Origin of the sequence: Bacillus cereus group sp. BceL291 (assembly GCF_051776705.1) — a bacterium.
GTDB lineage: Bacteria > Bacillota > Bacilli > Bacillales > Bacillaceae_G > Bacillus_A > Bacillus_A cereus.
Genome location: NZ_JBPWAP010000045.1, coordinates 1 through 44732, shown reverse-complemented (window position 1 = coordinate 44732; position 44732 = coordinate 1). Strand labels below are relative to the sequence as shown.

Here is a 44732-nt window from a genome sequence, read left to right as displayed (position 1 = left end):
ATAAAAGAATTAAGGCAAAATTAAAGGGTATGAGCCCAGTACAATACCGGGCTCATACCCTAGAGGCTGCCTAATGAAACGACCTGTCTAACTTTCGGGGGTCACTTCATATGGACTAAGGCTTTTTTGCTAACCCCTAAAATACCCTTACCTAGTATTTTTATTTTCGACAAAAAATAGCTGGGGGTATATTTCACTATCTCATCGTTAAAAGTTTACTCTTCGCATTTATAGGAATATTTGCAACCTCAATCTCTTCAATCGATTCACCGTAACGTCCTTTTGCAAAAACCTTTAATGCTTCATCTCTCTTTAACATATGCTTAACCGTTTTCTTTATTTTCTGCTCTCTACCACGTTCATCGAATGCAATAAATTCATATTCATACCACTCATCACCAATATGCTGACCAATTGTATTCACAACCGTATAGTATTCTTTCGTCTTATAAAATGGATTATATTTATCGATAACCGGTCCAAGTTTCGTAGGCAGTAACATTACTACTATCACTATCATCGCTATTATAGTAGTGATCATTTTTTTCTTCATAATAAACATTCCTCCTCTGCAGGATATATATACATCCATTTTAAAAAGGGGGAATAAAATCTACTATTGAATCTCATTACATTACACTTACATTTTTGTAAGAATTAAAAAAGGTGAACGAATTTACTCGTTCACCTTTTAGCTTGCTTTAAAGCCACCGCCAAGTACATCACGTACATCATGTATAACAACGAAAGCATCTTCATCTACCCGGCTAATAACTTGTTTTAACTTAACAAGCTCTTGTTTATTAATAACAACATATAAAACTTCTTTATTTTTACCAGTATATCCGCCGCGCCCTTCTAATACAGTAACACCGCGTGTCATATTTTTCGTAATAGCTTCACGAATTAAATCTGGTTGATTCGAAATAATCGTAACAGCCGTTTTTGTATCCATTCCTTCTACAATGAAATCAATCACCTTCGCTCCGATGAACACAGCTACAAGTGTATACATTGCCTTTTCTTGCCCTATTATAAATACAGAACCAGCAATTACAACAATATCAATAATTAGTACGCCTTTACCTACGCTCCAACCTAAATATTGATTTGCTAACCGAGCTAAGATTGCTGACCCTCCCGATGTACCTCCGGCTTTGAACATACAGCCTAATCCAATACCCACAAATAAACCAGCAAATAAAGCTGCTAATAATGTATCACTATTTACATGATACTCAATATGTTCTGTAACGTATAAAAACAAAGATGTTTCTACAATCCCTAAAATTGTATAAATCATTGTTTTCTTATCAAAAAATTTATAACCAATAGCTAGTAAAATTGCATTTATAGCAAAATTCACAATCCCTGGTGACCAATCAAATAAGTAGTACGTAACAACCGTTAAACCAATAATTCCACCTTCCGATAAACGGTTTGGAATTGCAAAGTAATTAATACCAATTGCGAATAATAATGAACCAATTGTAATTAGTGTTATTTCCTTTATACGTTGATTAACCATAGTTCATACCCTCCCCCCATTTGACATTGTATCACTATCTCCTAGAGGTTTAGAAGTGGTTTTTATTCCGCATTTTCCCTCTTAAAAATTGAAATATTATGTTTAAACAGAGGGTTGATTAATTATTCATATTTGCTCTAACTGCACGGACAAATTGCTCCACATTCCCTTTCTGAATATACTTAGCGCGAATGGTTTCATGATTACAAGTAAACTCAAAGTACGGATGAAAATCTATGCTATCTATATGCAAATATGAGTACTCTTTAAATGTTGAAGGATAGTAAGGAAATTTCCCGTAAAACAGGAGGCGTCTAGTAGTGGCAACAAAAATTCCATGTTGATAACATAACATGAAATTATCCTTCTCAAAGATCCCTACCACAAAAACCAAAATCTTTTCATCATCTTCTACATACTTTTTCATACTCGATAAAAGTTCATTCATGCATATTCCTCCAAATTCTATTCACTGCTTTAACACTTGAAAAGAATCCATGGATATTACAGACCGGTTTAACTCCTTTATAAAGTATGAAACGCGTTTCCTGTCAAAGATATTTCAAAAAAATAATCCGTTATGCGATTATACACATAACGGATTAAGATTAAACTGTAGAGCGTTCCACAAGTTCGTATGGAATTTCCAGCTTTTCTTGTTTAGAACTCTCGTCATTCACTTTTCTATGCAACATTTCAAAAGCAGTTTTCCCTATCTCCTTTAAATTTTGATCAATAGTTGTCAATTGTAACACTTGCGAGATAGGTTGATTATCAAAGCCAATAATCGCTAAATCCTCAGGAACTTGAATCCCTAATTTTTCAACCTCTGTCATAACCCCAATCGCAACTTCATCACCTGCTACTATTAATGCTCCAGGAAGATCCTGCATCTCTTTTAACTTATGAGCCACTTTTACACCATCTTCTAGTGTAAAACATTCTGTAAAAATCCATTCTTCGTTAACCTCTTCATCTATAGATTGCAATTGCTGTTTATAAACATCAAAACGCTTTTGACTACTCGGCCCTAATTTTCTTCCTGTACAATAGCCAATTTTTTTATAACCTTTCTCAATCAAATAATCCATTCCTAATTGAAAGGCCGCTGAATGATTCGTATATACACTTGAGATGTTTGAAATATCATTATCTTCACAAGCAATTATTGTGCCGTAAGAAGCATACGGTTCTATCGTTTCCCAATCATTTGCACGTGAACAAATAATAAGACCATCCAATTGTTTTGTTTTTAACATATGTAAACTTTTCATTTCTTCTTTTTTATTATAATTCGTTTGGCAAAGTAACACTCTGTAATTATGAGTTAACGCAATCTCCATCATTCCGCTCACCATCGCATCAAAACACGGATGATTAATATACGGTAAAATCACACCAACAATATTCGTCTTTCCTTTTGATAAATGAACAGCATTTGCGTTTTGCGAGTAATTCAATTTCTCAACTATCTCTATAACCGCTTTCCTTTTTTCTTCACTTACATATGGGTGATCATTCAACACTCTCGAAACAGTCGTAACTGAAACTCCCGCCATCTTTGCGATATCTTTAATATTAGCCATGCACTCACCTCTATCTTTAAGTTAATGAATCTCATGAACATATGTAAAATCTTCTTATCATTACACCTTCATTTGTTTCTCTTACAAAAGTGTAATTTTTCTGTAAGCTAATTCGATAGTGACTTTCCGCAACATTTCATACAATTAAGTCAGAAACAAGGTAACAACTATTCGAAAAGGAGCGGATTAATATGATGAACAAAATGAAAACGAACAATTTCTTGCATACAATGGGCATGGTATTTTCCGCTCTTATCGACGCAAAAGCTGTTGCTTCTACATTAAACAAGTAAGGAGAATATATTATGAATAACATCACTTTTAACAAATTAGATTTTTTAGGACTAGCTAGTGGCTCGCTTCTTCTTACTGCTTTTATTTACGCCGCTACGCTTGTATAACTTTGTGTCCCCTTTCCCCTTTATTATAAATAGTAATAGAAAAGACGACCGTCTATGCCCGGTCGTCTTTTCTTATTTTTGATTTGATTGCAAAGCTTCTTTTAACTCCTCAAACTTCTCATTTAATTGATCTGTCATCATTTTCATAGCGGTTTTTCGATCTATTTGTTCTCCAGCCTCAATTTGAATCGGATCTCCAAAAATCAATTTTGCCTTTTTCCCCTTTATTAATTCTTTTACACTTGATGGACCAACATAAGCTGCCGGCACTAAAGGTACATTAGAACGCATCGCAATTGTCACAGCACCCGCTTTTAATGAAACATCTTCCGCTGATCTCGTTCCACTCGGAAAAATCCCTACTACCTTTCCTTCTTTTAATAAACGTGATGGAATTTTAAGTGTACTCGGTCCCGGATTCGCGCGATCTACAGGGAATGCATTTACATTTTTAAAGAACCAATTTTTGAATTTCCCTTCAAATAATTCTTTTTTTGCCATGTAATGAATTTGAGTTGGGTACATCCCTGTAGCTAACATTAATACATCCATAAAACTTGTATGTGTACACGCAACAACATACGGACCACCTTCTGGTAGCTTTTCTCTTCCTTGCACTTCTACTTTCCCAGCTGTTTTAAATATATATTTCAACAAAAATGTAATTGGTTTATACATTTATTTCGTTCCTTTCTAAACATCCGAAGTATAATCATATTCTTACAACAATTATAACACTAAGTTTTAGGAGTTGGTAATAAAAATAAGTATGAATTGTTAAATTTCAATTCTTACAAAAGTGTAATTTTCTTGTAAGCTAATTCGATAGTTACTTCTTACTATATTTCATACAATTAAGTCAGAAACAGGGCAACAATTATTCGAAAAGGAGTCGATTAATATGATGAACAAAATGAAAACGAACAATTTCTTACATACAATGGGCATGGTATTATCGGCTCTTTTCGATGCAAAAGCTGTTTCTTCTACATTAAACAAGTAAGGAGAATGTATTATGAATAACATCACTTTTAACAAATTAGACTTTTTAGGATTAGCTAGCGGCTCTCTTCTTCTTACTGCTTTTATTTACGCTGCTACGCTTGTATAACTTTGTGTCCCCTTTCCCCTTTATATAGAAAAAGACGACCGTCTATGCCCGGTCGTCTTTTTAATTTTTTCTTTCTTTCAACTCTTTTAAAAGCTGTATCAGCTCAGCTTGTTGTTTTATCTTTTTACGACCATTTCGATTAATTGCTGCAAGCTCACAGGCAACTCCGACGGCGAAGAAAAACAATAAACTTTCTAACATGTGAAATCCTCCATTTGCCTATTAAACAGCTTGACGTAATTGTTCTTCTTGTAAAACTCTATTATTTATATTTTCTTCTTTTCTCTGGCAAACGTTATTGCGAATAAGTGCTGCAATAACAAGTACAGTCCCTATAATATCAAACATTGTGATTTGATACCCTTGCATCATCATAATAGCTAAAGTCGTAATTGGTACAAAATTAATAAATAAAATCCCATTAATGGATGATAAAATTTTCACACCGTAGTTCCAAGCAAGTAGCGCTACAATACCTGGCAATGTCATCATAAATAACAAATCATATTTTACAATAGAAATCGTTCCTATACTAGGAACTGAAACATATCCAAGCCACGTAATAATTACCGTTATAATTCCTGTAACAGTCGTACCGAATACACACGTCAACGTAGAATAACGTAATGTTGACCAATCACTACACGTTTGACCACCCATCGTATAAATAACCCAGCCTATAACACCAATAAATATAAATGCTAATGGGAACATATTATCTTTCAATGTTACAAAGAAACTCATGTCACCTTTTGTAATAACAAACACAGCTCCTACAAAAGCAATAACCATACTCGTTATCATATACTTCTTCGGTTTTATATGCTTATATCCCCATAAAATACAAATAGAAATCATCGGCATAAGTGCTTCCATAATGGAAGCTACCATTACACCCGACTTACCCATCAACATTTGCCCTAAAAATATGAGGACATTATATACTGTAAATGCCATCGTTCCAAAAAAGACGAGTAACTTTCCTCTTCCCTCTAAACGAAATGCCTGTTTTCCTTCTTTCACTAACAACAATACAATCAGCATTATCGCCACTGCTCCATAGCGAATAAGCGAAAAATAAAATGGATCTATGTATTCTAGCGCATGATCAGCAACTGGAAACATCGCTCCCCATGACATACTCGCAATTAAACACGCTACAGCCCCTATTATCATTTGACCTCTTCTCACCGCAATCCCCCGTTTCTTTCTATTTGCACAAAGAGAATTGTAAAAGAAAAAATATATCACGTAAAATGATTCAAAATGATGTTAACTATCATTTATAATGATAGTTAACATCAAGGGGGATTACAAAATGGAATTACGAGACTTACAAATCTTTAAAAGCGTTGCCGATCAGGGTAGTGTAAGTAGCGCAGCAAAGGAATTAAATTATGTACAATCAAATGTAACTACACGTATTAAACAACTAGAAAACGAATTAAAAACCCCACTCTTTTACCGCCATAAACGAGGAATGACTTTAACAGCTGAAGGAAGAAAAATGCTCGTTTATGTTAGTAAAATTTTGCAAGATGTCGACGAACTAAAACAAGTATTTTTAGATAGCGAAACACCCTCCGGTATATTGAAAATCGGTACAGTCGAAACAGTAAGTACACTGCCTACCATTTTATCTTCTTACTATAAAAGCTATCCAAATGTCGATTTATCATTACAAGCGGGTCTAACAGAAGAATTAATTAGAGAAGTACTTGATCATCAATTGGATGGCGCCTTTATATCAGGTCCTATTAAACATCCACTAATCGAACAATACGATGTTAGTACAGAGAAATTAATGCTTATAACACAAAATAAAGCCTTTCATATAGAAGAATTTACAACAACTCCTCTACTCGTTTTTAACCAAGGATGTGGATACCGCTCCAAACTAGAACGTTGGCTTAAAGATGAAGGTTTGCTACCAAAAAGAATTATGGAATTCAATATATTAGAGACAATATTAAACAGCGTTGCACTCGGCCTCGGAATTACACTCGTACCACAGTCTGCTGTCCATCATCTTTCTAAAGCAGGTAAGGTACATTGTCATGCAATCCCTGAAAAATACGGCAGTATTTCAACGGTTTTCATACGCCGTAAAGATAGCTATATGACGAATTCAATGCGTAGTTTTTTAAAAACAATTGAAGACCATCATCATATCAATATGCTGTGAAAGACATTCTTACATGAATGTCTTTTTTTCTTACAAAAGTGTAAGTCTTTCGTAAGCTAATTCGATAGTTGCAAGTAGCCATATTTCCTATAATTAAGACATAAGCAGGGCAACAACAATTCGAAAAGGAGCGGATACGCATGATGAACAATATGAAATCAAATAAATTTTTAAATACAATGAGCATGGTGCTATCCGCACTTGTCGATGCAAAAGCTGTTGCAACTACATTAAACAAATAAGGAGAGTTTATAATGAACAACATTACTTTCAACAAATCAGACTTTATCGGACTTGCAAGTGGAGCCACTCTTCTTACGGCTTTCATTTATACACTTGCTCAAGGTCTTGTTTAACACTTTGTTTCCCCAACCCCCTTTATATATAGAAAAAGCTGCTCGTCTTATAGACAAGCAGCTTTTTAGTTTGTTTCATATACAATTTGACCTGTTTTCGTAATATCATATCCGCCAATCGCATTTAATTCATTATGAAATTCTTCCGATTGCAGAATGTCTTTCACAACTTCAATCAACTCTTCATTTTCTTTATTCTTCAAAATTACTAAATCATACTGTTCTTTCATGATTGGAATAAAGTCCACATTTACAATTTGCGAAAACTTTTCTGAACCTACTCCTACATCAGCTTTTCCATTTGCAACTTGCGTGGCAACACCAAGATGATTCGATTCTTCCCATTCATATCCACTAATACGTTCTTTATTTAACTTTTGAATGCGCAATTGTTCATCGACTAACACCCTAATACCAGAACCTTTTTCTCGATTTACAAATCGTATAGATGATTGAGATAAATCGGCCCATGTTTTTATATTTTTAGGATTTCCCTTTTGCACATAAAACCCAACGTTCCTTGCTAATAAATTAATCATAGTACATGGTTGTCCAACTAAAATACGTTTTACGTAAGGAACATTATATGTACCAGTTTCACCATCAAACAAATGCAAACTAACGATACTTCCTTCTCCTTGATACATTTTCACTAAACTCGTTAAGCTACCTTGATACGCCCTTAAAACATTAGAACTTGGCAAACGATTTTCTATACGTTTAGCTAACATATCTAACGTTAGTTCTTGACCACTAATAATACACGTGTTCAAGATACTACTACCATCGTTTTTTACAGGAGTAACTTGTACCTTTCCTGTTTTCATTTGTTTTATATATTGATCTAAATCTGTTGCATCAATGCGCATCTGTCTACCAACTCTATAAGAAGGAAGTTCTCCTTTTTTAATTAAGTCGTATACAGTTAATTTTGATACTTTTAATCGCTTTGCTACTTCTTCCGTTGTGTAGGAATGATGATCCATAGACGATTCCTCACTTTCTCCTTTCATTGTAACAAAGAAAAGAATATTTCTCCTATTTTTTAAAAATAGATATATGTTCAAATTACATTCAATTATAACTAGTTATATTTAGATATAATTAGTTATAATTAGATGTATCAAAACGAAAGGGGATTTTTTTATGAATAAATTTACATTACGTTCCATCGGGGCACTTATACTTTCTTTCCTTCTTATATTTAGTGCTGCTTGTACAAGTGGGGAAAAGCATACAAAGTCAGCTGCTAAAGAGGATAAAACAGTTGAACTGACTATCTCAGCTGCTGCAAGCTTACAAGATGCATTAAAAGAAATCGAAAAACAATATAAAGAAAAAGAGCCAAATATCAAACTTTCTTTTAACTTCGGTGCTTCTGGAGCACTTCAACAACAAATTGAACAAGGTGCACCTGCTGATTTATTCTTCTCTGCAGCAGAAGATAAATTCCAAACCCTTGTAAAAAAAGGATTTATTAGTGAAAAAGAAGGGAAAAATCTTCTTGGAAATGAACTAGTTCTAGTCATCCCTAAAGATAGTTCACTTACAAAATTTCAAGATTTAAAAGATGAGAAAATCAAAAAAATTGCACTTGGTACACCTGAATCTGTACCTGCTGGCAAATATGCAAAGGCTTCTCTAACACACGAAAACCTTTGGAATGATGTTCAAAATAAAGTCGTATTTACAAAAGATGTTCGCCAAGTGTTAACATATGTAGAAACAGGGAATGTCGATGCTGGCATCGTATACAAAACAGATGCTCTCATTTCGAATAAAGTAAAGATTGGTGAGACAGCAGCAGCTACTTCTCATGAGCCAATCCACTATCCTTTAGGTGTTATAAAGGAATCTAAACATAAGAAAGAGGCGACTTCATTTTATGAGTATTTGCAGTCAAAAGATGCACAATCTATCTTTAAGAAATATGGATTTACAGTTCTGTCGTAATTACTATGAGCATTGATGCTATTTTATCGCCTGTCTTTCTATCTTTAAGAGTAGCTGCGTGCGCCACTATTCTCGTTACAATTTTAGGGACAATTGTCGGGCGAGCACTAGCTCGCTCCTCATGGCGATATAAAGTACTATTAGAAACCATATTTTTATTACCAATGGTACTTCCACCAACTGTTATCGGCTTCTTTCTCATTATCATCTTTGGAAACAACAGCCCGATCGGAAAGTGGGTTGAATCATTATTTCAGCAGTCTATTATGTTCACATCTACTGCTGCGATTATCGCTTCTACAGTTGTTGCATTTCCGCTTATGTACCAATCAGCGAAAACGGGATTTTCTATCGCAAATGTACAAATTGAAGAAAGTGCTCGTGACCTTGGCGCAAGTGAATATCAAGTTTTTCTGCACGTTACACTTCCACTCGCATTTCCTGCCTTACTAAGCGGGATGATTTTGAGCTTTGTCCGCGCGCTCGGTGAGTTTGGTGCTACACTCATGTTTGCCGGGAACATTCCTGGTAAAACACAGACAATCCCAACTGCAATTTACATGGCTATTGATGCAAGTAATATGCAACTCGCCTGGACACTTGTAGTTATTACTATCGGTATGTCACTCGTATTTCTACTATGTATTCAACTTATTAATAAAAGAATCACTAACTCTTAAAGCAGCTTTTGTCGAAGCTGCTTCTTTATTTCTTAGGAAATAAAATATACCAATGGTAAATAACTGAATTTTACCTCTTATTTAAATATACATTTTATTTGAATTCACTTTCTAAAATAGGCAATTTCCTGTTATTATATGGAGGTGTTTCAAAAAATGAAGAAATGAAAACGCATTTATATTGTGAATTCTTCATCCTGTTTTAGCGATCGGTAATCTTCTACTCTATTAGTGGGGCATTACCGATCGTTAGAACGATATGTAACTATATTGGTATAGCAAACCGAAGGGAGTCTTGTAATGGACATTTTATTAGCGCTTCTTCCTGCAATTGCATGGGGAAACATCTTATTAGTAAGCGTAAAAATGGGCGGTGGTGCATATAGCCAAACGGTAGGTATGACAATCGGTGCTCTATTCTTCGCAACAATTATGTATGTATTTACTCAACCAGCTTTAACAATGACAATCTTAATTGTTGGTTTTATTTCAGGTTTATTCTGGGCTTTAGGACAAGTAAACCAATTAAAAACAGTTGAAAAACTAGGTGTTTCAACTACTGTAACGATTTCTACTGGTATGCAACTTGTTGCAACTTCTATCTTTGGGGTTATCGCTTTCCGTGAGTGGACTACTACTACAACGATCATTCTGGGAACGATTGCAATCCTATTAATTGTAGTTGGTGTTGTATTCACATCATTAGATGATAAAGAAAATGCTCAGCCACCTGGACAATTGAAAAAAGGACTTCTTACTTTAATTGTTTCTACTTTCGGCTATCTTGTATATGTAATTATTATTCGTTGGTATAATATTGATGGTTGGTCTGCTATTTTACCACAAGCAGTTGGTATGTTTGTTGGCGCGGTTGTACTGACGTCTAAACATAAACCGTTTAACAAATATGCAATCCGTAATGCTTTGTCTGGTTTACTATGGGGAACTGGAAACTTATTCTTACTTCTTTCATTACCACGTGTTGGAGTAGCAACAAGCTTCCCATTATCTCAAACTGGAATCGTTATCTCAACATTCGGTGCGATTGTATTCTTAGGTGAAAAGAAAACAAAACGTCAATTGATCTTTATTGCACTAGGTAGTGTTTTAATTATCGGCGGCGCTGTATTACTTGGTATGACAAAAGCATAATCTTATATTCTATTAGTAAACCCCTGAAGCATATATGCTTCAGGGGTTTTTCAATTCTAATTATTTTCTAGATATAATTATTTGTATGTTCTTGCCCCCTATAATTGCTCTTCCACTCTAGCAAACCAGCTACACATATAAAGAGATTAATAACAGTTAATATTAGCATGACGTATAAACCTGTGGAAATATAAATCACAATGCTAATCACGTTATACAAAATCCATAAATACCAGTTCTCTAAAATTTTTCGACTTAACATAAATTGAGCTACTAATCCTAGTACAGCATTTAAAGCGTCTAAATATGGACTTGTTGATTCTAAATAACGGATTTGATAATAGCCCCAACCAACCCAAGCAAATAACATGAAGATTATATAAATCGTCCATCCTTTTATATTTAAACGAACTGTTGCTTTTACCTCTTCCCCCCCACTACGTGCAATCCAATGATACCAACCATATATATTAAATATAAATTGAAAGGCTGCTAATACTGCCATTGCATATAAACCTTGTGTAATGAAAATATACAGAAATACCGCAACCGTAATCATGCCAAACAAAAAATTAGATACCTTTTCCCTCGCTAATAACCAAACATTAATAATCCCCATAACCGATGCAAAAATTTCAATATAACTCGATTGAATATAAAATCCAACCAATACGCAAATGATACTAGAAACAACTAAAAATAGCGGACTTCTAATCATGATCATCTCTCCCCAGATGTATAATAAATTCCCTATCATCAGTATAAGGAATAGCCCTTACATTTACCATGAATTTCCTGATTTTCATTATCCATTCCACCTACGGGAAGTCTTTTCTTTTTACAAAATTCTCTTAAAAATGGTATCGTTTTTTATAACATATTTCCACTAGAAAGGAATAAAGAATATGCTAACTAAACATCGAATTTTATTTATTGGTGCCGGTCGTATGGCAGAAGCTATATTTTCCGGATTACTTAAAACAAGCAAAGAGTACATCGAAGAAATTATCGTCTCTAATCGAAGCAACGTAGAAAAGCTAAAACAGTTACAACATCGATATAATGTGTCTACTGCAACAGATTGGAAACAGCATGTTACATCTGTTGATACGGTTGTTTTAGCAATGCCACCTTCTGCTCATGAAGAGTTATTAGCTGAGCTATCTCCGTTAATATCAAATCAACTAGTCGTAACAGTCGCAGCTGGCATTGGACCATCTTATTTAGAAGCTAGACTCCCAAAGGGCACGCCTGTTGCTTGGATTATGCCTAATACAGCTGCTGAAATTGGAAAATCTATCTCCTTATATACAATGGGACAATCAGTAAATGAGATGCATCAAGAAACCCTGCAACTGCTTTTAAAAGGTATTGGTACTTCGCAACTTTGTACTGAGGAAGAAGTTCATCAGCTTACTGCAGTTACTGGAAGTGCACCAGCCTTCCTTTATTACTTTGCTGAAAGCTTAATTGAAACAACAAAAAGTTATGGAGTCGATGAAGAAACCGCAAAACATCTTGTCATTCAAATGATTTCTGGCTCTGCTTCTATGCTCGAACAAATGCAAAATCCAGCTAACCTCCGCGAACAAGTAACAACGCCAGGTGGTTCCACAGCTGAGGGTCTCAAAACTTTATACGAATATAATTTTTCAGAGGCAATTCAAAAAGCAGTAGAAGCAACAAACAAAAAAGCTAGGGGGAAATAATATGATTTTAACAAGTTTAAAAGACTATACAACATTACATAACGGTGTAAAAATGCCTTGGTTTGGTTTAGGTGTTTTTAAAGTAGAAGATGGTTCAGAAGTAATTGATTCTGTAAAAGCAGCAATTAAAAATGGCTACCGCAGCATCGATACTGCAGCAATCTATCAAAATGAAGAAGGCGTTGGACAAGCGATTCGTGAATCCGGTGTTTCACGCGAAGAATTATTTATTACCTCAAAAGTATGGAATAGCGATCAAGGATATGAAACAACACTTCAAGCATTTGAAACTACATTAGAGAAATTAGGTCTAGAATATTTAGATTTATATTTAGTACATTGGCCTGTAAAAGGGAAATATACCGAATCATGGAAAGCATTAGAAAAACTTTATAAAGATGGCCGTGTTCGCGCTATCGGTGTGAGTAATTTCCACATTCACCACTTACAAGACGTATTTGAAATTGCTGAAATTAAGCCAATGGTCAACCAAGTGGAATACCACCCACGTTTAGCACAAGAAGAGTTACATGCATTCTGTAAAGAACATAATATTCAGCTTGAAGCTTGGTCACCATTAATGCAAGGACAACTACTAGATAATCCAACGTTACAAGAAATTGCGACAAAATATAATAAATCAACTGCGCAAATTATTTTACGCTGGGATTTACAAAACGAAGTTGTAACAATTCCCAAATCAATTAAAGAACATCGCATTATTGAAAATGCAAACATCTTCGACTTTGAATTAAGTGCTGATGATATGAAAGCAATTCAAGCTTTAAATGAAGATCGTCGCGTTGGTCCAGATCCAGATAACTTTAATTTCTAGTAGAAAAACCACTGCCCTATGCAGTGGTTTTTTTATTTAAGAAAACTGAAAATTTAAACTATATTTCATTTAGTTGACACTTCATTATTCAAGGTGTAAGATTTTGAATTATCAAAGAAACACAAAAATCAATAAAATTCATTCGTTTACTCATTGTATCAAGAGAGGTGGAGGGACTGGCCCTTTGAAACCTCGGCAACAGGTTCATTTTGAATACTGTGCCACTTCCTGCAAGCTTTATGCTTGAAAGATAGAATGAGGGACTTCGTTTATATACGGGTGCATAACTTGTACGTAAAAATCCCTCTTTCTCAATATGAAAAGAGGGATTTTTTATTTTTCATTTCCCTCATCATCATCCAAACTTAATTATTTAGGAGGAAAATCAAATGAAAAAGAAGTTTGTACCCGGTATTGCATCAGTTGTAGGAGTAAGTATTTTATTAACTGGTTGCGGTAGTTATAAAAACGAAGCAAGCGGAGCAAATGCAAAAGACGAGGCACCTAGTAAACAGGTTTTAAACTTATCTTCACCTACTGAAATACGAACAATGGATACGGCTCGTGCTACAGATACTGATTCTGGTCAAGTAATGAGAAACGTATTTGAAGGTTTGTATAATCTTGGTGAAGGTAACAAACCTGTTCCTGGTGTTGCAAAATCTCATGAAGTAAGTGGCGATAAAACGAAATACACATTCCATTTGCGAGATTCAAAATGGTCAAACGGCACTCCTGTTACAGCTAAAGATTTTGTGTTCGCTTGGCAAAGAGCCGTAGATCCAGCAACAGCCTCTGAATATGCATTTCTATTCTTTGATATTAAAAACGCAACAAAAATTAACAACAAAGAACTTCCAGCCGACCAACTTGGTGTAAAAGCAGTTGATGACCATACGTTTGAGGTAGAATTGGAGCGTCCTGTTCCGTATTTTATTAGCTTAACAGCGTTCCCAACATTTCTACCAATTAACGAGGAATTCTTTAAAGCACAAGGTGATAAGTACGCTTTAGAAGATAATACAATCTTGTACAACGGAGCTTTTACACTAAGCGATTGGAAGCACGAACAAAGCTTTAAATTCAAGAAAAACCCTACCTATTGGGATAAAGATACTGTCAAACTAGAAGAAATCAATTTTAACGTCGTAAAAGAAAAATCAACAGAAGTAAATTTATTCGAGTCAAAACAATTAGATCGTATAAAACTAACATCTGACTTCGTCGATAAATATAAAAAGGATGCTAACTTTAAAGAACGTCCAAACGTAGGCGTACAATTTTTACGTATGAATCAACAAAACAAAGTGCTTCAAAACGTTTCTGCACGCCAAGCAATTGATCAAACAATTGATAGAAAATCCTTTGTAAATACGTTATTAAATGATGGATCTACACCAACATTTGGTCTCGTTCCAAAAAACTTTGCAAAAGGACCTGAAGGAAAAGACTTCCGTACTGCAAATGGCGATTTAACAAAAGTTGATACAAAATCTGCACAAGAGTTATGGAAAAAAGCTAAACAAGAGCTTGGTTCTGAAAAGATAACATTAGAATTATTAACGAGTGATGCTGACCTTGATAAGAAAACTGGTGAATTCTTAAAAGGACAACTAGAAAAGAATCTAGATGGATTAACAGTAAATATAAAACCGCAACCGCGTAAGCAACAAGTTTCGCTTTTATTAAAAGGTGACTACGAAATCGGAATTGATGGCTGGAGCCCTGACTTTGCGGATCCAATTACATTCCTTGAGCTATTTACAACGAATAACCCTTATAACTTAGATCATTACTCTAATAAGGAATTCGATGAAACAATAGCAAAAGTGAAAACAACTTTAGCTGGTGATGAAAAAGCTCGCTGGGAAGCATTACTAGCATCCGAGAAAATATTATTTAAAGACTCTGTTATCGCTCCTCTTTACCAAAAAGGCGAATCTTATTTAGAACGTTCTTATGTGAAAGGAATTGTGCAAGTAGACTTTGCAGGGCAATTAAACTTCAAGTGGGCAAAAATTGAAAAATAAAGTGAAACTTTAATAAGTGGGGGTTTCTTCATCCCCACTTATTATTAGCCCACACCAATTGTTTTTTTAGCAAAATATATTAAAAATAGGTTCTCTCACACATGAGAATCCGCTTTTTCAATATATTATTCTAAGAAATTAACAATCTATTTTTATTATTGACATATAGTTCTTTCCAGTGTTAATATTCTAAATAATCAAAGAAACGAAATATTTCACCATCAAAATATAATGTCTACTACGTTGAAACATATAACGATAGATTATAGATCAACATGTATATACATATAGAACACCTGATTACCTATAAACAAATATTTATAATAGGTTTTATCTCCTTCTATAGCTACTTCAAGACATGGACATTATGACGTTACGAACAACACATTTAGGGAGGAACGAACAATGAAGAAAAAAGTTATACCTGTTGTTGCATCTGTTTTAGGGGCAAGTCTATTACTAACTGCTTGCGGGGGAAATAAGGATAATGCAAGCGGAGCGAAAGCAAACGATAAAGCACCTGATAAACAGGCAATTAACTTATCATTCGCTTCAGAAATTCCAACAATGGATGTTGCAAAAGCAACGGATGGGGAATCCATGAACGTAATGCGCAATGTTTTTGAAGGGTTATATGCAATGGGAGAAGATAATAAACCGGTTCCTGGTGTCGCTGAGTCGGTTGACATTAGTCCCGATAAAACAAAATATACATTCCATCTGCGTGGTTCAAAATGGTCAAACGGTACTCCTGTTACAGCAAAGGACTTTGCCTTCGCTTGGCAACGTGCCGTAAATCCTGATACAGCAGCTGAATACGCATTCTTATTCTTCGATATAAAGAATGCGAAACAAATAAACCAAAAACAATTGCCAATTGATCAACTAGGGGTCAAAGCTGTTGATGACAAAACGTTAGAAGTACAACTAGACCGTCCTGTTCCCTACTTCTTAAGCTTAACGACATTCTCAACATTCTTACCAATTAATGAAGAGTACTTAAAATCTCAAGGTGATAAATATGGTTTGGAAACAAATCATTTAATTTACAACGGTGCTTTCACATTAGAGAACTGGAAACATGAACAAAGCTTCCAATTGAAGAAAAACCCTAACTATTGGGATGCTAAAACGGTAAAATTAGAAGAAATCAACTTCAATGTCGTTAAAGATAAGTCTACAGAAGTGAACTTATATGATTCAGGACAAATTGATCGTGTTGCTTTAACTGCAGAGTTTGTTGATAAATATAAGAGCGATCCAAACTTCAAGGAACGCGCTGAAGTCGGCATTCAATTCTTACGATTAAATCAAAAAAATGAAACATTAAAAAATCAACATGCACGCCTTGCTATTAACGGCGCAATGAATAAAAAAGCTTACGTAGAAACAATTTTAAATAACGGCGCTGTTCCAGCTGAAGGAATGGTTCCTGCGAAATTCGCAAAGAGCCCAGAAGGCAACGACTTCCGTAAAGAAAATGGAAATCTAGTCAAGGATGATGTGAAAACAGCGAAAGAAAACTGGAAAAAAGCAAAACAAGAACTTGGTACTGACAAAGTAACAATCGAACTATTAACAAGTGACAATGCTTTAGCTAAAAAGACTGGTGAATATTTAAAAGGTGAATTAGAAAAGAACTTAGACGGATTAACAGTGAACTTAAAACCACAACCACGTAAACAACAGCTAAAACTACTATTAAGTGGTGACTATGAAATTGGTATTGACGGCTGGGGCCCTGACTTCGCTGATCCAATTACATTCTTAGATCTATTTACAACAGATAGTGCTTATAACTTCGATAAATACTCTAACAAAGAGTACGATGAGCTAATTCATAAAGTGAAAACAGATTTAGCTGGCGATGAAAAAGCACGCTTTGAAGCAATGAAGCAAGCTGAAAAAATTCTATTACAAGACGGCGCTGTCGCTCCTTTATACCAACAAGGTCGTTCTTACTTACAACGCTCTTTCATTAAAGGACTTGTAACAACTGACTTCGGTGGTGAATTTAACTACAAGTGGACAGAAGTTGCAAAGTAACAAAAGTAAAAGGTATCCCACGAAGGATACCTTTTTACTTTTATACAACTTTAACTACAGAGCTTCCTCTTCCCTTTGCCATTCCTTTTATAGCTAAAATCATCACTGCTACTGATTGTGTAACCAATACAATAACTAATAATGAAATAATATTTCTCTCTAAACTAACTCCTCCAAATATTATTGTATAATAGCCATTTGCTACATATGTTGCAGGAAATAATTCACTGATTGTTTGGTATGTTTTAGAAAGCATTTCATGTGGTACAATTACATCCGAACTTACAAGTTGTAACGATAGTGAGATGATATTAAAAATCATACCTGCATTTCCAAAAACAGTTACAACCATTTGTGTTAATGAAAGAAAGGCGAAGAAGACTATTGTCAATAATCCTCTTTTCCTTCTTTTTGTATTGAACCAAAACTCATCATACATATAAACACAAACATCAAATATGTTCTCCACGTCAAAGAAGGTATATGCCCTGACCAAAGGTAGCTAACTAAATAATTAATTCCCATAATACAAGACGATATTACTAAACTAATACTTATTAGTTTTACATATTTGAGCATATCTTTTCTCCTTGTTTTTTATTTTTCTACTTCTTCAAATTGTAGATTCACCGGCTCTTCTAAAAGTGTTTCATAAAAGTTCTCTGCCAAATCTGTTGAAGGAATTTTTTCATCTACTTCATCAAATCGAATACTATCTAGCCACACACAACCTTCTCCTGATAATAAAACACCAAATGCAATACCAAGTGCTTTTTCTTTTATATCTAATACAACCGAGTACGATTGCCAGTTATTCGTATTTTTAATGGGGCGATTTTGCATATTATCCATAGCGAGCGGTTCTGTATCTTTTCCATCTACTCGCATCCACAATCCTGCCCAATCTCTTACATTTTCACTCTTAATAAATGCTGTAAAACGTAATCTCTTTCCTACATATTTATCCGCTCGGAACATTTGCATTAATGTTGAAAATCCTCCGTGCGTAACATTCTCTTTTGCTTTTATGTATGCAGATACTTTCCCCTGATGGACAACTTCATAATCTAAACCCATCTCATATTCAGCAGGATGACTTCCACTTAAGATCCATCCTTTCGGTATACCTTTTTGCATTGAAACACCCTCTCTTTCTATATAAAATGACTGAAAGTAGTTTCGATATTTCTTTGGTGGCAATTGAAACATTCTTTTAAAAGCTCTCGTAAATGCCTCTTGTGAGGAAAAACCGTATTGTATTGCACTGCAATATCAATAACAGCTCTCTCCGTTGACACTAAAACTTGCGCAGCATGAGTTAACCTTCTCTTTCGAATATAATCTGTTACACTCATCCCAACATATCTTTGAAAGATGCGATGAAAATGGTACATCGATACTGCACTGTGAGATGCCACTCTTTCTGTTGTAAGCTCCTCATGTAAGTGATTCTCTATATATTCAATTGATTTTTTTATTATCTCTTTATATTCTTCATGCATTTTAGCCCCTCCTCACAACTTCAATTTACCATATACATACAAATCTTTTTTGATTTAAATTGCGTATTAGCCCTTGCAACTACAGAATAATAATTTATTTTCAACACATACATAATTACATGTTTTTGGGAAAAACTTGTATAGAACGAATTTACATAAGGAGGAATTTATAATGAGAATTCTACTATCAGTTTTATTAGCTCTTATGCTAGTACCTGCATTAACAGGATGTAAAGCTCCTGCAAAAGAAGACACAACTTCTAATAAAAAGACGACTGAAGAAGCAAAAAATGAGGCTCCTGCAGATTTAAAACTAAACTTCAATGAATTCGATTTAAAGGCAGACTACCAAGATACAAAGAAAGACTACGAAGCAGACTATAAAAATGTAGCAGCTGATAAGAAAATGGAAGCAAAAATTGAAGATCATAAAGCAGATGTAAAATTAACAGGAGACGAGGCTATCACAAAATTAAGCCCACTCTTACAAGAATTAAAATTTGATAAAAATACTGCTGACCAAGAAGTAATCGATCAAGTAGTGAACGTGTTCAAACTTGATAAAGACTATCAAAAATTTGATTTAGAAGTTGTCTTCTCTGATGGAACGAAAAAAGAATACAAAAGAGAAATAAAATAAAGAAGTAGGCGGTAGTAAGAAGAAAAAATAACCTTGCACAGGCAAGGTTATTTTTTCGTTTCTGCTTGAAAACGTTTATAGTATGTCGATGCTGTTGCAAAATTAATTTCTATATCACGAATCAACGATGAATCTTCTTCTTTAGCTAACTTCTGTAATTTTTTCATCGCTTGCTCCGATTCATTCAAGAAACCAACATATACTTCATGTTCTTGCTCTTTCGACTTCGGAACACGAATTTCTTTACGTATATGATCAATATCTTCTAACATGCTCGTTGTTACCTTTTGCACATCTTCTTTATATGTAGCAGTCGTTATTTCCTTACCGCCCTTTTCTTTTGCTACTTCAAATAACTGCAGTGCTTTATTAATTTCTTTATTCATTTTCATATCGTATTTTTCATGTACTGCACGGTATTCTTTCATCTCTTCTGTTTGTTCTGTAGATTGCTCTACCTTTTCTTTCGGTTCTTTCGTATCTTTATTTCCATTACATCCTGCTAGAAGGAGCATTCCTCCCATTACGGCAATACCCAAAACCTTCTTCATCTCTTCTTCTCCTTTTATCTACAACTATTACTCATTATAGTTTCTTTTATCTCCACTTGTTATTATACCGAGAACATCCTACTTTTTACACTTAAGACGACACCGTAATATATATACCAACATGTTTGTCACAGTATCGTCACTTTATACAAATAACTTTTGCAATGCTTTACTACATCACCTTACAAAACTGTATGAGGTATTTCAAAGAAATGAAAAAAGAACTGATTCAAACATTCCCTTTGAATCAGTTCTTTTTTGTTAAGCCTCTAGATTTTGTTTTTGCTGCAGTTCAAACTGTTTCTCACTTCTTCTGGCCATAAATAGATAACATAACACTGCTCCTACTTCACAAAGCGCAATAACAATACCCATCGGTAATGCTGTATTACTTCCACCGATACCTACTAGCGGAGCAACAAGAGCTCCTGAAATAAACTGTAATAAACCTAATAAAGCTGATGCTGTTCCTGCAGCTTGTTTCTGATTTCTCATCGCTAATGAGAACCCAGTTGTTGATACAACCCCGACACTTGATACGACAAGGAATAACGAACATAAAACACCAATTAAACCTATTCCTAGTACGATTGTCAGTAGTAAAGATAGGCCACCAACAGCTGCGATAATAATACCCGCAACAAATAATGTCTTCTCATTCACTTTCCCCGCTAAACGACCCGTTACCTGACTAGCAATAATAATACCGATGCCATTAATCGCAAAGAATAAACTAAATTGCTGTGGTGATGCTCCGTATATGTTCTGCAACACAAATGGTGAGCCCGAAATGTATGCAAACATTGCCGCTGTTACTAATCCTTGTGACAATGCATATCCCATAAATAGACGGTCCTTTAACAATTTTCCGTACGTCGCCAAAGTCCCTGACAAACCACCTGTTTCTCTTTCTTCAGGAGGTAATGTTTCACGTAATACAAAAGTAGCTGAGATTAACATGAATACGCTAATTGCTCCAAGAACGATGAAAACACCGCGCCACGTTGTAAACTGTAACAATTGCCCCCCAATAATCGGTGCCAAAATAGGTGCTGCTCCGTTTACTAACATAAGCAGTGAGAAAAACTTCGTCATTTCAGAACCTGAGTACATATCTCTTACCATCGCACGTGATATAACAATCCCGGCTGATCCTGAAGCTCCTTGTAGGAAGCGCAATAATACTAATGTCCAAATAGATGGCGCAACAGCACAAAGTAAAGAAGAAGCAACATAAATAATAAGAGCAATAATAAGTGGTTTGCGTCTTCCGTAAATATCACTAATTGAGCCAACAAATAATTGCCCTACTGACAACCCAAGCAAACAAGCTGTTAATGTAAGCTGCGCTAGGGATGCACCTGTTTGCAAGTCATCCGTTAACTTCGGTAATGAAGGCAAATACATATCAATAGATAATGGCCCAATCGCCGTAAGTGTCCCTAATACAAGAATCATCCACAACCTGTTTGCCTTTACAGGTTTATATATTTCGTGATTAACTTCATTCACTTTTTCAATTCACCCTTTCCTATACACACTGAATCGTAACAATTATAGTTACATCATAAACATACGTCAAGTACAGTGCATTTTCCTCTTTCATAATGTAAAAAAAGCGATAGAAATTCTACCGCTTTATTTTTTCACATTGCTATTCGTAAATTTAGATACCGAGGCCATCGTCTCTCCCGTATCTAAATATGTAATTTGAATTGGATCTCCTACTTCTGTAAACATAGCATATGGGAATTTCTTCACCGGTATCATAAATACCTTTTGTTCATTCTCTAAAAGTACGTACACGATTGTATTTTCACCTGATTTTTCTTTATATACACGTTGTACAATACCTTCTTTTTGCGCTTCTTTTCCTGTTGAGGTTGGTCTAAATGTATCACCATTACCGCTCATTACGTTTTTATAATTCTCAAGCGCTTCTTTCTGCGAAGAACCTGTCGCAAATATTTTTGCATTAGCAGCATATACAACTGTATGCGCACGTACTAGGCCTCCGTCATCAACAACCGGAATAATCCAAGCTGGTTTACCGTATACGTTATAAATGACAGGCATTGTCCCATGCCATTTCTCTCTCTTAAAGGAATTATCTACTACTTCTGTAGCTGCTGAACCATCCATAATCCCCTTTACTTCTTTTCCATTATAGTAATATAGCTTGCCTGTGCGTGCATCTACTAATGAATAGCCTAGAGCTGAATCTACTCCTTCTTTTGGAGAAGTAAAGTCTGTAAAATAATACAGTGTTCCATCTTTACCAAAGATCGGGGTCACGCCTTCTTTCGTTCCCCACTCAGTCGGAATTTTCATATCTGTTTGCGAGAACTTCGTATTCCAAAATCCGTGAATATATTTGCCAAAGTACGTATTTAACGTAGATGCAGTCTCATGATTTAATACACCATCAACAAATTTAGGTGCCTTTCCTTTATCATATCTTTTCACTTCACCTGTTTGTGCATCTACTACGACAACACCTTCTACCTCAAATCCAGATCTTCCTGAAATAAATTCACCATACGTCATTGTATAATATGGTTTTCCTTTATCATCAACCTCAAATTTAGGTTTTCCTTTAAAGATTAAATTTGGTTCTGCTTGCCTTACCACACGCTCTAAATTATTACCAAAAAACATGCTTGGCACATATTTCATTTTATAACCGAGGTGCAGTTTCGCTTCCGCATCAGGATTCGTACCTGACATCGTTACGTACCCTGGAATTGTCTCAGCTTTACGCGCTTTAAAAAATCCTGAAACTTCAATCGGCGCTACATATAAAGCCTCGCCGTTTACCATTTGTGGCGTTAATTCTCCTAGCTCAAAATAAGCTACTTTTGGAATATCACCAAATACTTTTTTCATCTTATTCTCCGCTGTCTTTGGCGGCACTGTAAACGGCTGGTCATTTTCAGTAAATGGCTCTGAAATATCTTTCTCTACCTTAACAACAGAATCATATTTCTTTTGCGAGATTACTATATCGTGCAAATAACCAAAGTAGCCGTAACTTGCGAGTAAAATAAACATTAGAAGTCCTTTTAATGTACCTTCTAATTTCCCTATTTGATCTTGTGAAAATAAAACAAGCCCAATTAAAATTGCTACTGCAACAGAATAATGAGTAAGAATCGAATCTACTCGATCATCAATTAGCCAAAAGTATTCATAGATTGCAATACCTATCCAAAATAAAACAGGAATAACTAAAATAGATGATTTCTTACCCTTTACAACCTTCTTATCTCCCTTCTTATCCACTGCTCGAAGCTTACTACTACTTCTTGTCCATGGAATCAAAAACAAAGTAAGAATAGCTAAAACTACAAATTTCATCAAAGGCACTGTCCCCTTTTCTTTTGTATTCCCTTTTAGTATAACAAATAAAGGTTATTAAGGTGAAAATAGGAATAGTTATATTTTTTTACTACTTAATACAATCCCGCTCACTACATATAGAATAGATGCAATATAAAAAATTGTACCAATCGTAAAGAAATCTACTAAATATCCCGTGGCAATAACCGCTACTGCTCCGCCAATGGATGTCCACACATGGTATTTTCCAATCTCATAACCAGCCTTTTCCTGCGCAACCTTTCGTGCTAACGAAGTCTTCTCAGTATTACGCTGCACAGCACCTAAAACGCCCATTACAATTTGAAGAATATACACATGCCAAACTTCCGTGGCAATTGGAAAGCAAAGCATTAAGATTGCCATGGACCAAGCGTATATGATTAATAATTTTTTATCCCCTACTTGATCAGATACCTTTCCCACTAGTGGATATACAAGTGCTGATGTTAAAGCAAATAAGCCATACGCCCAGCCAAATTGCGAGAAGCTATTTCCAACGTTTCGAAGCAATAATATATAAAAAGGAAATACCATACTTCCTGCCATCATGATGATACTTTGCGAAGCCACAAATCTTCTATATGTCATTTCGTATACTCCCTATAAAATAAATTCACAAATCTCTCTTCTGAATCTATTTCCTTCTTTTTCTTGAGAAATTCTTCAATGCGAGGATATGCCCTCTTTAACTGCTCTTTCGTTGGATAAGAATAATACGGCAAATAGTAACTACCATTATGCTTTAAAGTAACATCAATCATCTTTCGAATGACATCCTCTGTTTCCTTTATCTCACTCTCTGAGCGTCCCTGGTTAATCAAAAGAACCAGCGCAAACATATCATCTTTCGCATAGGACAAAACTGCATTTTCATTCTTTTCCACGTAACGAATCGTAATGTTGAGTAAATTAAACTCATCTTCATTTAATACGTTACGTAAATCATCTATATACTCTGTGAAAGCATCTATAGGTACAAAGTATTCTTGTAACACTTCGGTCCTATTTGGATTTTCATATTCCATAAAAGCACTATCTGATCTCATAACATTATTACGCGTCTCATACTTTCCATCTGTACGTTCAAAATAACCTCTTTGTATATCCCAAAATGTATTCTTTCCCCAATCACTATAACGTGATAACCCAAGCAAAAATTTCGGTGCAGCTATAATATTTTCTTCCTTTAATTCACTGTACTCTTCTCTCATATTTTGATTTTGTGCCAAAGTATAATCTGTCACATACATCTCTTTTAAAAATGAATTTGGAGCAACAGAAATACGCGCTAAGTGCATACGAACATTCTCATCTCTTTTCACTTTCTCTTTGAAATAAGATGCGTATTCTTTATAATCTATCATTCTCGTGTGCATTTCATATAATTCATCATCTGTTAACTTCAGCGTCACATCTAAAATAACTCCAAATAAACCGTAACCCCCAATGACATATGGAAATAACTCTGCATTTTCTTCTCTACTTACATTACGTACCGTGCCATCTGCCATTAACAATCTAAATGAATCTACTGTATCAATCAGTGCCTCATGACGAATATCACGCCCGTGTACATTTACACTTAATGAACCGCCAACAGTAAAAATATTTTGAGACTGCATGACCTGTACCGCAAGGCCATAAGGATTTATTTTCTTCTGAATATCATTCCAGGTGACACCACTTTGAACTGTAATCCGCTTCTTCTCTGGATCAAATTCTAATATTTTATTATATCCTTTCATATCGAGCATCGTGCCATTCGGATAATATGTCTGTCCTCCTTGGCTATGTTGCATGCCTGCAATGGAAATTTTCTCTCCTGAAACTTTTGCATCTCGCACTAATTTTATTAACGAGTGCTCTTCCGTAGCACTTTCAACACGTTTTATTTTTGTCGGAAGCAATTTACCTACATCACTCATAATAGGATGATCAATTTGTTTTTTATACGTATGTACAGACGTTGCAAGCAAAACCGTATATGCGACAATGACCGCTGCTATCTTTCTTTTTTTCAAAGGACACTCTCCTTATTAGCAACAAAAAGAGATACCCTTTCTTTCAGGTACCTCTCTTGACAGTGATTACTTTGCTGCTGGCAATTGTATTGGATCAAATTTATCATACGATGTAAACTTTGCATCCGTAATAATGTGCGCTTTATCCTCACCATTGCTACTCATAACCATATCTATCTTTGCTGATTCATATTTAAAATCTTTTGTAATAATATATTCCCCATCTATTTCTTCTATCTTTGCATTTTGGCCTTGTAGCATTTGTTTCTGCTTTTCATCCATACTAGCTAGCATACTCTCTGTCTCTTGCCCTTTTAATGCAAACTTCAGCTTATAATTATCTCCACTTTTCTCCATCTTCACTTTATTTAAAATTTCCGATGGAATCTCTAAATTATCTACCATTCCTTGAGTCGCGTTCATTCCGTTAGCATTCAATTGTTCCTCTGGTACAGACATAATTTCACCCGTATTAGGATTTTTCAACTGACCAGCAATTTTGCCACCCACATCATAAACAACAACCTCTGTACCAGAAACATTCATTTCAGAACGAGAATTTTTTTCTTCGGCTCTAGTTGCATTTTAGCCTTTATTACATTCATCTCTGTTCCTTCAGCCTTTATTCCCACATCATATGTCATCGTTACATTTTCTTCGTTTTTAAAAGCTTCATTCGCTTTATTGAAAACATCCTTCGCTGTTAATTCCTTTTCTTTCTGCACAGCTTCTTTTTTCGGTTCATCAGTCTTTTTTGTTTTCTCATTACTACACCCTACTCCTAGACCGACTGCAAGTACTAAACTTGAAATTAAAATAAGTTTTTTCATAACGTCCCCTCCTTCCCCAAAATAATATCATCTCTTTTCCTATTAAATCTATATAATTCGTAATATTTATCTTTAAATTTATTTCCTATATAACAACATGTTTGAGAAAAAGTTTAAATATGATGTAAATAATAACAACTCATTTCAGGAGGTCATTATGAAAGCGATTATTTGTACAAAGTACGGACCACCTAATGTTCTCCAGCTTCAAAATGTAGAAAAGCCTAAACCTAAAAAAAATGAAGTATTAGTTAAAATTCACGCAACAAGTGTATCGACTGGAGATTGTAGAATACGTGGCTTTAATAGCCCCCTCTTATTTTGGATTCCTATGCGGATCATATTAGGTTTCAGAAAACCGAGAAAACCTATACTTGGCGTAGAGTTATCCGGTGAAATCGAAGACATTGGAACAGATGTAACACAATTTAAAAAAGGAGATCAAGTTTTTGCATTAACAGAACTAAACCTTGGTGGTTATGCGGAATACACATGCGTGCATGAAAGTGGATTAATAGCATTAAAACCTACCAATGTGACATATGAAGAAGCTGCCGTTATTCCTTTTGGCGGAACTTCAGCATTGCACTTCCTTAGAAAAGGACAGATAAAAAAAGGGCAACGAGTACTTATATACGGCGCCTCTGGGTCAGTAGGGACAGCTGCCATACAACTTGCTAAATACTTCGGGGCGACTGTCACAGCCATTTGTAGTAGTTCGAATTTCGATCTAGTAACAACTTTAGGGGCAGACAACATAATTGATTATATGAAAGAAGATTTTACTAAGCAGGGCAAGCACTACGATATTATATTTGATACAGTTGGAAAATATAAAAAGTCTCTTTGTACAGATGCATTAATGCCTAATGGAAAATATGTATCTGTGAACGGAATGATGGCAAAGGTCAGTAAAGAAGATATGAACCTACTAAAACAACTAGCTGAAACAGAAAAGCTAAAACCTGTTATTGATAGAACTTACCGATTAGAAGAAATTGCTGAAGCTCATATATATGTAGAAAAAGGACATAAAAAGGGGAACGTTTCGATTATCTTAAAATAAAATATATTCCGAAAATATCATTGACAATTCTTTTTGTACGATTTACTATTAGTACCATATTCAAAACTACATACACATACTCTTATCAAGAGTGGCGGAGGGACTGGCCCGATGATGCCCGGCAACCGAGCTTATGACGTATAAGCTAAGGTGCTAATTCCTGCAAAACGAGTTTTCGTTTTGGAAGATAAGAGAGGAATCTATTTCGTCTATTCGGCACCTCTCTTATTTTTGGGAGGTGCTTTTTATTTTGGAACGTATATGAAGGGGGGATTTATAGATGAAAAAGGTATTATTAAGCATTGTAAGCGGAGCAGTATTATTATTAGGCGCATGTAGCGTGAGTTCAGATAAAGAGGTAAAAGCATTAGACGAGAAAAAGATTACTGTCGGTGTAACAGGTGGACCACATGAACAAATTTTTGAAAAGGTAAAAGAAGTTGCAGCAAAAGATGGTCTCGAAATTGATATAAAAGTATTTAATGATTATGTAGCGCCAAACGTATCTTTAGATGAAAAAAGCCTTGATGTAAATAGCTACCAAACGAAATCGTATTTAGATGTATTTAAAGCTGAACGCAATATGAAATTAGCTGAAGTATTTTCAACAGTAACATTCCCTATGGGCGTATATTCTAAAGATATAAAAGATGTAAAAGACTTAAAAGAGGGCGACGCAATTGCTGTACCAAATGACCCAACGAATGAACTTCGAGCTTTAAAATTATTTGAAAAAGCAGGGGTTTTAAAAGTTGATCCAAAGGCTACAGAAAAAGCGACTGCAAAAGATGTAATTGAAAATCCAAAAAAATTAAAGATTGTCGAATTAGAGACATCTCAATTACCAACACAACTAAGTGAAGTGAAAGCAGCTGCAATTAACACAAACTTTGCATTAGGTGCAAAATTAAGTCCAGCGAAAGATTCTATCTTCCGCGAAGGAAAAGATTCACCATATGTGAACTGGGTCGTTGTTCGTACTGAAAATAAAGATGATGCCGTTGTAAACAAATTAAAGAAAGCTTATCAATCTAAAGAAGTAAAAGAGTTTATCGAGAAAAAATTTGATGGTTCAGTTTTACCATCTTGGTAGGAGCTGGCGATAATGATTGAATTAAAAAACATATCCAAAGTATTTACAACAAAAAAAGGGAATGTTGAGGCTCTTAAGTCTACTTCCCTTAAAGTAGAAAAAGGCGAGGTATTTGGAATCATTGGGTATAGTGGCGCTGGTAAAAGTACATTGATTCGATGTGTAAATTTATTAGAAAAACCAACGACAGGAAATATCATTGTAAACGAACAAGACTTAACAACGTTATCGACAAAAGAACTAGCAAAATCGAGACAAAAAATCGGAATGATCTTCCAAGGATTCAATTTACTTAAAACTGTTACCGTTTATGAAAATATCGCATTACCGTTACGGCTTGCTGGCATTCCAAAAGCAGAAATTGAAAAAAGAGTAGAAAAGTATTTACGCATTGTCGATCTTTTTAATAGAAAAGATGCGTATCCAAGCGAACTTTCTGGTGGTCAAAAACAGCGTGTTGCAATTGCTCGTGCGCTATCACATGAACCTGAAGTGTTATTAAGTGATGAAGCAACGAGCGCATTAGATCCCGAAACAACCGATTCTATCCTTGATTTGTTATTAAAGATTAACGAAGAAATCGGAATTACGATTTTACTCATTACACATGAAATGAATGTCATCCAGCGTATATGTGACCGCGTTGCTGTTATGGAACACGGATCTGTAGTCGAAAGTGGGACTGTAAAAGATATTTTCACAAACCCACAACATGTAACCACGAAGAAATTTGTAAATAGCGCATTTGCAGCGAAAATTCCAAAAGAGGTACAGAAAGAACTACAAAGTACTGGAGAAATTGTAACACTTTCATTTATTGGCACTACTTCAGGGGAACCTGCCTTAGCCGTTGCCACAAAACGTTTCCAAGTGTATCCGAATATTTTATCCGGTAATATTACGCAGTTAAAACATGAAGCATATGGGAAACTAGTCGTTCATATGCAAGGGGAACAAAATGAAATCCACCGTGCTTTATCATTTTTACAAGAGCAAGGAATCATCGTAGAAGGAGGTAGAACAGATTATGGGAAACAAGTCCTTTTTGGATGAATGGGGTAAAGTCATATGGGAAGCCACAATCCAAACCTTTCAAATGACATCTATCTCATTACTCATCTCGATCCTTATTGCACTGCCACTTGGCGTCACACTTGTTTTAACGAGACCTGGTGGACAGCGTGAAAATAAAATCATCTATCCTATTCTTAATACAATTATTAATATCATTCGCTCTCTTCCATTTATCATTCTATTATTCTTTATTTTACCTTTTACAAAGTTTCTAATGGGAACGTCCATTGGCGTGCAAGGTGTTATCATACCGCTTGTCGTCTTCACAGCCCCTTATATCGCACGTTTAATGGAGACAGCTTTACTAGAAGTCGATCGCGGTGTCATTGAAGCCTACCAAGCGATGGGCGTTTCTACTATAAAAATCATTTGGCACGTTATGGTGAAAGAAGCACGTCCCTCCCTTGTACTCGGATTAACAATCGCAACGATCGGCTTAATCGGCGCAACAGCAATGGCTGGCCTTGTAGGTGCTGGCGGGCTAGGGGATTTAGCATACCGCTTCGGACATTTACGCTACGAGCCTGAAGTAATGTATGCAACCGTCTTTATTTTAATTATCCTCGTTCAAGGATTACAGTCTTTAGGGAATGGTGTTGCACGAAGATTGAAGAAAGATTAAAAAAGAAGGCATCTCACCCTGGTGAGATGCCTTCTTTTTTATCTTTTAAATCCACCTTCTGAATGAATAACTTGCCCAGTAATCCACTCGGCCTCTTCACTTACTAAAAATTTAATGAGTCTAGCTGCATCCCTTGGCTCACCAATTCTGCCAAAAGGAAACATCGACTTTAACCCTTGTTTTATCTCTTCAGTCATCCATCCTGTATCGGTTGGTCCTGGATTAATTGCATTCACTGTTATTCCTAAATGAGCTACCTCTGCTGACAACGTACTAGTAAGAGCATCAATAGCTCCCTTCGTTGTCGCATAAGCTAGTTCTCCTGCCATAGGACCTTGAAATTGCCCCGAAGTAATATTAACAATTCTACCACCAGATTTCTTATCAAATCCCCGGGAAAATTGACTACTGAGCAATGTAGTCGCACGAACATTTACCATATAATGCTTATCTAATTCTTCAACAGTCAACGTAGAGAAATCATTATTCGTAGAATATGCTGCATTATTAATTAATATATGAGGGTACCCTAATTGTTCAGTAACTTTATTTATAAGCTCTTTTGGTGCATCATTCTGAGTTAAATCTAACTCCATACTTGATACTTTAACACCGTTTTTTAGTAACTCTTCTTTTAATTGTATTTGTTCATTTTTATCAACGCCCCAAGGCATCTCTTTATCGTAAGCTGTCCAATACGTAAAAAATATATCGTATCCTGATTCAGCTAATTCTTTACAAATCGCTGCCCCTATACCATCTAGACGACTTACCCCTGTAATAACTGCTACTTTATTTTTTAATTGGTTCATCATATACTCCTCCAAGTTTAAAGGACGCATATTTTATATAAGAGATATAAACTTTCCCACAAAAAAGACAGATACATAAAATAGGCACCTATCCTTATAAAAGGGATGTACAAGCCAAATATGCATTCCTTGAATGATTTACAGATAACTAAATAAACCCTCGCTTATGAGAGAAAAATTTATCTATCTAGTAGTTTCTAATCATTACAAGTTCATCCACATATTGAGTCTTTGTCTCCTTTACATATATCTCTATTCTTAGTTTATCAAAGCAGATAAAATGTTACAAAAAATAAAACAATTATTCACAACCTATCCTTGTTCACATTCTCTCCATTGTGAATCTTTTCACATTGGATATATAATAAACGTGTAAATACAATATTGGAGGGATTTCAATGGTTATCAATTTTTTAAGAACTGATAAACGTGCTACTTTCATATTATTACTTTTACGGCTTTACATAGGATATACATGGCTCGCTGCTGGGATAGGCAAAGTCTTCGGACAATCTTTTGACGCAAGCGGTTTTCTAAAGGGTGCTATTGCTCAAGCATCAGGTGACCATCCTGCAGTACAAAGTTGGTGGGCAGATTTTCTTCAACATTTTGTCCTTCCAAACGCAGACCTATTTAGCTTTTTAGTTCAATGGGGAGAAATTTTAGTAGGTCTAGGTTTGATTTTAGGCGGATTAACAAAAACAGCTGCATTTTTCGGAATCATAATGAATCTTTCATTTTTATTAAGCGGAACTGTTAGTGTAAACCCAAACCTGCTTATTTTGACTATGTTCATTTTAGTTGCAGGGCAGAACGCTGGACGTATTGGATTAGATGGCTATGTTTTCCCTAAACTTTTCCGTAAAAACAACCACAGAACATATAAATTAAGTAAAACTGCGTAGTAACAATTTACTTTTAAAATATAAATAAGAAAAAGAGCCTGAATATAGGCTCTTTTTCTTATTTATCCTAATTTAAACTTTTAACGAACCACGAAAACCTCTGGCAGCATAGTAAGAGTCTGCTCCATTGTGGTACACGAAAACATGTCCAAAGCGATAATCGCAAAATAGAGCACCACCAAGCTCTCTAATATCTGAAGGTGTTTGTACCCAACTCGATGATTTCATATCAAAATCTCCAAGTTGTTGTAACTCTCGATATTGTTCTTCCGTTAATAACTCAATACCCATAGCGGCCGCCACATCAATAGCGTTATTTTCTGGTTTATGCTTTTTTCTTGATTCTAACGCTTCAAGATCATAACAAAGACTTCTGCGGCCTTTAGGACTCTCCTTTGAACAATCATAGAAAGTATATTCGTCCTTTTCTTCATCATAACCAATAACATCCGGCTCACCACCAGTTACTTCCATTTCGTTAAGTGACCACAATTTTTCATTATTAGTAGTCAGCTTCGCTTCAACTTTAGCCCATTCAAGACCTTCATGGCGGTTCATGTTTTTCTCAAAACGAGCTTGCAATACTTTCAATAACTCTTCACGTTTTTCTACTAGTAAGTCATTTTTATTTCCTGTCATATTAGTCCTCCCTGATGTATGTACTGATAGTAGTTTAAGTATATATTTTATAATAAATCATCTCAATATGAAGACCGTTTCAATCATATGTCTTGTACAAACATCTATTACAAAGTCCTAAAACCCTCCATACTCTCTTCAAGCATATAGTGTGAAAACCACATCAAGTTCTGCTTCATAATAGCCACATGAACTCCTGGTTGGTCAGAACTATATGCCATTCCTTTAAATATAATTAATTCTGTATCAACTTCCATATCCATTAATCCTTGATATAGATCATATGCATTTGTAATCGGAATTCTTGCATCCTTTTCCCCATGTTGAATTAAGGTAGGCGTACAAGCTGATTTAATATACGTCATAGGTGATGTCTTCGTATATATATCTGGATCATTCCATGGAGTATTTCCTAAATACATTCTAATAAAGTAAGGTATATCTGTATTTACATAATGGGTACTCCAGTTAGTTATTCCACCGCCAACTGAAATAGCTTTAAACCTGCTACTAAATGTAGAACAAAAAGCTGATACATATCCACCATTGCTCCATCCCATAACTCCTACTCTATCTTTATCTACTATCCCTTGATCAACTAGTTTATCAACTCCTGATATAACATCGTCGTAGTCAGCAATCCCCTGTTTTCTATAGTTAGCTTTTAAAAATTCATTACCATAACCTGAACTTCCTCTGTAATTTGGTTCTAAAACGATAAAGCCTTTTTCAACAAACTGTTCAATCGGATATTTCTCATTGAAGCAGTCTGAAAATATCGGAAAAGATGCCCAAGCCGGACCACCGTGAATTACTACTAATAAAGGATATTTTTTATTAGTGTCAAACTCTACTGGCGTTGATAAAACACCTTCTATTTCAAGACCATCACTACTTTTCCATGAGATGATTTCCCTGTTACTTTTAAGTTTCCCTTTGAAAAAGCTATTTTCATCCGTTATTTTTTTATCGTCTAAATAGATTTCAAAGGTTTCATTTGTTATAGCCTTATTATAGGTTATATGATTTCCATCCTTTGTTATAGAGGCATCCATTATAAAGCCATCTATCTTGTCGCTTAATGCTTCCACAGTGCCATCTTCAGCTAGTAATCCAATACGATAATTCGTTTTATCCTGCCACCTAATTAAAATCCCTTTAGCCGTCCACTGTAATGGCATAATCGTACTATCAAAATCGGTTAAAGGTTGAATTACTTCTCCCGTATTCATATCATATATCTCTAATGTACTATCTTGTATATGATTTTTATAGTAATCCTTCTCTCTTATGCTTGCTGCGTAACATATTTTACTGCCGTCAGGAGAAAAGCAAACACTCCCTCCCAACAACTTATCCACATTCAGCTTTTGTAGCTCTCCAGCTTTAATATGGAGTATGTATAGATCTCCATTTATATAATCTGCCATATTTGAGCTTGGTGCCGCCATAAATACAACCTTTTTACCATCATTTGAAATATCAAATTCATGGATATGAAAATCCTTACCATCCGTTAATTGATAAACAACTCTGTTCTCGTGTTCATCTGTATCACTTTGTATCACCTTTTCTATTTCAATGTAATATAAACAATTATTCTGGTGTTCCTTACCTATATGTTGAAAATCTCCATATAGGTCCTTACGTTTCTTTATCTCTTCACATTCTTTTGACTGCGTAACATAATAAAGACCCTTGCCAGTAGGACCCCATTTGAATGTACTGACTCCTTCTTTCTTATCAGTAATTTGAACCTCTCTATAATCATCTAGTGACTTAACAAATATCTGATTTTCCCCATCACCAACTGGACTAAGATATGCGATACACCTAGCATCTGGAGACCATAATGGGTGTGTACTATCTATATCACCATTTGATAATGGGTAACTCTGCTTCTTATCTTTTTCATATATCCATACATGATTCCTATATGTATTGTCTTTCCAATCAGACGTCTTCTTAACAAATGCTACGTTTTTACCATCATCACTTATGTTTGTACTTGATACGGTTGGTAATGAAATAATCTCTTCTATACTTAAATATGTTTTTGCTTTCACTTTCATATAATAAGCCCCCTTGTAGTGTCCATGAATCTACCGTCTCTTCTTGTCGTAATAAAGGAAATTGTTCATGGATACTTAAAATAGTAACGGAAAATTCAGATAAATAAAAGTGAATCCGATAAAGTAAAACTTTAATCTATAGGGCTCTTTCCGCTTATCAATTTTAGATGTTCTTTTTCGACACAAAAATACCCCTTTAGATAAAATATCTAAAGGGGTGCAAATTTGTAAATTTATTTTAAAGCTATAACTATATTTATTAACCTACCAATCTCCTACTCAACAGTAACAGACTTAGCTAAGTTACGTGGCTTATCAACGTCACACTCGCGGTGAAGTGCTGCGTAGTATGAGATAAGTTGTAATGGAATAACTGCTACTAGCGGTGCTAGCGCTTCGTGTACAGCTGGTAATACGAAGCTGTCACCTTCCATTTCTAAGCCTTTCATTGAGATGATACATGGGTTAGCCCCGCGTGCTACTACTTCTTTCACGTTACCACGAATTCCAAGGTTTACGTGCTCTTGTGTAGCAAGTGCGATAACTGGTGTACCATTTTCAATTAAAGCGATTGTACCGTGTTTTAACTCTCCTCCAGCGAATCCTTCTGCTTGGATGTAAGAGATTTCTTTTAGTTTTAACGCACCTTCTAATCCTACGTAGAAGTCTACGCTACGGCCGATGAAGAAACAGTTACGCGTTGTTGCTAAAAATTGTTTTGCTAATGCGTCCATTTCTTCTTTTTGATCACAAAGTTCTATCATTGCATTTGCTACAAGTCCTAGTTCGTGTGTTAAATCGAAATCAAGAACTTCACCTTTTGCTTTAGCAATATCAGCCGCTAAAATTGAAAGTACTGCAAGCTGTGCTGTGTAAGCTTTCGTTGATGCAACTGCAATTTCTGGTCCAGCGTATAACGGAAGTGTATAATCAGCTTCACGAGAAAGCGTAGAACCAGGCACGTTTGTAATTGTTAATGCTTTATGCCCCATTTCATTTGTTTGTACAAGTACTGCACGGCTATCAGCTGTTTCACCACTTTGTGAAATGTAAATGAAGAATGGTCTTTCTGTTAATAATGGCATGTTGTAGGAGAATTCACTTGCCACGTGTACTTCAACTGGCATTTTTGCAAACTTCTCGATAAATTGTTTTCCAACAAGACCTGCATGATAACTCGTTCCACATGCAATGATGTAAATGCGATCGCTATCTAAAATCGCATTGCGGATGTCTTGATTTAATTCAATTTCGCCATTTTCATCTTGATACTTTTGAATTATATTACGGATTACAAGTGGTTGCTCATCGATTTCTTTAAGCATGAAATGAGGATATGTTCCCTTTTCAATATCACTTGCGTCTAATTCCGCTGTAAATGGTGCACGTTCAATCGTTTCACCTTGTAAGTTTTTAATTGTAATACTTTCTTTCGTTACGATTACGATTTCTTTATCCATTAACTCAATGAATTGATCTGTAACTTGTAACATCGCCATAGCGTCGCTTGCCACAACATTAAAGTTGTCACCAACACCTACTAATAGCGGGCTTTTGTTTTTAGCAACATAAATCATGTTTGGATTTTCAGCATCAAGTAATCCGATTGCATAAGAGCCATGTAAAAGAGATAGCGTATTACGGAACGCTTCTTCTACACTTAATCCTGTGCTCACTTGTTGTTCCATAAGCTGTACGATAACCTCTGTATCTGTTTCACTTACGAACGTTACATCTTGTAAATATTCCTTTTTCACTAATTCATAGTTTTCAATTACACCGTTATGAACTAATGTAAAGCGTTTTGATGTACTTTGATGCGGATGCGCGTTTACTTTACTTGGAACACCGTGTGTAGCCCAGCGTGTGTGTCCGATACCTACGCTTGCTGCTACGTTCTCATCTACGATTTCACGAAGTTTTGCGATACGGCCTTTTTCTTTGTATACAACAACACCGTTCTCTGCTTGTACTGCAATACCTGCTGAATCATATCCACGATATTCTAGCTTTTCTAAACCTTTTAATAAAATTTCCTTTGCATCTTGCTCTCCAATAAATCCTACGATTCCACACATGTTTAGTCGCCGTTACAAATGCTTACACTGCTCTGCGAACATGTAACGACATAGTCCGATACCATTTTTATTTATACTAAAAAACGGATTACATATTGCTAGCCCTGTAAGCTTGTAACGGCTTTCACCTTCCTCTCGATTGGGTTTAAGTCCGTATATACTTATACAGCTAGTTTTCATCCGTTCCTCTTCTCTCATCACACTTTCACCTTTGTCCACTAAGTCACCTTAATGATTTAAGTAAAAGCTTGCGGTTGTGATGAACAACCGGGAGTCATCCGCCGAAATCTCGATAAACCCCACCTCGTCAACTACACTATTTGTAGTTCTGGCGCTTTTATAATTTACAATATTTCCTTTGAGAAAAAGAACAAGACCATCTTATAACAAACATGGATAAACCGTCAATGAAATTTTTTTCATCGTCTATAAAACATATGAAAAAGGAGCACTTTTTGTGCTCCTTTTTCATATAAATTCAGCTAATTATTCAGCGCCAACTTCGGCTTTCACAACTTCTACAATGCGATGTACATATGCATCACAAACTTCTTGTGTTGGTGCTTCTGCCATTACACGAATAAGTGGCTCTGTTCCAGATGGGCGAACAAGAATACGGCCATCACCGTTCATTTCTTCCTCTACAACACGAATAATTTCTTTAATTTTTTCATTTTCTAATGCTAATTTTTTATCTGTTACACGAACGTTTACTAGCAATTGTGGGAATTTCGTCATTTCCCCTGCAAGCTCAGATAATGGCTTTTTCGTCATTTTCATGATGTTTACAAGTTGAAGTGCACTTAACATTCCATCACCAGTTGTAATGTAATCAAGTAAGATAATATGGCCTGATTGTTCTCCACCTAGGTTGTAACCTCCGCGCTTCATTTCTTCCATTACGTAGCGGTCACCAACTGCTGTTTTATCACTTGTAATATTATTTGCTTCAAGTGCTTTGTAGAAACCTAAGTTACTCATAACAGTTGAAACAACTGTATTATGTTTTAATTGACCAGTTTCTTTCATGTACTTCGCACAAATGAACATAATTTGATCACCGTCAACGATGTTTCCTTTTTCGTCTACAGCAATTAAACGGTCGCCATCGCCATCAAAAGCAAGTCCGATATCCGCACCTTTTTCTTTTACCAATTCAGCTAAGCCTTCTGGATGTGTAGATCCTACACCCTCATTAATATTCATACCATTTGGAGAAGTTCCCATCGTTGAAATATCAGCTTCTAGGTCTGCAAATAAGTATGGAGCAAGAGAAGAAGTTGCACCATGTGCACAATCTAAAGCGATATGTAGGCCAGAGAAATCTTCTTCAACAGTTTGTTTAATGTACTGTAAATATTTTTGTCCACCTTCAAAGTAATCACTCACTTGTCCAAGATTAGTACCTGTCGGACGTGGTAGTTCATCAACTTCTTTGTCTAATAAAGCTTCAATCTCAGCTTCTTGCTCATCTGTTAATTTAAAGCCGTCTGAACCAAAGAATTTAATACCGTTATCTTGTACTGGATTATGAGATGCAGAAATCATAACACCCGCTTGTGCGTCTAGTGCTTTTGTTAAATAAGCAACGCCCGGTGTAGAAATAACGCCAAGGCGCATTACTTCTGCTCCAGTTGATAATAGCCCTGCTACTAAAGCTCCTTCTAACATATGGCCAGATACACGTGTATCACGACCAATAATTACTTTTGGACGATCTGTATCTTTTGTTAATACATAACCACCAAAACGTCCAATTTTGAAAGCTAATTCAGGTGTTAACTCCTTATTTGCAACTCCGCGTACTCCATCTGTACCAAAATATTTACCCATTATGATTCGCTCCTTTTTCTTGCTCTTTTTGATTGTGATTATCTACTGTTGGTTCTTGACTCGTTTCTTTATCTTTATCTTTATTTTGATTTTGGTTTTGATTCTTTTCCTGTTCTTTTTCTGAATCAGGTTCAGGATTTTTTGGTTTCTCATTTTGATTTTCTTGATCGGTGTTTGAATCCGGTTGTTGACCGTTACCCTGTACTTCTTTATCTGGTTTTTCTTTCTTCACAATAGTAACTTTAGCACTTTTTTGTTTTGGCTCTATTGAAATATTACCAGGACCACTCACTTGAATTGAAATATCTTTCGTTCCTGGAGATACATTTTGCAGATTAATTACCGCTGTTATTTGAGCAGCTGTTATTTTATCTACTATACTTGCTTCTCCTGAAATATCAACACTTATCTTTCCATCTTGCGGCGAAAGTAGCTGAGCAGTAACATCTTTAGAAAGTCCATTTTTCTGGATTGGGATACCATCAATCGTTTTTGTTTTCGTTTGTTTTGTTTTTTGCACTCCCACCGAAACCTTCACTTGATTCGGTTTGGCACTTGTTACACCCTTGGGTAATAAAACAGAGGCATCGAATGTTGTAGACTCTGTCAATTGACTAAGATCTACTTCGACCCCCTCTAGCGATTGTATATTATCCAAAATATCTTTTGGACCAGCTATCGTTACTTCTCTCGGTTCAACACTGATATTTGTAACCGCCAATCCTTCTGCTAAACTCCCCTTCTTCGTATACGTTACAGGAACAGTTTTTTCAGTATTATTGGCTGTATTTTGCGTTGCCACATTCAACGTTACACTAATCTTAGATGGACTTGTTCTTACATTTAAACGTTTTCCTTCTTTATTGTATAATGTAACTTCGGGCGTTTTTGTAACAGTTTTATTAACACCTTTTAAATCAACATACGCTTTGGCAGATGAAATGCTTTCAATTTCTTCTTTCGTCCCAACTACCTCAACAGTATCCGGTTTAAGGCTTGATTTTTCTAGAGTAGCCCCCGCTGGCATCTGATCCTCATTTGATAATTTCAGATCTACATGAACATATTTTCTCGCCTTTTCATGAAGAGTAACTTTAATTGTTGATGGCTGAACTGTTCCTTTCACATCATCTGGAAGCCCGTTCGTTTTTAAAGAAATCTCATAAGTTCCTTTTGGACTATCTCGCAAATCAACCGGTATGTCAAATTGTTTTTTTGCTTTTGCTGTAGCAACTGATGCTTTTGGGCCTTCTAATTTTACTTTAACGCCCTCTGCCGGAATACCACTTACAATATATTTCTCCTCATCATACTTAAGATTAATAGCATAATTAGTTAATGTTTCTTTCGTATCATTTGCAAAAGGTAATATACCTGATGTCGTATTTTTTTCAGTTAACGTCGCTGACATAAAAAGCATACACGCCAATAGTAATGAGATCCCTTTTAAAAACCAATGATTCTCCATTAACTTATCCATGACGCTTTCTCCTCCAATTCCATAAAGACGAAGAAGTCGTTTTTTCGTTTCCACTAAATTCAGCTAATAACATATCCTTCAGCTGTTCTGTCTTCAAATCACGATGCAACTTACCATTTTTCGTTAAAGAAATTTGACCAGTTTCTTCAGACACAACTACTGTAATACTATCAGTAACTTCACTAACTCCCATTGCAGCACGATGTCTAGTTCCTAATTCTTTAGAAATAAACGGACTTTCTGATAATGGAAGATAGCATGCTGCTGCTTTAATTGTACTTCCTTGCATAATTACCGCTCCGTCATGAAGAGGTGTATTTGGAATAAAAATATTAATAAGTAATTCCGATGATACGTTTGCATTCAGCGGAATACCCGTTTCCACATAATCACCCATACCGGTCTCTTTTGACAAAGTAATTAATGCACCAATTCTACGTTTCCCCATATATTCGGTTGCTTTTGCTATCGCTGTTGCAACCATTTCAGGTTCATCATCCTCATGCGTTCCAACACGCGAAAATAAACTTCCGCGCCCTAGCTGCTCAAGTGCTCTTCGCAATTCTGGCTGAAAGATAATAATAACGGCTAAAAATCCCCACGTTAATACTTGTTCAGTTAGCCAAGATAGCGTACGCAATTCAAGGAAAATACTGATCATCTTAACGACGATAATAACTGTAATCCCTTTTAAAAGTTGAACAGCTTTTGTCCCTCGGATTATAAGAATTAGCTTATATATAATAAACCATACAATGGCAATATCTAATGCCGTACTAAGATATTTCAAAATGGTCGTATCTTCAAAAGGCATGCTATCCCTTCCTCCTACTTACGAGCAATTCTATCCATATATTGAAATATTGTTTTATGCTCTATCTGTATGTATTTCCAACAACTAGTTAATTATACCATACATGAAACAAACGACAATTACAAACAACCCCCTTTAGCTCAAATTGGTAAGATGTCAAACATTTTTATTGTACAGTATAATATAAATCATTATTATACGCCTATTTTCAAATAAAAAAAGCAACTTCTCAGTTGCTTTTCTTACATTTATTTTAGTTTTTCACCGAATAAAGAACCCATTAAAGCAACTGCTGTTGTTGCCGTTCTATTTCTCTCATCTAAAATCGTATTTACCTCAACAAATTCAGCAGATGTGATAATATCAGCTTCTGCTAACATTTCCATCGCCAAATGACTTTCACGATAAGATAGACCGCCAATTACAGGCGTTCCAACACCTGGTGCATCATGAGGATCAAGACCGTCTAAATCTAATGATAAGTGTACACCATCAGTATGAGATAAATATGCGATTGTTTCTTCCATAACAGCCGTCATCCCCATACGATCAATTTCATGCATTGAGAACACTTTAATACCTTCATTGCGAATGAAATCTTTTTCTCCTTCATCCAATGCACGCGCACCGATAATTACAACATTCTCTTTTTTCACCTTTGGATATGCTCCGTATAAATCTACAAGTGAAGAATGTCCATAACCTAAACTTGCTGCAAGTGACATACCATGAATATTTCCAGATGGTGAAGTTTCCTCTGTATTTAAATCACCGTGTGCATCATACCAAATAACGCCTAAGTTTTTATAATGTTTTGCTACACCAGCTAATGTACCGATAGCAATACTATGGTCACCACCTAATACAAGTGGAAAACGACCTTCTTCTATAATATGATCCACCTTACTTGCTAATTCATTACATACAGTTGCAACTTGTGTAAGGTTTCTTAATTTTGTATTTTCATCTATCTCTTTTTCTCTCTCTATACATATATCTCCCATATCTTTAACGTCATATCCAATTTCTTCAATTCTTTCAATTACCCCTGCATAACGGATCGCGCTCGGTCCCATATCAACTCCACGACGCATCTGTCCTAAATCCATTGGAACTCCAATAACTGAGATTTCTTTTTTCATAGATAGTATCCCCCTTTTATGCCTTCACTAAATATTTTAAATCTTTTATATAGTCTGACTCAACTCGACATTTTTCTGTATGGATATACAATTTATTCACTTATATTCATACTGAAAACCAAATTTCAAGACTATTCTATGTATAAAGTTAACTTAATGAAACAATCGCAATCACTATTATTAAATAATAATAATAAAACACTCCTACATTTAGAAGTGTTTTTCTGATGCTATTTTCCATACTATTGCAATATTTTTTGTTGTCATTTCAATATTTTCTTCTGCTACTTTATATGCTTCTTCTAGTGTCATCGGTCTCGTTGTAATACTAAATACCGCATCTATTCCTTTCTCGTACACAGCTGAATAATCACATGATACAGACCCTCCAATAGCAATTACAGGCACAGAAAAACGTTTTGCACGCCCCGCAACACCCACAGGAGCCTTTCCATATGCAGTTTGTTTATCTATTCTACCTTCACCAGTTATAATGAGATTTGCATCTTCTATATGTTTATCGAAATTTGTATAATCTAATACAATTTCAATGCCCCTCCGCAAGTCTCCCTTTAACACTGAAATAACAGCCGCTCCCATTCCTCCCGCTGCCCCTGCACCAGGTATTTCAGATACATCAAAAGATACATATCGTTTAAGCATATTCGCATAATGTTGTAAATTCTCATCTAGCTCTTTCATCATCTCTACATTTGCACCCTTTTGTCTCCCAAATATGAAAGATGCTCCCTGCATTCCGACTAATGGATTATCCACATCACATGCCGCTTCTATCTTTACCCCCTTTAAGCGGGGGTCCATTCGTGAAAAATCAATAGCAACAATCGAATGTAATGTGCCTCCAGATGGATCTATTACTTCACCCTTGTCATTTATAAATCTTACTCCTAAAGCTGCTAACATACCTGCCCCACCATCATTTGTAGCACTTCCGCCAAGTCCTAAAATTATGTACTCCACTCCTTGATCTAGCGCATGTAATATAAGTTCTCCTGTTCCTTTTGTCGTTGTAATAAGTGGGTTGCGCTTTTCAACTGGAACGTGCTGTAATCCTGATGCTGCTGCCATTTCTATAAACGCTGTCTTTTTATCTTTAGAAATGCCATAAAAAGCTTGTATACCTTCTCTAAGCGGTCCTGTCACACTAATTGATATAATTCTCCCCCCTGTAGCATCAACAAGTGATTCAACCGTCCCTTCTCCTCCATCTCCAATTGGTATTTTCACATACTCTGCATTAGGAAAAATTGCTCTAAAACCTCTTTCAATAGCTCCACATACTTCTATAGCTTTTAGGCTTTCTTTATATGAATCAGATGCAATAACAACTTTCACAATTATCTCCCCATCCCTTATTTTTACGTTTTCTTCATTTTAAACGACAAGTATAAAAGTTGTCTTTTTAAACACAAAAAAAGCTTACATCATATGATGTAAGCTTTTTTATTTAGATGGAGCCTAGCGGGATCGAACCGCTGACCTCCTGCGTGCAAGGCAGGCGCTCTCCCAGCTGAGCTAAGGCCCCTTATTAATTAAGCGGAAGACGGGATTCGAACCCGCGACCCCAACCTTGGCAAGGTTGTATTCTACCACTGAACTACTTCCGCAAAAATGATGAGCCATGAAGGACTCGAACCTTCGACCCTCTGATTAAAAGTCAGATGCTCTACCAACTGAGCTAATGGCTCGTAAATGGCTGGGCTAGCTGGATTCGAACCAGCGCATGACGGAGTCAAAGTCCGTTGCCTTACCGCTTGGCTATAGCCCATTAATATTTACTAGTATGGTTATCTTTTCAAAAAAATAAACCCTCTCAGGTTATTTTAAAGAAAATGGTGGAGGGGGGCAGATTCGAACTGCCGAACCCGAAGGAGCGGATTTACAGTCCGCCGCGTTTAGCCACTTCGCTACCCCTCCGACATTTTAAATATATATGGTGGAGGATGACGGGATCGAACCGCCGACCCCCTGCTTGTAAGGCAGGTGCTCTCCCAGCTGAGCTAATCCTCCAAAAGTGGTGACCCGTACGGGATTCGAACCCGTGTTACCGCCGTGAAAGGGCGGTGTCTTAACCACTTGACCAACGGGCCAAAAAAGTTTTAAACCTATTCCCAAGCTTCCAACCGGGCTTGAACCGGTGACCTCTTCCTTACCATGGAAGTGCTCTACCAGCTGAGCTATGGAAGCATAATGGCTCCGCAGGTAGGACTCGAACCTACGACCGATCGGTTAACAGCCGATAGCTCTACCACTGAGCTACTGCGGAATAATATTAGCCTGGCAACGTCCTACTCTCACAGGGACAAGGTCCCAACTACCATCGGCGCTAGAGAGCTTAACTTCCGTGTTCGGTATGGGAACGGGTGTGACCTCTCTGCCATCATTACCAGACTTTTATCATTATAAACATTTCTTTCGAAATGTCAAGAAGAAATTTTAATGCATATTCCTTCAAAACTAGATAACATTGCTACATATTATATGGTTAAGTCCTCGATCTATTAGTATTCGTCAGCTCCACATGTCACCATGCTTCCACCTCGAACCTATCAACCTGATCATCTTTCAGGGATCTTACTAGCTT

The 44732-nt window shown here is 35.8% G+C and carries 44 protein-coding genes, 9 tRNA genes, 2 rRNA genes, 2 pseudogenes and 2 riboswitches; of the genes and pseudogenes, 18 read left to right on the top strand and 39 right to left on the bottom strand.

What is annotated here, in order from left to right:
* On the top strand, window positions 1-74 hold a 74-nt coding region (locus ACS2CR_RS23645), incomplete at its 5' end, for an integrase core domain-containing protein (RefSeq protein WP_228161212.1).
* Window positions 75-196: 122 nt separating this feature from the next.
* On the opposite strand, the gene ACS2CR_RS23640 is transcribed toward ACS2CR_RS23645, so the two are convergent.
* The 4 genes from ACS2CR_RS23640 to ACS2CR_RS23625 all read right to left on the bottom strand — a co-directional run bounded on the left by ACS2CR_RS23640 (window position 197) and on the right by ACS2CR_RS23625 (window position 3114).
* Window positions 197-553, bottom strand: a complete 357-nt coding sequence (locus ACS2CR_RS23640) for a YxeA family protein (protein WP_000728422.1) — start codon at window positions 551-553, stop codon at window positions 197-199.
* 138 nt (window positions 554-691) lie between these two features.
* Window positions 692-1528, bottom strand: a complete 837-nt coding sequence (locus ACS2CR_RS23635) for a YitT family protein (RefSeq protein WP_000248040.1) — start codon at window positions 1526-1528, stop codon at window positions 692-694.
* 118 nt (window positions 1529-1646) lie between these two features.
* Entirely contained in the window at window positions 1647-1976 is a 330-nt protein-coding gene (locus ACS2CR_RS23630) for a PH domain-containing protein (RefSeq protein ID WP_053514331.1), read from the bottom strand.
* 160 nt (window positions 1977-2136) lie between these two features.
* Window positions 2137-3114 (bottom strand): LacI family DNA-binding transcriptional regulator, encoded by a 978-nt coding sequence (locus ACS2CR_RS23625; RefSeq protein WP_001273899.1) that lies wholly within the window; start codon window positions 3112-3114, stop codon window positions 2137-2139.
* Window positions 3115-3419: 305 nt separating this feature from the next.
* Here ACS2CR_RS23625 and ACS2CR_RS23620 point away from each other — a divergent pair, with 305 nt between their 5' ends.
* Window positions 3420-3515 carry a DUF3948 family protein gene (locus ACS2CR_RS23620; RefSeq protein ID WP_001060007.1) on the top strand — a complete coding sequence of 32 codons (96 nt, stop codon included), beginning with the start codon at window positions 3420-3422 and terminating at the stop codon, window positions 3513-3515.
* Window positions 3516-3587: 72 nt separating this feature from the next.
* On the opposite strand, the gene ACS2CR_RS23615 is transcribed toward ACS2CR_RS23620, so the two are convergent.
* The gene (locus tag ACS2CR_RS23615; protein WP_000277777.1) at window positions 3588-4193 is read right to left on the bottom strand and encodes a lysophospholipid acyltransferase family protein; all 606 of its coding nucleotides are present in this window, start codon (window positions 4191-4193) and stop codon (window positions 3588-3590) included.
* A 337-nt stretch (window positions 4194-4530) separates the two neighbouring features.
* On the opposite strand from ACS2CR_RS23615, the gene ACS2CR_RS23610 reads away from it, so the two are divergent.
* The gene (locus ACS2CR_RS23610; protein ID WP_001060007.1) at window positions 4531-4626 is read left to right on the top strand and encodes a DUF3948 family protein; all 96 of its coding nucleotides are present in this window, start codon (window positions 4531-4533) and stop codon (window positions 4624-4626) included.
* 60 nt (window positions 4627-4686) lie between these two features.
* Here ACS2CR_RS23610 and ACS2CR_RS23605 read toward each other — a convergent pair whose 3' ends face one another.
* Both ACS2CR_RS23605 and ACS2CR_RS23600 read right to left on the bottom strand, forming a co-directional pair.
* Window positions 4687-4827, bottom strand: a complete 141-nt coding sequence (locus ACS2CR_RS23605) for a YrzO family protein (protein ID WP_000894065.1) — start codon at window positions 4825-4827, stop codon at window positions 4687-4689.
* A gap of 21 nt (window positions 4828-4848) precedes the next feature.
* A complete protein-coding gene (locus ACS2CR_RS23600) occupies window positions 4849-5817 on the bottom strand; it encodes a DMT family transporter (protein ID WP_053514333.1) in 969 nt (322 codons plus the stop codon).
* Between the two features lie 127 nt (window positions 5818-5944).
* On the opposite strand from ACS2CR_RS23600, the gene ACS2CR_RS23595 reads away from it, so the two are divergent.
* Together ACS2CR_RS23595 and ACS2CR_RS23590 are read left to right on the top strand one after the other, a co-directional pair.
* On the top strand, window positions 5945-6811 hold the full coding sequence (locus ACS2CR_RS23595) for a LysR family transcriptional regulator (RefSeq protein ID WP_000423040.1): 867 nt from the start codon (window positions 5945-5947) through the stop codon (window positions 6809-6811).
* A 254-nt stretch (window positions 6812-7065) separates the two neighbouring features.
* Window positions 7066-7167 (top strand): DUF3948 family protein, encoded by a 102-nt coding sequence (locus tag ACS2CR_RS23590; protein WP_001060018.1) that lies wholly within the window; start codon window positions 7066-7068, stop codon window positions 7165-7167.
* Window positions 7168-7232: 65 nt separating this feature from the next.
* On the opposite strand, the gene ACS2CR_RS23585 is transcribed toward ACS2CR_RS23590, so the two are convergent.
* Entirely contained in the window at window positions 7233-8180 is a 948-nt protein-coding gene (locus ACS2CR_RS23585; RefSeq protein ID WP_074642522.1) for a substrate-binding domain-containing protein, read from the bottom strand.
* Between the two features lie 133 nt (window positions 8181-8313).
* Here ACS2CR_RS23585 and modA point away from each other — a divergent pair, with 133 nt between their 5' ends.
* The 3 genes from modA to ACS2CR_RS23570 all read left to right on the top strand — a co-directional run bounded on the left by modA (window position 8314) and on the right by ACS2CR_RS23570 (window position 10952).
* Complete coding sequence (modA, locus tag ACS2CR_RS23580; protein ID WP_053514334.1) at window positions 8314-9120, top strand: molybdate ABC transporter substrate-binding protein; 807 nt, start codon at window positions 8314-8316, stop codon at window positions 9118-9120.
* Between the two features lie 5 nt (window positions 9121-9125).
* Entirely contained in the window at window positions 9126-9800 is a 675-nt protein-coding gene (gene modB, locus ACS2CR_RS23575; RefSeq protein ID WP_000020526.1) for a molybdate ABC transporter permease subunit, read from the top strand.
* Window positions 9801-10100: 300 nt separating this feature from the next.
* On the top strand, window positions 10101-10952 hold the full coding sequence (locus ACS2CR_RS23570) for a GRP family sugar transporter (RefSeq protein ID WP_000353544.1): 852 nt from the start codon (window positions 10101-10103) through the stop codon (window positions 10950-10952).
* 67 nt (window positions 10953-11019) lie between these two features.
* On the opposite strand, the gene pnuC is transcribed toward ACS2CR_RS23570, so the two are convergent.
* Window positions 11020-11670: a nicotinamide riboside transporter PnuC gene (gene pnuC, locus ACS2CR_RS23565; RefSeq protein ID WP_153602670.1), complete on the bottom strand. Its 651-nt coding sequence runs from the start codon at window positions 11668-11670 to the stop codon at window positions 11020-11022.
* Between the two features lie 187 nt (window positions 11671-11857).
* Between pnuC and proC the strand changes: the two genes are divergently transcribed.
* The 4 genes from proC to ACS2CR_RS23545 all read left to right on the top strand — a co-directional run bounded on the left by proC (window position 11858) and on the right by ACS2CR_RS23545 (window position 17572).
* On the top strand, window positions 11858-12661 hold the full coding sequence (gene proC / locus ACS2CR_RS23560; protein WP_065702683.1) for a pyrroline-5-carboxylate reductase: 804 nt from the start codon (window positions 11858-11860) through the stop codon (window positions 12659-12661).
* Between the two features lies 1 nt (window position 12662).
* Entirely contained in the window at window positions 12663-13496 is an 834-nt protein-coding gene (locus tag ACS2CR_RS23555; protein ID WP_000604196.1) for an aldo/keto reductase, read from the top strand.
* A gap of 152 nt (window positions 13497-13648) precedes the next feature.
* Window positions 13649-13753, top strand: a riboswitch (SAM riboswitch).
* A gap of 132 nt (window positions 13754-13885) precedes the next feature.
* Window positions 13886-15526, top strand: a complete 1641-nt coding sequence (locus ACS2CR_RS23550) for a peptide ABC transporter substrate-binding protein (protein WP_000726474.1) — start codon at window positions 13886-13888, stop codon at window positions 15524-15526.
* Between the two features lie 405 nt (window positions 15527-15931).
* Window positions 15932-17572: a peptide ABC transporter substrate-binding protein gene (locus tag ACS2CR_RS23545; RefSeq protein WP_053514338.1), complete on the top strand. Its 1641-nt coding sequence runs from the start codon at window positions 15932-15934 to the stop codon at window positions 17570-17572.
* A 40-nt stretch (window positions 17573-17612) separates the two neighbouring features.
* Here ACS2CR_RS23545 and ACS2CR_RS23540 read toward each other — a convergent pair whose 3' ends face one another.
* The 3 genes and pseudogenes from ACS2CR_RS23540 to ACS2CR_RS23530 form a co-directional block, all read right to left on the bottom strand.
* On the bottom strand, window positions 17613-17963 hold the full coding sequence (locus ACS2CR_RS23540) for a hypothetical protein (protein WP_053514339.1): 351 nt from the start codon (window positions 17961-17963) through the stop codon (window positions 17613-17615).
* Window positions 17960-18151: a hypothetical protein gene (locus ACS2CR_RS23535; RefSeq protein WP_053514340.1), complete on the bottom strand. Its 192-nt coding sequence runs from the start codon at window positions 18149-18151 to the stop codon at window positions 17960-17962. The genes ACS2CR_RS23540 and ACS2CR_RS23535 overlap by 4 nt, the downstream gene beginning before the upstream one ends.
* 18 nt (window positions 18152-18169) lie before the next feature.
* Window positions 18170-19074, bottom strand: a pseudogene (locus ACS2CR_RS23530) (helix-turn-helix transcriptional regulator).
* Window positions 19075-19246: 172 nt separating this feature from the next.
* On the opposite strand from ACS2CR_RS23530, the gene ACS2CR_RS23525 reads away from it, so the two are divergent.
* Window positions 19247-19714, top strand: a complete 468-nt coding sequence (locus tag ACS2CR_RS23525; protein WP_001221553.1) for a YusW family protein — start codon at window positions 19247-19249, stop codon at window positions 19712-19714.
* 47 nt (window positions 19715-19761) lie between these two features.
* Here the strand turns inward: ACS2CR_RS23525 and ACS2CR_RS23520 are convergent, their stop codons facing one another.
* The 6 genes and pseudogenes from ACS2CR_RS23520 to ACS2CR_RS23495 form a co-directional block, all read right to left on the bottom strand.
* Window positions 19762-20265 carry a hypothetical protein gene (locus tag ACS2CR_RS23520; protein WP_000756517.1) on the bottom strand — a complete coding sequence of 168 codons (504 nt, stop codon included), beginning with the start codon at window positions 20263-20265 and terminating at the stop codon, window positions 19762-19764.
* A 261-nt stretch (window positions 20266-20526) separates the two neighbouring features.
* Entirely contained in the window at window positions 20527-21786 is a 1260-nt protein-coding gene (locus ACS2CR_RS23515; protein ID WP_223153447.1) for a multidrug effflux MFS transporter, read from the bottom strand.
* A 117-nt stretch (window positions 21787-21903) separates the two neighbouring features.
* Window positions 21904-23622 carry a DUF3981 domain-containing protein gene (locus ACS2CR_RS23510; RefSeq protein WP_000674048.1) on the bottom strand — a complete coding sequence of 573 codons (1719 nt, stop codon included), beginning with the start codon at window positions 23620-23622 and terminating at the stop codon, window positions 21904-21906.
* A gap of 78 nt (window positions 23623-23700) precedes the next feature.
* On the bottom strand, window positions 23701-24234 hold the full coding sequence (locus ACS2CR_RS23505) for an MFS transporter (RefSeq protein ID WP_000222367.1): 534 nt from the start codon (window positions 24232-24234) through the stop codon (window positions 23701-23703).
* Window positions 24231-25667, bottom strand: a complete 1437-nt coding sequence (locus tag ACS2CR_RS23500) for an FAD-binding oxidoreductase (protein WP_153602669.1) — start codon at window positions 25665-25667, stop codon at window positions 24231-24233. The genes ACS2CR_RS23505 and ACS2CR_RS23500 overlap by 4 nt, the downstream gene beginning before the upstream one ends.
* A 66-nt stretch (window positions 25668-25733) precedes the next feature.
* Window positions 25734-26497, bottom strand: a pseudogene (locus ACS2CR_RS23495) (hypothetical protein).
* A 157-nt stretch (window positions 26498-26654) separates the two neighbouring features.
* On the opposite strand from ACS2CR_RS23495, the gene ACS2CR_RS23490 reads away from it, so the two are divergent.
* From ACS2CR_RS23490 to ACS2CR_RS23475, 4 genes are all read left to right on the top strand, one after another.
* A complete protein-coding gene (locus ACS2CR_RS23490; RefSeq protein ID WP_053514341.1) occupies window positions 26655-27563 on the top strand; it encodes an NAD(P)-dependent alcohol dehydrogenase in 909 nt (302 codons plus the stop codon).
* 79 nt (window positions 27564-27642) lie between these two features.
* A riboswitch (SAM riboswitch) is annotated at window positions 27643-27757 on the top strand.
* 86 nt (window positions 27758-27843) lie between these two features.
* Window positions 27844-28656: a MetQ/NlpA family ABC transporter substrate-binding protein gene (locus ACS2CR_RS23485; RefSeq protein ID WP_053514342.1), complete on the top strand. Its 813-nt coding sequence runs from the start codon at window positions 27844-27846 to the stop codon at window positions 28654-28656.
* Between the two features lie 12 nt (window positions 28657-28668).
* Window positions 28669-29709: a methionine ABC transporter ATP-binding protein gene (locus tag ACS2CR_RS23480; protein WP_000571318.1), complete on the top strand. Its 1041-nt coding sequence runs from the start codon at window positions 28669-28671 to the stop codon at window positions 29707-29709.
* Window positions 29684-30352, top strand: coding sequence for a methionine ABC transporter permease (locus tag ACS2CR_RS23475; RefSeq protein WP_053514343.1), 669 nt, complete (start codon window positions 29684-29686; stop codon window positions 30350-30352). The genes ACS2CR_RS23480 and ACS2CR_RS23475 overlap by 26 nt, the downstream gene beginning before the upstream one ends.
* A 38-nt stretch (window positions 30353-30390) precedes the next feature.
* On the opposite strand, the gene ACS2CR_RS23470 is transcribed toward ACS2CR_RS23475, so the two are convergent.
* On the bottom strand, window positions 30391-31167 hold the full coding sequence (locus ACS2CR_RS23470; RefSeq protein WP_053514344.1) for an SDR family oxidoreductase: 777 nt from the start codon (window positions 31165-31167) through the stop codon (window positions 30391-30393).
* 395 nt (window positions 31168-31562) lie between these two features.
* Between ACS2CR_RS23470 and ACS2CR_RS23465 the strand changes: the two genes are divergently transcribed.
* Window positions 31563-32069, top strand: a complete 507-nt coding sequence (locus ACS2CR_RS23465) for a DoxX family membrane protein (RefSeq protein ID WP_000236368.1) — start codon at window positions 31563-31565, stop codon at window positions 32067-32069.
* 72 nt (window positions 32070-32141) lie between these two features.
* Here ACS2CR_RS23465 and ACS2CR_RS23460 read toward each other — a convergent pair whose 3' ends face one another.
* The 20 genes from ACS2CR_RS23460 to ACS2CR_RS23365 all read right to left on the bottom strand — a co-directional run.
* The gene (locus ACS2CR_RS23460) at window positions 32142-32708 is read right to left on the bottom strand and encodes a DUF4256 domain-containing protein (RefSeq protein ID WP_000147390.1); all 567 of its coding nucleotides are present in this window, start codon (window positions 32706-32708) and stop codon (window positions 32142-32144) included.
* A 107-nt stretch (window positions 32709-32815) separates the two neighbouring features.
* Window positions 32816-34780, bottom strand: coding sequence for a S9 family peptidase (locus ACS2CR_RS23455; protein WP_053514345.1), 1965 nt, complete (start codon window positions 34778-34780; stop codon window positions 32816-32818).
* A gap of 275 nt (window positions 34781-35055) precedes the next feature.
* Entirely contained in the window at window positions 35056-36858 is a 1803-nt protein-coding gene (gene glmS, locus ACS2CR_RS23450) for a glutamine--fructose-6-phosphate transaminase (isomerizing) (RefSeq protein WP_000334163.1), read from the bottom strand.
* A gap of 12 nt (window positions 36859-36870) precedes the next feature.
* Window positions 36871-37056, bottom strand: coding sequence for a hypothetical protein (locus ACS2CR_RS23445; protein WP_001206405.1), 186 nt, complete (start codon window positions 37054-37056; stop codon window positions 36871-36873).
* A 288-nt stretch (window positions 37057-37344) separates the two neighbouring features.
* Window positions 37345-38691, bottom strand: a complete 1347-nt coding sequence (gene glmM, locus ACS2CR_RS23440; protein WP_000521476.1) for a phosphoglucosamine mutase — start codon at window positions 38689-38691, stop codon at window positions 37345-37347.
* The gene (locus tag ACS2CR_RS23435; RefSeq protein WP_016111280.1) at window positions 38684-40171 is read right to left on the bottom strand and encodes a CdaR family protein; all 1488 of its coding nucleotides are present in this window, start codon (window positions 40169-40171) and stop codon (window positions 38684-38686) included. Before ACS2CR_RS23435 ends, glmM begins: the two co-directional genes overlap by 8 nt.
* Entirely contained in the window at window positions 40164-40985 is an 822-nt protein-coding gene (cdaA, locus tag ACS2CR_RS23430) for a diadenylate cyclase CdaA (RefSeq protein WP_001115697.1), read from the bottom strand. The genes ACS2CR_RS23435 and cdaA overlap by 8 nt, the downstream gene beginning before the upstream one ends.
* 248 nt (window positions 40986-41233) lie before the next feature.
* Window positions 41234-42127, bottom strand: coding sequence for an arginase (rocF, locus tag ACS2CR_RS23425; RefSeq protein WP_000711563.1), 894 nt, complete (start codon window positions 42125-42127; stop codon window positions 41234-41236).
* Between the two features lie 210 nt (window positions 42128-42337).
* Window positions 42338-43483, bottom strand: coding sequence for a glycerate kinase (locus ACS2CR_RS23420; protein ID WP_053514346.1), 1146 nt, complete (start codon window positions 43481-43483; stop codon window positions 42338-42340).
* Between the two features lie 117 nt (window positions 43484-43600).
* Window positions 43601-43673 (bottom strand) — tRNA-Ala (locus ACS2CR_RS23415).
* 10 nt (window positions 43674-43683) lie between these two features.
* A tRNA-Gly gene (locus ACS2CR_RS23410) sits at window positions 43684-43755 on the bottom strand.
* 8 nt (window positions 43756-43763) lie between these two features.
* Window positions 43764-43836, bottom strand: a tRNA-Lys gene (locus tag ACS2CR_RS23405).
* Between the two features lie 5 nt (window positions 43837-43841).
* Window positions 43842-43916 (bottom strand) — tRNA-Gln (locus tag ACS2CR_RS23400).
* 65 nt (window positions 43917-43981) lie between these two features.
* Window positions 43982-44065 (bottom strand) — tRNA-Tyr (locus ACS2CR_RS23395).
* Window positions 44066-44082: 17 nt separating this feature from the next.
* A tRNA-Val gene (locus tag ACS2CR_RS23390) sits at window positions 44083-44158 on the bottom strand.
* A gap of 5 nt (window positions 44159-44163) precedes the next feature.
* Window positions 44164-44238 (bottom strand) — tRNA-Glu (locus ACS2CR_RS23385).
* Window positions 44239-44262: 24 nt separating this feature from the next.
* Window positions 44263-44335 (bottom strand) — tRNA-Thr (locus ACS2CR_RS23380).
* Between the two features lie 4 nt (window positions 44336-44339).
* Window positions 44340-44414, bottom strand: a tRNA-Asn gene (locus tag ACS2CR_RS23375).
* Window positions 44415-44423: 9 nt separating this feature from the next.
* Window positions 44424-44539 (bottom strand): 5S ribosomal RNA (rrf, locus tag ACS2CR_RS23370).
* 90 nt (window positions 44540-44629) lie between these two features.
* Window positions 44630-44732: ribosomal RNA gene (locus ACS2CR_RS23365) — 23S ribosomal RNA — on the bottom strand; the annotation flags it as partial.

Excerpts from the sequence above, each read along its gene's own strand:
- ACS2CR_RS23640 (WP_000728422.1), bottom strand. The coding sequence starts at position 553 with ATGAAGAAAAAAATGATCACTACTATAATAGCGATGATAGTGATAGTA.
- ACS2CR_RS23635 (WP_000248040.1), bottom strand. The coding sequence starts at position 1,528 with ATGGTTAATCAACGTATAAAGGAAATAACACTAATTACAATTGGTTCA.
- ACS2CR_RS23630 (WP_053514331.1), bottom strand. The coding sequence starts at position 1,976 with ATGAATGAACTTTTATCGAGTATGAAAAAGTATGTAGAAGATGATGAA.
- ACS2CR_RS23625 (WP_001273899.1), bottom strand. The coding sequence starts at position 3,114 with ATGGCTAATATTAAAGATATCGCAAAGATGGCGGGAGTTTCAGTTACG.
- ACS2CR_RS23620 (WP_001060007.1), top strand. The coding sequence starts at position 3,420 with ATGAATAACATCACTTTTAACAAATTAGATTTTTTAGGACTAGCTAGT.
- ACS2CR_RS23615 (WP_000277777.1), bottom strand. The coding sequence starts at position 4,193 with ATGTATAAACCAATTACATTTTTGTTGAAATATATATTTAAAACAGCT.
- ACS2CR_RS23610 (WP_001060007.1), top strand. The coding sequence starts at position 4,531 with ATGAATAACATCACTTTTAACAAATTAGACTTTTTAGGATTAGCTAGC.
- ACS2CR_RS23605 (WP_000894065.1), bottom strand. The coding sequence starts at position 4,827 with ATGTTAGAAAGTTTATTGTTTTTCTTCGCCGTCGGAGTTGCCTGTGAG.
- ACS2CR_RS23595 (WP_000423040.1), top strand. The coding sequence starts at position 5,945 with ATGGAATTACGAGACTTACAAATCTTTAAAAGCGTTGCCGATCAGGGT.
- ACS2CR_RS23590 (WP_001060018.1), top strand. The coding sequence starts at position 7,066 with ATGAACAACATTACTTTCAACAAATCAGACTTTATCGGACTTGCAAGT.
- ACS2CR_RS23585 (WP_074642522.1), bottom strand. The coding sequence starts at position 8,180 with ATGAAAGGAGAAAGTGAGGAATCGTCTATGGATCATCATTCCTACACA.
- modA (WP_053514334.1), top strand. The coding sequence starts at position 8,314 with ATGAATAAATTTACATTACGTTCCATCGGGGCACTTATACTTTCTTTC.
- modB (WP_000020526.1), top strand. The coding sequence starts at position 9,126 with ATGAGCATTGATGCTATTTTATCGCCTGTCTTTCTATCTTTAAGAGTA.
- ACS2CR_RS23570 (WP_000353544.1), top strand. The coding sequence starts at position 10,101 with ATGGACATTTTATTAGCGCTTCTTCCTGCAATTGCATGGGGAAACATC.
- pnuC (WP_153602670.1), bottom strand. The coding sequence starts at position 11,670 with ATGATTAGAAGTCCGCTATTTTTAGTTGTTTCTAGTATCATTTGCGTA.
- proC (WP_065702683.1), top strand. The coding sequence starts at position 11,858 with ATGCTAACTAAACATCGAATTTTATTTATTGGTGCCGGTCGTATGGCA.
- ACS2CR_RS23555 (WP_000604196.1), top strand. The coding sequence starts at position 12,663 with ATGATTTTAACAAGTTTAAAAGACTATACAACATTACATAACGGTGTA.
- ACS2CR_RS23550 (WP_000726474.1), top strand. The coding sequence starts at position 13,886 with ATGAAAAAGAAGTTTGTACCCGGTATTGCATCAGTTGTAGGAGTAAGT.
- ACS2CR_RS23545 (WP_053514338.1), top strand. The coding sequence starts at position 15,932 with ATGAAGAAAAAAGTTATACCTGTTGTTGCATCTGTTTTAGGGGCAAGT.
- ACS2CR_RS23535 (WP_053514340.1), bottom strand. The coding sequence starts at position 18,151 with ATGCTCAAATATGTAAAACTAATAAGTATTAGTTTAGTAATATCGTCT.
- ACS2CR_RS23525 (WP_001221553.1), top strand. The coding sequence starts at position 19,247 with ATGAGAATTCTACTATCAGTTTTATTAGCTCTTATGCTAGTACCTGCA.
- ACS2CR_RS23520 (WP_000756517.1), bottom strand. The coding sequence starts at position 20,265 with ATGAAGAAGGTTTTGGGTATTGCCGTAATGGGAGGAATGCTCCTTCTA.
- ACS2CR_RS23510 (WP_000674048.1), bottom strand. The coding sequence starts at position 23,622 with ATGAAATTTGTAGTTTTAGCTATTCTTACTTTGTTTTTGATTCCATGG.
- ACS2CR_RS23505 (WP_000222367.1), bottom strand. The coding sequence starts at position 24,234 with ATGACATATAGAAGATTTGTGGCTTCGCAAAGTATCATCATGATGGCA.
- ACS2CR_RS23490 (WP_053514341.1), top strand. The coding sequence starts at position 26,655 with ATGAAAGCGATTATTTGTACAAAGTACGGACCACCTAATGTTCTCCAG.
- ACS2CR_RS23485 (WP_053514342.1), top strand. The coding sequence starts at position 27,844 with ATGAAAAAGGTATTATTAAGCATTGTAAGCGGAGCAGTATTATTATTA.
- ACS2CR_RS23480 (WP_000571318.1), top strand. The coding sequence starts at position 28,669 with ATGATTGAATTAAAAAACATATCCAAAGTATTTACAACAAAAAAAGGG.
- ACS2CR_RS23475 (WP_053514343.1), top strand. The coding sequence starts at position 29,684 with ATGGGAAACAAGTCCTTTTTGGATGAATGGGGTAAAGTCATATGGGAA.
- ACS2CR_RS23470 (WP_053514344.1), bottom strand. The coding sequence starts at position 31,167 with ATGATGAACCAATTAAAAAATAAAGTAGCAGTTATTACAGGGGTAAGT.
- ACS2CR_RS23465 (WP_000236368.1), top strand. The coding sequence starts at position 31,563 with ATGGTTATCAATTTTTTAAGAACTGATAAACGTGCTACTTTCATATTA.
- ACS2CR_RS23460 (WP_000147390.1), bottom strand. The coding sequence starts at position 32,708 with ATGACAGGAAATAAAAATGACTTACTAGTAGAAAAACGTGAAGAGTTA.
- ACS2CR_RS23455 (WP_053514345.1), bottom strand. The coding sequence starts at position 34,780 with ATGAAAGTGAAAGCAAAAACATATTTAAGTATAGAAGAGATTATTTCA.
- glmS (WP_000334163.1), bottom strand. The coding sequence starts at position 36,858 with ATGTGTGGAATCGTAGGATTTATTGGAGAGCAAGATGCAAAGGAAATT.
- ACS2CR_RS23445 (WP_001206405.1), bottom strand. The coding sequence starts at position 37,056 with ATGAGAGAAGAGGAACGGATGAAAACTAGCTGTATAAGTATATACGGA.
- glmM (WP_000521476.1), bottom strand. The coding sequence starts at position 38,691 with ATGGGTAAATATTTTGGTACAGATGGAGTACGCGGAGTTGCAAATAAG.
- ACS2CR_RS23435 (WP_016111280.1), bottom strand. The coding sequence starts at position 40,171 with ATGGATAAGTTAATGGAGAATCATTGGTTTTTAAAAGGGATCTCATTA.
- cdaA (WP_001115697.1), bottom strand. The coding sequence starts at position 40,985 with ATGCCTTTTGAAGATACGACCATTTTGAAATATCTTAGTACGGCATTA.
- rocF (WP_000711563.1), bottom strand. The coding sequence starts at position 42,127 with ATGAAAAAAGAAATCTCAGTTATTGGAGTTCCAATGGATTTAGGACAG.